The sequence below is a fragment of the Pseudomonas sp. DWP3-1-2 genome, assembly GCF_049896285.1.
GTDB lineage: Bacteria > Pseudomonadota > Gammaproteobacteria > Pseudomonadales > Pseudomonadaceae > Aquipseudomonas.
Genome location: NZ_JAFCTZ010000002.1, coordinates 456342 through 511061 on the forward strand (window position 1 = coordinate 456342; position 54720 = coordinate 511061).

Sequence of the window (54720 nt, forward strand, 5' to 3'; positions counted from 1 at the left end):
CGTTTTGCCGCCCAACAGCAGGTGGACGCGTTCATCACCCATATGAGTGGCGAACCGGGAAACCTGAGCGTGCCTTATATCGGGCCGTTCTTGCAGCTACTGACCTCGATGCCGCATTGGCCGGAGAGGGTTGCTCTGCGTTTGCTGGATGAGCAGGGCGCCGTGTTGCAAACCTGGAATGCCACGCCCGGTATCGATTCGGCCATTCAGGTCGCCTATTCGCCTGGTCGTATGACGCCTGTGCTGGAAAGCATACTGGCGGGGCTTACGCCGGAGGAGATTGAGGGGTTGTTAGGCGAGACCGTCCAGGAGAAGCAGGCCAGGGTTGTGCATCTGGCGCGGATCCTCTCTGAGCAGGCTGAGGCGCATCAAGGGCGACTGCGTGACGAAATTCATGGGCTGCAAAGCGAGTCCAGCGATGCGTTGATCAAGCTGATTCAGCGTGACTATCCGACGCTGCCCGACGTTGTGTGCAAGGAGATCCTGGGCGCGGCGACCCAAGCGCAGGAAACCCGCATGATCTCGGCTCAGCGCATCCCGCTGCCCCTCGCTGAGCAGGCGCGTGAGTATCAGCAGCAGTTACGCCTCAACCGTGCCAATGAAGGGTTCTTCCTCAAGGAAACAGCGAACCCCGATACCCGCAAGGCAGGTTTCAAATGGCTGTCACGTTTGCCCGGTTGGCCGGCACGTATTGCCCTTGAAGTTCGTGATTCGACTTTTTCAGGTGAATTGCTTGAAAACCTGGGCAGTGTCGACAACGCCGAGGTGCACGGCATCATCGTCAAAACCAAGGCCGGGTATCAGGCCACTGACTCGCATGGCAACGCCATGGGGCGGACGGACCAACCGTTTTTCACGGCAGTGCTTGACGCATTACCTGACTGGGTTCTGGGTGATATTGGTCTGCCACGCGCATCAGGTGAACAGGGGCTGCGGACTCGACTGGGCGAGCTGGCGGCAGGGCAGCGCGATGCGGTCGCCAACCTGCTGGGGCTGCAAGCGGTCAAGCCCGGCTTCAAGTGGCCGCAGCGCCTGGCCGACGGTCGCACCGGGTACCCCATGAGCGGGCGTTTGCGCGGTTTTTTCAAACGGTTGAGGCTGGGGTCGTCAGGTTATTCCCCTGAGTTGGCCGTTAAAACGCTGTACCCCGCACTCGACGAAGCCGAGATCAAGGCATTCCTCGACGCGCTGAAGGCACGACACACCGGGCCAGCTCAGCCGCTCAAGGCATTCCTCAAGGAACAGCTCGATGCGTTGGCAAGCGAATACAAGACGCTTGATGCGGCTCTGGACAGCTGGTCAGAGTCGGCGCAGTCGTTCGCCACTCGATTTGCCCGTCGCGAGGCTTCGATGCGTGTGAGGAACGCCTGGAGGCATGACGGCCGACGGCTCCATCGCGGCGCAGGCCGAATGTTTGAATGCGAGTTGGACCTGAGCGATCTGGCCATTGAGACATTGCCGCGTCTCAATGGCAATTGGGAGCACGTTGTCCGTCTGCGCCTCAAACGACTCGATCTGACGAGCACTGATGCCGACGAGTTCTTGAGTCACTTTCGTAACCTGACCTCGCTGAACCTTCGGGACAATTACCTGGCCAGCGTGCCCAGAGCAGTGGTGCAGATGCCCCGGCTTGAGCGGCTGACGCTGGCGGAAAACCCTCTGGTGCTGGATGCGATTAGCGCCGAGCGCTTGAAGCAGTGCACCGAGTTGAGGTTGCTGGACCTGGACCTTTGCCGGGTGGGGCCGGACTTGCACCGACTCAGCCGCTTCCCTCGGTTGTTCAGGCTGAACGTACGAGGCACCCGAATCGTGACCCTGCCCGCGTGGCTCTGGCGATGCACGGCGTTGAGGCATCTTGATTTGCGCCATAACCAGATAGCGGACCTCACGGGCACCGAGCTTCGCCACCTCGGCACGCCCGGCCTGCTTGCCCAGCTGCACGATAACCCCCTCAGCGAGGCAGCCCTGGCCAGGGCGCGTGTCGTGTTGACTTCAGCGGCAAGACGACTGATGGGGCTGGAGCCTGCAAGGGTGCATGTCCCTGAACCTGCCGCGCCGGTATCGTCATGGCTGGAGGGCGCTGCTGCGTCAGCCCTGGAGGCTCGACGTCTGCGGTGGGACGACTTGCGTGCAGAGCCTGGCTCCACGGCGTTTTTCCAGGTGTTTGACGAACTGACGGTTTCGGCTGATTACGTCAGTGATCGACTCGCACTGACGCGGCGCGTGTGGCAAGTGGTTGATGACGCCAGCGAAGATTCCGAGCTGCGTCAGGAGCTGTTTGAGCTGGCGGCGCACCCGCAAACCTGTGGCGATGGAGCCGCCATCGTATTCAGTAATCTGGAAATCCACGTGACGGTGTTCAAGTTGACCAGGAGCACGCCGCTTACCCTCCAGCCTGCCGCCTTGTTCAAATGCGTGAGGGGCCTGGACCGCCTTGATGAACTTGAGAAGATTGCCCAGACACTGATCACCCAACGCGTATCCACAGGGTTGGCAGTTGACGAAGCTGAAGTCAGGCTGGCTTTTCGAGCCGGTCTGGCGAAGCCTCTTGATCTGCCGGCCCAACCCGAAAAAATGCTGTTCAGTCGGCTGGCAGACGTCAGTCAGGCCATGCTCAACGACGCCTATGGCCGGATCATCGGGAGGGAAGGCACGCCGGACTTCCTGGACGCGCTCAACTCACGTGAGTTCTGGATGACGTTTCTGGAGAGTCGCTACGCGGATCGCTTCGAGCCTGTAAAAGCGCAGTTTCAAAACCGTCTGGAGGCGCTGGAGAGCGAGAAGGACGCGGGTATGACCGATGACCAGTATCTGGAACGAATCGGGGTGATTCAGCGTGAGCGTAGCGAGGCTTTGAATACGATGGCATGCAATGTGTCGCGGGAAATTCAGGTGGGGGTAGTGCGCGATGACCTTGCTGTTCTGACCCGTCGAATGATGATGGGGGCGGGTACTTCGCGAACATCACGTACAGACTGAGCGCAGGGCGTGTTGACGGATGATGGGGATCAACCCGCCCTGGTCAGCTAGAAACGAAAGGCTGCGCTGAGTGCACCTCAACGCAGCCTTTTTTACCGCAGTGCCTGTTCTTAGAACTTGGCTTCCACGTCCAGCTGCAGCGTGTTGGCATCTGCGTCGCGCTGGCTGGCCACGGCGTAGTCAGCCTTGGTCAGGAAGTAAGTAGCGCCGACGGAGAAGTTCTTGTCGATTTCGTAACCGACCTTGAACTTGTGACCGCGCGAACCGGTGGTGCCGTTGGCGAAGTCAGAGTCAGTGAACGCGCCGACCACAGCGTTACGCTGAGTGTCGCGGTAGTTGTAGTCCAGACCGAAACCGAACACCTTGGTTTTCACGCCAGCCAGCCAGGCGGTGTCCTGATCATCAGTGCTGTCATTGTTGACGATGTACTGACCGTACAGTGCCAGAGGCACGGCGAGACCGCTGACATCAATCTGGCCGAAACCTTCGTACAGACGGAACTCATTGGTGGTGTTGCCGTTGACGCGCAGGGCAGCACTGTCCTTGTCATTGTCGAAGGCGTAGACGCTACCGCCCAGCGTGACTTTCAGGTTGTCGGTCGGCGAGAAGCGCGCGCCCAACTGGCCAGCGGTCATGCTCAAGTCGTGACGGAATTGCGTACCTTCGCCGTCGATGTTGTCTTTGAGCGTGTAGTAACCGGCGCTGCCGAACAGCTCGGTCTTGCCACCCAGCGGGTAGCTGTAGGTTGCAGCCAGACCTTCAGGGTTGATGTCGCCGTCCCAGATCACGTCACCCATGCTCACCCATGGCTGGTTCATCTTGCCGCCGATCACGTGCAGGTTTTTGACTGCTGTAGGCGCGTAGTCAATGAAGCCCAGGTCCAGCCACAGGTCTTTCTTGACGAAGTAGCCGTCCAGGTCCTGGTTGGTGGAGCGCGCATCGCTGCTGCCGCCGGTGGCGATACGGATGCCGGTGCTGACCTGCGGGTTGATCTCGGTGTAGGCACCCAGACGAGCGCGGATACGCTGGCGGTCTTTGTCCTGGCTGTTGGTCTGGCCATCAATGTTGATGGTTTCCTGACGCACACGCACATCACCTTTGAACTGAGTCTTGGTCGCCCAGGCAACTTTCTGTTCGAACGCGGCCTGCGAGGCTGATTTGGTGTTCTGAACGTCGGCGAGGGCTTGCTTCTGAGCCTGCTGGTCTTTTGCCAGTTCGTCTTGCAATTCGGCGTACTGAGCCTGATTGATCGAGCCGTTGGCCCGGAGCATTTCGAGCAGTTTAGCGTCGACTGCGGCGTTGGCCGGAACACTCAAGGCCAGTGCCAGACCACCACACAGGACCGCTGCAGTTTGTGCAGAAACAAGACGCATATCAATCTCCATAACTTGATAGAGGACGACGGCAGGCCATCCTGGAAAAACCGCTCCACGGTCAGAGCGCGAAAGGGGGTTAGTGCCCCCGGTTCTAAAAACTGGCGCCAGTATCGCTGCGGGTTATTACAGAAAAGTGGCAAAGCAATGGCACGTCGATGACAATGCAACTTTTCACCAAACCCGCGGTCTAGAGCGTTCGCCTGATTAAACTGTGAGCCAGGCGGTAAGCCATGCCGCGAACCAGACCGTGAACAAAGCACGTCGATAAGGGATACTCCCGCCACGTCAGACTCATCGGGGAAGTCCGCATGCCCGTTCACTCCGCCAGCATTGATACCGTCGCCCCCGCCCAGTGGGACGCGTTGGTTCCCAGTGGTCAGCCGTTTTTGCGTCATGCTTTCCTCCGCGCCCTCGAAGACAGCGGCAGCCTCGGCCCGCGCTCAGGTTGGCGAGCCGAACACTTTCTCGGTTATCAGGACGGGCAACTGGTCGCTGCGTTGCCGGCCTATCGCAAATGGCATTCCTACGGCGAGTACGTGTTCGATCACAGTTGGGCCGATGCCTGCCGTCGCGCTGGCATCGCCTATTACCCGAAACTCCTGGTGGCGATCCCGTTCAGTCCGGTCAGCGGGCCGCGGGTGCTCGCGGCGTCCCCTCAAGCCGGCGTTGAGTTGCTCAGCGCCGTGCCGGGTTATTTGCAGGCCGAAGGTCTGTCCAGCGCCCACGTCAATTTCACGGATCCACTGGCGGATGCTTTTTTGTCCGAGCAGCCGGGGTGGCTGCAGCGTTATGGCTGCCAGTTTCACTGGCACAACCGGGGCTATCGGGATTTTCAGGATTTCCTCGATGCCTTGAGTTCGCGCAAGCGCAAGCAGATGCGCAAGGAGCGCGAGCAAGTCGCGGCCCAGGGCATCGAGTTCGAGTGGCTGGAAGGTCATCAACTCAGCGAAGCGTTGTGGGATTTTGTCTACGCCTGCTATGCCAATACCTACGAGATTCGCGGGCAGTCGCCGTACCTGACGCGGACGTTTTTCAGCCTGCTGGCCGAGGGCATGCCTGAGGCGATTCGCGTGGTGCTGGCGCGTCAGGGCTCACGACCGGTCGCCATGGCGTTCAGCCTGACAGGTGGGGACAGTTTTTATGGCCGCTATTGGGGATGCCTGGCGGAGTTTGACCGTCTGCATTTCGAGACCTGTTTCTATCAGGGCATGGACTACGCCATCGCCCACGGCGTGCAGCGCTTCGACGCCGGTGCGCAAGGTGAGCACAAACTGGTGCGAGGCTTTGAACCGGTCATCACCCGTTCATGGCATTACCTGACCCATCCGGGATTGAAAGACGCCGTGACAGGTTTTCTCGAGCAGGAGCGGGTAGGGGTGCTGGCGTATGCCGAAGAGGCGCGGGGGGCTTTGCCGTATCGGCAAACTCTGGAATAAGCCGTTGGAACGAGGCTTGCCCGGGAAGAGGCCGGTACACTCGGCCTCTGCTTCGAACCTGAAACAAACCCTCCAGGGGCAAGCTTCGCTCCAGCGGTTTTTCAGGGGCTGTCAGTCAATCCCCACGAACCCGCCGGTCTGATGCTGCCACAGCCGCGCATACAATCCGCCGTGTGCCAGCAATTGGGCATGAGTGCCGCTTTCGGCAATCTGGCCGCGCTCCATGACCACCAGACGATCCATGCGAGCGATGGTGGACAGGCGGTGGGCGATGGCGATGACGGTCTTGCCCTTCATCAAGGTTTCCAGACTTTCCTGAATGGCCGCCTCGACTTCCGAATCCAGCGCGGAGGTGGCCTCATCCATGATCAGGATCGGCGCATCCTTGAGCAGCACCCGCGCAATAGCGATCCGCTGACGTTGGCCACCCGACAGTTTGACGCCTCGTTCGCCCACCTGGGCGTCGAAGCCGCTACGACCTTCGGCATCCGACAGTAGCGGGATGAACTCATCGGCACGGGCCTTGCGCACGGCTTCCCACAATTGCTCATCCGTGGCGTCAGGTTTGCCGTACAGCAGGTTGTCGCGGATCGAGCGGTGCAACAGCGAAGTGTCCTGAGTGATCATGCCGATTTTTTCCCGCAGGCTTTCCTGAGCGACGTGAGAAATGTCCTGGCCATCAATCAGAATCCGACCGTTCTGCACGTCGTACATGCGCAGCAGCAGATTGACCAGGGTTGATTTTCCTGCACCGGAAGGCCCAATCAAACCGATCTTTTCTCCGGGTTTGATATCCAGGTTCAAGCCATGAATGATCCCGTTGCCATTGCCGTAATGGAAATCAACGCCGTCGAATTTGACGCCGCCCTTGTCCACGTGCAGCGGCTGCGCGGCTTCACGGTCGGTGACGCTTACCGGCTGCGAAATGCTCTGCAGGCCGTCCTGAACCATGCCGATGTTTTCGAAGATGCCGTTGACCACCCACATGATCCAGCCCGACATGTTGACGATACGAATCGCCAGGCCGGTCGCCAGTGCGATGGCGCCCACCGAAATCAGGGACTGAGTCCACAGCCACAGCGCCAGCCCGGTCGTCGTCACGATCAGGATGCCGTTCATGGTGGTGATGACGGTGTCCATGGCCGTCACGACACGGCCAGCCAACTGGCTTTTTTCCGTCTGTTCGCTGATGGCTTCCCGCGCGTATTGCTGCTCGAAATTGGTGTGCGCGAAGAGTTTCAGCGTGGTGATGTTGGTGTAACCGTCGACAATGCGCCCCATCAATTTTGAGCGTGCGTCGGATGACACCACCGAGCGCTCTTTCACCCGGGGCACGAAATAGCACAAAGCCAGAATGTAGGCGACGATCCAGGTCGACAGCGGGATGATCAGGCGCCAGTCGGCCTCGGCAAACAGTACCAGCGCACTGATGGCATAGATCAGAACGTGCCACAGGGCATCCACGGCCTGCACGGCCGAATCGCGCAATGAGTTACCGGTCTGCATGATGCGTTGAGCGATGCGCCCGGCGAAGTCGTTCTGGAAAAACTTGATGCTCTGCTTCAGCACGTAGCTGTGGTTTTGCCAGCGAATCATGCTGGTCATGCCGGGGCTGATGGTCTGATGCACCAACAGGTCATGCAGGCCGACGAAAATCGGGCGCAGCACGAGGGCAACCACCGTCATCCAGATCAGTTCGGTGGCGTGGATGCTGAAAAAGTCTTTGTTGGGTTCGCCTTGAGCCAGGTCGATGATGCGGCTCAAGTAGCTGAACAGCGCCACTTCGATCAGCGCGCCGATCAGGCCCACCACCAACAGCGCCGCAAAGGTGGGCCACACCTGACGCAGGTAATAGATGTAGAAGGCGAGGACTTTATTCGGCGGGGCTTGGGTCGGTGCGTCGCGGAAGATGTCGATCAGTTTTTCGAAACGACGATAGAACATATCTGACGCCCGCTAAACCGCAGGCTCTCCTTACTGGGTAGAAAGCTCCCTGGATCAGACCGCATGATCGGGGGATTGCTCATCTCCCTTGCATGCGGTCCGTCACATCCGGCTCAGTCGACGCGCTTGGCGGACTTGATCAGGATCGGGTCCAACGGCACGTTCTGCATGCCACCTTTGTTGCCGGCCTGAGCGTTGACGATCTGGTCGACCACGTCCATGCCTTTGACGACTTTACCGAACACGGCATACCCGAAATCACGCGCGCCGTGATCGAGCATGGCGTTGTCGTTGGTGTTGATGAAGAACTGGCTGGTGGCTGAGTTCACGTCCGACGTGCGTGCCATGGCAATAGTGCCGCGCACATTGTGCAGGCCATTATCCGCTTCGTTCTTGATGGGAGCCTGCGTTGGTTTTTGCGTCATTTGCGCCGTGAAACCGCCGCCCTGGGCCATGAAACCCGGGATGACACGGTGGAAAATGGTGTTGGTGTAGAAGCCGCTGTCGACGTACTTCAAGAAGTTCTGGGTACTGATCGGCGCCTTGGCGTCAGCCAGTTCGATTTCGATCGCGCCGAAGCTGGTGTCGAGCACGACGTGGGTCGGCTTGGCGGGTGCGGTGGCCGCCATCAGATGGGCGGCAAAAAGCACGGAGCAGGCGGCGATAGCGATTTTTTTCAACATGGGTCAGTTGATCCTGATTGAGGGTTTCGACTGCGATCAGCAATGCGGACATGCTGTGATCCAGCCCGCAAGGTAAGCACGTTTGGCTTTTTTTGCCCAGCATCACGACACGGGGCACCCGGCGCAGTCTGCTTCAGACCGGCACGGTATCGATGAATTCCAGCACCACGCGATTGAATTCATCCGCCTGATCCAGCGGCGTGGCATGGCGCGAGTCCTTGATGACGACCAGCTTTGCATTGGGGATCAGGCCGACGTAGGCCTGTTTCAACGCCACCGGGGTGTAATCGTGGTCGGCGCTGATGATCAGTGTCGGGCAAGTGATGCGCGCCAGTTTTTCCTGCACGCCCCAGCCAATGATCGCATCGAAACTGGCCAGGTAAGCGCGCTTGTCGTTTTCGGCCCAGCGCGTCGCCATTTTGTTGCGCAGGTGCGCCTGTTCGGGCTTGGGAAACAGATTGCGGCCCAGGGCCTTGCCCAGGGTTTCCATGCCCAGCAGTCGTGACAGGCTCCAGCGCTTGGCCCATTGCCAGACGTCATTGGCGCTTCTGACCTTGACCTGCGGTGCGCTGTTGACGATGCACAGGCTTTTGATGAGGTGAGGATGATCCACAGCGAGCTGAAAGCCGATCATGCCCCCCATGGACAACCCCACCAGATGCACCGCAGGCAGGTTCAGATGCTCCATCAGCCCCAGCACATCGCCGCTGAAGCCGCGAATGCTGTAGCGCTCCCGGGGTTTGTCGGAACGGCCATGACCGCGCATGTCCATGGCGATGACGTGATAGTGCGCAGCCAGGGCCGGAATCTGGTATTCCCAGTCCCGGCAACTGGAGCCCAGCCCGTGAAGCAGGAGCAGGGGCGCACCTTGCCCGTATTCCTCGTAGTGCAGCGTGCAACCGTCAGACTCGAACCAGGCCATGGACGTCTCCTTGTCAGGCTTGTGAAGGTACTGCGAAAGGGGTTGTCAGTGGCGCGGTATCGAACATGCGGATCAGCTCGATGAGGATCTGCGTCGCCGGGCCCAGGGGTTTGTCTTTGCTGGAGTAAAGATAGAAGGTCGGGCTGCGACTGCCGCCTTTATCCAGCGGCAACGCCTTGAGCACGCCTTCCTTGAGTTCGCGCTCGATCATGTGCCTCGGCAGCCAGGCAAAGCCCAGGCCGCTGCTGACAAAGGTGGCGGCGGTGGCCAGGCTGCCCACCGTCCAGCGCTGTTCAGCGCCCAGCCAGCCAACGTCCCGTGGCTGTTGTCGGCCCGAATCGCGGATGACCACTTGCAACTGGATTTCCAGATCCTGGAAATTCACCTCCCGCTGCAGCTGATGCAAGGCGTGCTCCGGGTGCGCGACAGCCACGAACTCTACCGTGCTCATTTCCGTGCCCAGATAGCCGGGAATGCTGAACCCGCTGATGGCCAGATCGGCAACGCCTTCGAGCAACACTTCTTCCACACCGGACAGCACTTCCTCGCGCAGACGCACCCGGCAGCCCCGGCTCTGGGGCATGAAGGCGGTCAGGGCGCGAACCAGGCGGGCATTGGGGTAGGCGGCGTCGACCACCAGGCGTACTTCGGCTTCCCAGCCTTGCTCCATGTGATGAGCCAGGTCTTCGAGCTGGCTGGCCTGCTTGACCAATTGCCGGGAGCGCCGCAGCAACACACCGCCCGCTTCGGTGAGCACGGCTTTGCGCCCGTCGATGCGCAGCAGCGGCACACCGAGCTGGTCCTGCATGCGCGCCACGGTGTAACTCACCGACGACTGCGACCGATGCAGGGCTTCGGCTGCCTGGGCGAAACCGCCATGATCGACCACGGCTTGCAAGGTTCGCCATTGATCGAGGGTGACGCGGGGGGCTTTCATCTGTAGCTCCTCTGCTCTTGCTGCTAATCTGCCAGTCCCTCTCTGGAGACCGCCCGATGAATAAGATCTGTTGTGTAGTGCTGGCCATGCTGCCGTTGAGCGCCTGGGCTTACCCCATCGAAGTGGAAAAACACTACGAAGGCGTGCAAATCGATTACACCAGCCATGACACTTTCTATGACACCGGCGCGATCACGGTGAACAACTACGGCGACGTGCCGGCCAAATGCAGCGTCTCGTTCCAGAATGGCCCCGAAGCACCCAAAATACGCCGGATAGCGGTCGCTGCAAAAAACAGCGTGGACGTTTCCGCCAAGTTCAACCGCAGCATCATCAAGTTGCGGATCAAGCTCGACTGCGAGCCGCAATGACCCGTGGCCGGGGTGTCGAACTGTCGTGAAGAGTAGAGCGCCCCTGCGGATAAGACAATTTTTTAGATGTTTAACCGAGGGTTTACAGGCTTTTTAATCGATACGGCTTTCTCCTCTGCAGGTTATCGACGCCGAATGCTTTTTAAGGGAGACGAGCACCCCGCGTACTGTTTGGATCGTCTGGAAGCATTTTGCGCAACGCCCTTGTGGAATTTGGCTAGACTCCGTGCTTAGCTGAATCGTTTAATCCGCTGTGTAAAACCATAATTCCAATAAGGACCGCCCTACATGAACTCCTTTTCTCTGCGTTTCGCACCCCTGCTTCTTGGCCTGAGCGCCATGGCCGCTGCCTCCCATGCGTTTGCCTGGGATTACGTCCTGCTCGATGCCGACAAGGCCGCGCAGAATCAGCAAATCACCAGTGAGCAGTTGGGCATCAAGACCGGCAAGCCTTTTTCCGTGACCCTGCGCACGCTGCACGGCGGCCGCCAGGAAGGTGTGAGCATCATTGATATCGACAATGGCACGATGAAGCTCTCGGTGGTGCCGACGCGCGGCATGAACGTGCTGCATGCTTCGGTGGGCGATGTGCGCATGGGCTGGGATTCGCCGGTCAAGGATGTCGTCAACCCTGCGTTCATCGAGCTGAACGGCCGTGGAGGCCTGGGCTGGCTGGAAGGCTTCAATGAACTGGTGACGCGGTGCGGCTACGAGTGGGTCGGGCATCCGGGCATGGATAACGGCGAGCTGCTGACCCTGCACGGTCGTGCGGCGAACATTCCCGCCAGCAAGGTCACCTTGCACATTGACGAGAAACCGCCTTACGCCATCAGCCTCAAGGGCGATCTCAAAGAGCAGGCGTTCAAGAAAGTCGACTTCACGGTGCAGACCGAACTGGTTACCGAACCGGGCAGCGCACGCTTCACCCTCAATGACACGCTGACCAACAACGGCGACTATCCGAAGGAATATCAGGCGCTGTACCACAGTAATTTCAGCACGCCATTTCTTGAGCAGGGCGCACGTTTCGAGGTACCGGTGAAGCAGGTCTCGCCGTTCAACGAAAAAGCCAAAGGCGATCTCGCCGACTGGCAAACCTACCGCGGGCCGACACCGGACTACGACGAAACGGTCTACAACGTGGTGCCGTACGGTGATGACAAGGGCGATACCCTGACGGTCCTGCACAACAAGGCCGGTAGCCTCGGCGTTGCGGTCGGCTTCAACACCCGGCAATTGCCAGTGTTTTCACTGTGGAAAAACACCGACACCCAAGGGCAGGGTTATGTGACCGGGCTGGAGCCAGGCACCAGCTTCTCGTACAACCGCCGCTATCAGCGTCCGTTGAATCTGGTACCCACCATCGAACCGAAACAACAGCGTCAGTTCCAGATCAGCTACAGCTTGTTGGCCGATAAAGGCGCGGTCGATCAGGCGCTGGGACAGATCAAGACCATTCAGGCGGGGCGCAGCACTGAAGTGCGTCAAGAACCGTTGGTGGATCTGACCAAGGAATAAGACGCCGGTCCCACGGTTATGAGCTGACCCCCAAAGTCTGGTAGGTGTCCAACTTTTGGGGTGCAGTTCAGATTTCAGGCAGGTCCCTGACGATCTGGATTAGACACTCAAACCCCAAAACCGCTAAGGTCCGCGCCTTCATTTGGAGGCGCACATGGGCTATCTACTTTTTGTGACGCTGATTCAGGCGTTTTCCTTCAGCCTGATCGGCGTTTATCTGGCCGGGCATGTCGACAGTTATTTTGCGGTGCTGATTCGCGTAGTGCTCGCCGGGCTGGTGTTCATCCCGCTGACCCGCTGGCGTCAGGTCGAGCCGCGTTTCATGCGCGGCATGTTGTTGATAGGGGCCCTGCAATTTGGCATCACCTATGTGTGCCTGTACCTGAGCTTCCGGGTGCTGACCGTGCCGGAAGTCCTGCTGTTCACGATTCTCACGCCGCTGCACGTCACGCTGATCGAAGATGCCCTCAATCGGCGTTTCAACCTGTGGGCGTTGCTGGCTGCGCTGGTCGCCGTGCTGGGGGCCGGGGTGATCCGCTACGACGGCATTGACGGGAACTTTCTCGGCGGTTTTCTGCTGCTGCAGGTGGCGAATTTCACTTACGCCGCCGGACAAGTCCTCTACAAGCATCTGGTCGCCCGCTACCCCAGCGACCTCCCGCACTACCGGCGCTTCGGCTATTTCTACCTCGGCGCGCTGATCATCGCCTTGCCGGCCTTCCTGATGTTCGGCAACGCCCAGCACCTGCCCGATGCGCCGCAGCAATGGCTGGTGTTGCTGTTTCTCGGCCTGTGCTCGACCGCGCTGGGCATGTATTGGTGGAACAAAGGGGCGTGCCTGGTCAACGGCGGCACTCTGGCGGTGATGAACAACCTTCACGTGCCGGTGGGGTTGCTCGTCAACTTGCTGATCTGGAACCGCCATGAGGACCTGGGCCGTTTGTTCATTGGCGGCGCGGTGATCGTGGCCTCGGTGTGGATCAGTCGATTGGGCATCAGAAAGCCTCGATTGGCGTGAGTGTGTAGAGGCGCTGTTGTCGAGCCTGTGGGGGCGGCCGGGGTGACGATCCATGTGGGTGGCGCCTGTTGAATCGGGTAGCGCTCACACCATTTTCAGCGTTGCGGACTGAGGTTCCGTCCTGACGGCCGGGTCCATTTTGTCGTGGCAAAATAGACGAAAACCGTTTGCGCTGACGTCCGGCCCCTGCTTCGCTCCAGTGTCGTGGTGGGGCGACGCGCCGACGGGCCATCGTCAGGGCTCGATACGACGCTCGCCCGCCAACCCCGCGCGCATGTCCATGCCGCTGGGCTGTTGATACAAACTCAAGCCAAACTCAGGCAGCACCGCCAACAGGTAATCGAAAATATCGCCCTGAATGCGCTCGTAATCGGCCCAGACGGTGGTGCGGGTAAAACAGTAGATTTCCAGCGGCACACCCAGCGCCGAGGCTTCCTGTTGGCGAACCATGCAGGTCATGTCCGGATGAATGTCGGGATGGCTTTTCAGGTACGCCAGCGCATAAGCGCGGAAGGTGCCGATGTTGGTCATGCGTCGGCGGTTGGCCGACAGTTGCGCCACGTTGCCCTGCGCCTGGTTCCAGGCCAGCAACTCGGCCTGCTTGCGAGCGATGTAGTCGGTCAACAGATGAACCTGACTCAATTTGTGCTCCTCGTCGTCTCTCACGAAGCGCACGCCGCTGGCATCAATGAACAGGCTGCGCTTGATGCGTCTGCCGCCTGATTGCTGCATGCCACGCCAGTTCTTGAACGACTCGGACATGAGGCGCCACGTGGGAATGGAGACGATGGTCTTGTCGAAATTCTGCACTTTGACCGTATGCAACGTGATGTCCACCACATCGCCGTCAGCTCCCACCTGGGGCATCTCGATCCAGTCGCCCACGCGCAGCATGTCGTTGCTGGTCAGTTGCACGCTGGCGACGAAGGACAGCAGCGTGTCCTTGTAGACCAGCAGAATGACTGCCGACATGGCACCCAGCCCGGAAAGCAGCAGCAGTGGCGAACGGTCGATGAGGGTGGCGACGATAATGATCGCGGCGAAGATATACAGAATCATTTTCGCCAGTTGCACATAGCCCTTGATCGAGCGTGTGCGGGCGTGGGTGGTGCGCGCGTAGATATCCAGCAGCGCATTGAGCAGCGCGCCCATGGCCAGGGTCATGAACAGGATAGTGAAGGCCAGCGCGAGGTTGCCGATCACGTTCTTGCCGGTGGCGCTGAGATTGGGCACCAGATTCAGGCCGAACTGGATCACCAGTGACGGCGTCATCTGCGCCAGACGATGGAACACCTTGTTGTGCAAAAAATCATGGAGCCAATGCAAGGCCGGTTGCCGGCTGAGCATCTTCATTGCGTAAAGAATGACAAAACGCGCGAGCCGGCCGAGCACCAACGCCGCCACCAGCAAGACGAGCAGCCCCAGGCTGGTGTGCAACAGCGGGTGCTTATCCAGTACGCCCCAGGTTTCCTGCAGGCGAAGCCATAACGATTGAATATCCATGTGACTCTTCAGGACTCCGGAAGGATTTGGGCCGCCGATTAGAGCATTCATGACGGTGTCTTGGGCAGCGGATGCCAATTCGAGTAACAAAATAGGCAGTTAGTCGTAAAGAAACTCGGTTCCGGCGCTCGAAACCGTTAGGCTATGCGCCTGTATTTTTGTATTTCGTCGAGGTAGCACCCGTGTTTTCCCAATTCGCCCTGCATGAACGCCTGCTGAAAGCCGTGGCCGAGCTTAATTTTGTCGAGCCTACGCCTGTGCAAGCAGCGGCTATCCCGCTGGCGCTGGAAGGGCGTGACCTGCGGGTGACTGCGCAAACCGGCAGCGGCAAGACTGCAGCTTTTGTATTACCGATTCTCAATCGCCTGATGGGCCCGGCCAAGGTTCGCGTCGATATTCGCGCCGTAATCCTGCTGCCGACCCGTGAGCTGGCGCAGCAGACGCTCAAGGAAGTCGAGCGCTTCTCCCAGTTCACGTTCATCAAGGCCGGGTTGATTACCGGCGGTGAAGATTTCAAGGTCCAGGCGGCCATGCTGCGCAAGGTGCCGGACATTCTGATCGGTACGCCAGGGCGTTTGCTGGAGCAACTCAATGCCGGCAACCTGGACCTCAAGCAGGTTGAAGTGCTGGTGCTGGACGAAGCCGATCGCATGCTGGACATGGGGTTTGCCGAAGACGTCGAGCGCCTGGCGGGCGAATGCCCGAATCGCCAGCAAACCCTGCTGTTCTCGGCCACCACGGGCGGCGCGGGCCTGCGCGAGATGATCGGCAAGGTGCTGACAGATCCTCAGCACTTGCAGGTCAACAGCGTCAGCGAACTGGCTTCCGGCACACGCCAACAGATCATCACCGCGGACCACAACAGCCACAAAGAGCAGATCGTGCACTGGCTGCTGGCCAACGAGACGTATCAGAAGGCGATTATCTTCACCAACACCAAAGCCATGGCCGACCGTCTGTATGGCCGTCTGGTGGCGCTGGACTACAAAGCCTTCGTGCTGCACGGCGACAAGGATCAGAAGGACCGCAAGGCGGCCATTGACCGTCTGAAGCAGGGCGGCACCAAGATCCTCGTGGCGACGGACGTGGCAGCCCGTGGTCTGGACGTTGAAGGTCTGGACATGGTCATCAACTTCGACATGCCGCGCAGCGGCGATGACTACGTGCACCGTATTGGCCGTACCGGTCGTGCAGGCGGTGAAGGTCTGGCGATTTCGTTGATCTGCCACGGCGACTGGAACCTGATGTCGAGCATCGAGCGCTACCTGAAGCAAAGCTTCGAGCGCCGCACGATCAAGGAAGTCAAAGGTGCCTACGGCGGACCGAAGAAGGTCAAAGCCTCCGGTAAGGCAGTCGGCGTGAAGAAGAAAAAAACCGATGCCAAAGGCGACAAGAAGAAAACCGGTGCCAAGGCCCCGACAAAACGCAAAATTGCCAACCGCCCAAAAACCGATGCCTTGTCATTGGTGAGCAAGGACGGCATGGCTCCGTTGAAAAAGCGCAAGACTGAAACGCCTGCGGCTGAGTAAGTCGCCACAGATCCCGTTAGAGCGAGGCTTGCCCGCGAATCGCACCTGCAGTCGACCTATGAGCTGACTGACCTGAGGCGTTCGCGGGCAAGCCTCGCTCCAACGGAGCGTTGATCCCGTAGCTATTCGGCTTTCTTCTCTGCGGTATTCAATTCCTTGAGCCGCTGATCAATCAGCTGGCACTTGTCCGGCACGTCCCGGGACTCTGTTTCCAGGTCCATCTTCTGCAACTCTTCGTTGATTTCCTTGGCTTTGGCGGGATTCTGTTCGGTGAGCCTCTGCACTTCCTTGGCCAATTGCTCACGCTTGAGGATGGCCTCTTCGGGCGTACACGCCGCCCATGACGGCACGGCGGTCAACAGCGTCAATGCGGCGGTAAGGCTTAACAGGATTTTCATGGTGGCCTCTATTTCCTTTGGGGGCGTCATCGGTTGATAGCTTCCCTCCGGAAAAAGTTCAGCAGTACCGCCCGGCTGTTTGGCTGAACGGCCAGAACCGTCGCCTGTCACAACCAGTAGCAAGCCTGATGGCGGGACGTCACGGGCCACCTAATCACACTGGCTGGAGGGAAAAACAATGGAAATGCCTTATGACTGGGATCTGATCGAGCGCCTGCTGCACGAAGTGCAGAACGGTGCCGACGATTCATTCAAACCGCGCCAGTACGCTGAAGAGCACGCTGCGGCAATGGCTGCCGATGGCGAAGCGATCGGTAATCTGGATCATCTGAAGGCGATTGCAGGGGAATACGAGGCGCTGCTGCTCAGTCGCGGCTTCATTCAGCCGCGTCCGGAAGAAGAGGGCGGCAATGGTGAGAACTTCATTCTCAGCCCGCGTGGTGCGAGCTTGTTGGCGCTGATCGACAGCAGTATTCCCGGCGAAAATCATCCTCGTCAGGTGCTGGATGATCAGGCTGACCCTCTGGATCCGGTGACCTTCGAAGAAGTGGCAAAAAAGGCGCAGATTGCCTGATTTGCCTTATAACGCGCAGCGCTGGCTTTAGCCGGGAGTAGCACTCCCGGCACTTGCGTCTTTCGTGGTTTTCGCGGCTTCGCGGCTTAAGCCGCTCCCACAAAGGTAAAACAAAGCCGGGTTACGCAGCCTTGGCGACCTTCAGGCAACTCAGGTCAGTGAAGTCCTTGCGTGTATCGGCCACTTTCGCCAGCAGGCGCTGACGCTGGGCGGGGGTGCTTTCGGTCATCAAGTCCACCAGAAGCGAAATAGCGGCATTTTCGGTCCGGCCATAGGCCACGCGGTACTCCGGCGTCCAGAACGTATCCCGGTCTTGCAGCAGTTTGGCGATTCTTTCAGGAAAGTCGCTGGCTTGTCGGTTCTTGACTGCCTCAATGAACAAGCCTTGCCAGTGTGTTCTGTTCTCCAGCCAGGCGCGGTTCTGTTCGCCCAGTGACGCCGACCAGGCTTGCACACGTTGTTCCTGAGCGGCATTGAGCGAGCCCAGCCAAGGCTTCAAGCGTTTTTCCATGCGTTCGGCGCGTTCACTGATCTGTGTGTCCAGCGGCTGCCTGAGGTATTCCGCTTCTCGTTCGCGGCGATCCTTGGCGAAAGCGTCCTGCATTTGCGCCACTTGTTGGTCATCCAGCTGCCCCAGCAACTCCACGGCTGAAGGGGTTATCTTGCGGGATATCTGCGCAATGGCTTGCTTGGCTTCCTCGGTTCGGGCCCGTAGTTGCGGCTCAGTGACCTGATTGGCCTCGACCATTGCCTGCAACCGATCCAGCCAGGTCAGATACCCCGGCAGTTGGGTGCTGCAATGCCAGGTCAGGTGTTCGCTGAGGCGATCGTCCAGCCAGTCCTTTTGCGTGGAATTCATGGTCAGGTAGTCATTGAGCGACCAGGGAATAATGACATCCAGATTGCGATAAGCGAGCCCGATGCGGCTGCATCCGCTCAACACCAACAGCGCCATCAACATCGTAATGAAGGCTTTGAAAGGGACGCGCATGAAGACTCCTCGATAGACCGGCTTAACCTGTAGAGCGGGCCTGAAGGCAGCAGTTCAGTTGATCAGAAGAACGAACGCACAGCCTTGACCGTAAAGGAACCTTCGCACTGCGGATTGTGACCGCTGTACACGCTGCAATCGCCGCCAGTCAGGCTCGATCCGCTGTAAATCAGGTTCATGTCCATGCCCATCCACGGGCGTGTGATGTTCAGTGACCAGTCATTGAACACGCTGACCAGACCACCATCCGCGATTTGTTGGGGCGTATCGAATTGATGATTGGCGTACTGCACACGGACCCCGATGCCCAGCTTTTCGATCCCGCCCAGGTCGACAAACAGGGTGCTGTCGCGCCGACCGACGTCATTGCTGAACGCGGCACCGACACGGCTGTTGAGGATGCGCAGCCCTGCGTAGAATTCATGGCTGTCCAGTTGGCTGGTGTCGGGGTAGCTGTAGCGAATGATCCCCATTTCATAGCCGAGGGTTTTGTCGAAGGGTTTCTTGAAGCCCATGTACGAGTCGACTTCCAGCGTCGTGCCATCCGTGATGCCGACACTTGGGGTCCACTGACCGACGTAAAAACCGCTTTCGTGGGTCAGGTCCAGGCCACCGTGGAACGAGCCGGTGCCATTGGGCGTGACCAGGCCCTGGGCCATGCTGCGAGCGGGTGATGTGCCCAGTTTAAGGTCGAATGTGCCCAGTTCCCGCTCCAGAACCTGGGCGCTGGCAGCCTGACAAATAAACAGAGCACTCAGCGAGAGCGCGCATTGACGAATATTGAGCATGGTGCTCACTCCTGGGGTTGAGGAGTGGGATTGGAGCAGTCGTATCGAAAACGGCGCTTGGGCTTACAGCCAGCGACCCGACGGAAACCGCGAGCTAGAGCCCTGCAAGGATACCGGCGAATGACCGTCGAGTCAGACCGTTCGTCGGTGCGCGTCGTATCAGTTGGAGGCGGTCCTCTGCGGTGCGGGGATCACCAGGCCGCGAATCACCACCAAAGCCTGCTCGAAAGACGGATAACCGCTTTTAGCGACATCCAGTTCGGCGTAGTCGGCGCGGTAGCGTTCGGACTGTTTCTGATCGGTCATGCTCAACTGTTGCGAAAGCAGCGCGATGGCCAGGGGATGCTTGCGTTGCGCGGCATCCTCCAACAGTTCAATGACCCGTGACTGGTCCCGTTGCTCACGAATCAACAACACGGCCTGATAGAACTCGGCTTCACCGGAGACGTCGTCAATGCCTGCGCGACGCAGCATGGCTTCGGCCAGTTCATAATTTTCCCGATTGGCTTCACTGATCAACAGCTTGGCCTGCAACATGTCGTTCTGATACAGCAAATGCTGCTCACGACAGGCGCTGCCCGCAGGGTAACTGTCATCCAGAACATTGTCGCAGCCGTGCGATGCACAACCACCCAGACATATCAGTGCGCCGAAAAGCATCCAATTCTTCATTCGTGCATTCCGCAAAGGGGCTGGCTCCAAGGGGCTTCATCCTGCCCGTCGTCGCGCTACTGTGCAACGCACCTGAGCATCAGGCTGCGTGCCATCATGTAAAACGTGGAGTCTAGCTGATACAGCGAGGGATCAATCCACTAGCGCTCTGGAAATCAAAGCGCATGGAGATCGACAATTGAAGCGGGGGAAAATTTACTTTTTGCCGAGGGTGATTTGCTTGGATGGGCCGAACGTCTGGCCGCTGACGCCTTTGGCGATTTCCTGGATTTCACCACCGGACTTCAGGAAAGCAGCAATCTGGGCGTTGATCGAATCGCTCGTTTCAACGGCTGGAGCTGGCTTTGCTTTGGAATTGGATGCTTTTACGCGCATGGCTGCCATTAACCTATATAAACTTGATACGGCCAGCAATTGTATATGAATGGCTTGACAATTGCTTTAAAAATATAGCCCTAAAACCCATTGTCATGAGCGAGCCCATTATTCATTCCTGCATTTATCGGGTTCGCTAACGTGCTGTTTTTAAGCCGTAAATCCAAGTTTCGGGTCATTTCAAGGTTGAACTTTCGGAGTGATTAACCCTCGCCGTCTGACGAGTGGCCGGTAGTGGCCCATGGCAATTTTCAAGCGCCCGTTTTTTCCGGGCGGCGTGGACGCTCGGGCAACGCCGTTCCCGTCGCGACCGAAAGCAGCAAACTCGGGTAGAATGCCGCCCACGTAATGAGGGTATTTGGAAATGGCGTTAATCGGGCGTTACAACAGCTTGCAAGTGGTCAAACACACTAACTTTGGTCTGTATCTGGATGGCGGGGCGGACGGCGAAATCTTGCTGCCCAACCGGTATATCCCCAAGGATATTCCCAGCGAAGACGAAGACTGGCTGAACGTTTTTGTTTATCTGGACAGCGAAGACAAGCTGTTGGCGACCACGGAGACACCCAAGGTCCAGGTGGGAGAGTTTGCCAGCCTGAAAGTTGTTGAAGTCAACAGCATTGGCGTTTTCCTCGACTGGGGCCTGCCCAAGGATCTGCTGCTGCCGTACTCCGAAGAGAAGCGCACGCTGCAGGCCGGTGACTATTGCGTGGTGCATGTCTATCTGGATAAACACACCCGTCGCATCACCGCGACGGCGCGTCTTGACCGCTATCTGGACAAGACACCGGCCAGCTACAGCCCCGGTCAGGAAGTCGATTTGCTGGTGGCGGAAGCCACTGACATGGGCTTCAAAGCGATCATCAACAACAAGCACTGGGGCCTGATTCACAAGAACGAAGTGTTCAAGTTCATGCGCGCCGGCAAGCAGGAAAAGGGTTTCATCAAGGAAATCCGTGCTGACGGCAACATCAGCCTGAGCCTGCAACCCGTCGGCGCGGAAGCGGCCAGCAGCCTCAACTCGAAGATCCTCAGCAAACTGCGGGAAAACAACGGCGTGCTGCCGGTCAGCGACAAGAGCGATCCACAGGTCATCAGCGGCCTGTTCGGCGTCAGCAAAGGCAATTTCAAGAAAGCCATTGGTGCGCTCTACAAACAGGGCCAGATTGTGATCCACGCGGATCGTATCGAGCTGGTTTGATTGCGCTGATGTGATTGCGGATAAACAGGTGTCGGGAGGGGAGGGTTCCCTCCCACGGGTTTATCACGTGAGTTCCCGTAAGTTCGGATCGGCCTGTTTGCCGGGCTGCGATCATAAAACTTCGTTGTGCCGAGACATTGTGGCTCAGGCAGGGTCAGACCTGTTTATCAGGCCCTGCGCACAGCCGCGCCTTTCCCACTCGGATGACTCATGAAAAAAAATCTGACGGCTTACCTGAGCACGCTGGTGGCGTTTCTGGTTCTTGACGGTATTTGGCTGGGTGTCTTGATGGGCCCTGTCTATCGGGAGTGGCTTGGCCCGATGATGCTCGACAAGCCGGTGCCAGGCCCGGCGGTCGTGTTCTATCTACTGTACGCCGCAGGGCTTGTGTATTTCGCGGTCCTGCCGGCGCTAAGGCGCAACAGCCTTGGTCAGGCTATCCAGCGCGGCGCCCTGCTGGGGCTGGTGGCTTATGGCACTTACGACTTGAGCAACTGGGCCACGTTGCAGGGCTGGCCGGCGCAGATGGCTCTGGTGGACATGGTGTGGGGGACCGTGGCGTCGGCTGCGGCGGCCACTGTGGGTTACCTTGTGGCCAGACGGTTGACGTAACGCCGGACGTTGGACCGCTCGTTGCCGCCACTGGCAACGAGCACAGCCCATCCGCTCAGGACTGCAGAAAGCCTGCAAAGCTGAGGTTGGCGCCGTTGGGTCGCACATCCTTGAGGAATGAGTCCTTGTCAGCGCTCAGTTCCAGGCTCACCGTCGATTTGCGCTGGCCTTTGTTGCGTATCACCAGCCCTTCCATGTGATCGCGCAAGAATACCGTCGTGACCTTCAGGTGCAGCAGTTGATCGGTGCTGGGCGTGTGCAGGAGCAGGTGAACCCACTCGTACTGGCCGACCGCAAGGCGGCTGACCGGCAGATCGAACCACCAGATGTTCTTGTTGGTGTTCAAGGCCGTGAAATGCGTGTTGTTGACGCCGAGCACGGCACCGCCCAGTTCCTGGTTCCGGCGTGCGATGGCCTGCTTTTTATCGAGTTTCATAACGTTCCTGTGGATCTGAATAGTCGGCGCGTTGACGCGGGTCAGCGCTGCCTGATTGCGTGCCGCATTCTCGGGGGTTGCCGGGCAAACTTAAAGCCAAAGTTACGGCATTGGGTGAAATTGGGCCGTGTTTTCCGGCCCGGGCCCGCAGACGAGCGGCCGGACAACCGGCAAAAATAATTGAAACTCTGCTCAAAGCGGACAGGTCCATCCTTATGTCGAGGTTATGACACCCGAATTTTTTCTGGAGAATACCTATGAGCAGCACTGGCGATAAAGTGAAAGGCATGGCTAACGAAGCCATGGGTAACGTCAAGCAGGGCGTTGGTAAAGCGACCGACAACCCTAAATTGCGTACAGAAGGCAAGGCTCAGGAAATCAAAGGCGAAACCCAGCAAGCGGTGGGCAAAGCCAAAGACGCTGTGAAAAAGGGCGTCGACAAGGTGTGAAGCCAATCAGTCCCGAATATGTTTCGGGGTTGATACTTAAATAACGGTCATCCTCGGATGGCCGTTATCATGTGTGGCTATTGTGATTTGAAACTATTTCGACAGGCAGCCGGTCCATTAGGCTCTGAAAAAGCCTGCCAGAGCGGTATGGCGTAGGTTTAAACGCGGAATCTGCCGAGTCTGAAGGTGGTCGTTTCGGCAATGTCAGGTTAAAGCGCAGGAGACGCCATGATTTTCTCGGTAATGCGAAAACTTCCGTTACACAAGGTGCTGGTGAGAACGGTCAGCGAATTCCTTAATGACGAAATGTCTACCTACGCCTCAGCGTTGGCTTACCAGATGCTGTTCTCGTTATTCCCGTTTTTGTTGTTCCTGATTGCCCTGATCGGGTTCTTGCATCTCCCTGACTTTTTCTCCTGGCTGCGCCTGCAATCGGAACTGGTCTTGCCGCCCCAGGCGCTGGAACAGGTCAACCCTGTCATTGACCAATTGCAACAATCCAAGGGCGGTCTGCTGTCCATTGGTATCGTCATCGCGTTGTGGACGGCCTCAGCGGGCGTGCGCCTGATGATGAGTGCGATGAACGCCGCGTATGACGTGGTCGAAGGGCGTCCGGTCTGGAAACGTATTCCCTTGTCGGTGCTCTACACCGTCGGCATCGCCATGATGTTGCTGGCAGCGGCGGCCTTTATGGTGACCGGGCCGCAGGTCATGAACTGGCTGGCGTCGCAGATCGGCATGGAAGATTTCATCGTCACCCTGTGGACGATCCTGCGCTGGCCGTTGGTGGTGCTGCTGCTGATGGTGGCGGTGGCGCTGATTTACTACGTCATGCCGGACGTGAAACAGGAGTTTCGCTTTATCACGCCCGGCTCCGTGCTGGCCGTGGTGGTCTGGATCATCGCCTCCCTGGGCTTTGGCTACTACGTGAAGACGTTTGCCGATTACAACGCCATGTACGGCAGCATCGGGGCGATCATCGTCCTGTTGCTGTATTTCTATATCTCGGCAGCGGTGTTGCTGCTGGGCGCGGAGATGAATGCGGTGGTCGAGCACATGTCCAACGAAGGCAAGGATGTCGGTGAAAAAGAGGTCGGTGATGGCGGGGTAGATTCGACCGCCCAGAATCCCGTATCGGGACTGGGACGTGATCATTCCGTTCCCGAACCGATGAAGGCTGACAAATCCTGAGCATGAGTGTGGCAGGATGATGCTTTTCCAGCCGGGAACACTCTCGCCATGATTCGCGACATTCTCAAAATGGGTGATGAGCGCTTGCTGCGCATTGCCCCTGCTGTTCCAGAAGCGATGTTCGGCACTTCTGAACTCAAGACGCTGATCGCCGATATGTTCGAAACCATGCACAGCGTCGGTGGCGTTGGGCTGGCGGCACCGCAGATTGGTGTTGATCTGCAACTGGTGATTTTCGGTTTTGAAAGCAGCGAGCGCTACCCCGACGCAGAAGCCGTGCCGCAAACCATTTTGCTCAACCCGCTGATCACACCGCTGAGCCCAGTACTTGAAGAAGGGTGGGAAGGCTGCCTGTCGGTGCCAGGCCTGCGTGGCGCGGTCGAGCGTTATCAGAGCATCCGCTACGAAGGCTTTGATCCCGATGGCAAGCCGATTCAGCGCATCGCCCACGGCTTCCATGCCCGCGTGGTGCAGCACGAGTGCGATCACCTGATCGGGCGTTTGTACCCGTCGCGGATCACTGACTTCAGCAAGTTCGGTTTCATGGACGTGATGTTTCCCGACATGGACCCGAACGCCGACGAATAACTCAGACACCGCCGTTGGAGAATCGTGGGACCGGCTTTAGCCGGGAAGGCTGCCTGTCTGACCTGGCTTGAGCATGGAACTTACCGGACTCTTCCCGGCTGAAGCCGGTCCCACGGTTATGAACGGACCCGGGATGCCATTCAATTCTTATCATTCGGGTGCTACAAAATCGGTTGGCACCTCAATCCCCAGCCCGCACCAGCGCAATCAGGGTCTTGTTTCGACCATAACGCATCAGTTTCTCCCCCAGCGATTGAGGCAGCGCGCCCGCCGGGACGAATCCCGATGCCTCATAGAACCCCTGTAGATCCGGATGGCAAAACAGCCAGACCGGCTCGGAGATCGAGCGCATGGCGTGGTCCATCAGTCGCCGGGCTATCCCCTGACTGCGCCATTGGGGGGCCACGAACAGACCGGTCAGCCAGTGCCCGCCCGCGACAGGCGTCAGGGACAGCGCACCCTGGATTTCGTGTTGTCGAGCAACCCACGACTGCGCCGTGCTGGCCGAGCGCATTGTCGAGCGGTGGGCGCGATAGAACTTGTCCAGCAGAGGCCGGCACTCGGGCGACAGTATCGAAAACTCAATGTCGGACATGGTGATGCGTGCGCTCCACAGGTCATCGCAAGATTAGCTTGGCGGCGCATGATACAGCGGCTTAAACGACACGGCGCGCTCGGCATGGGTGTATAACTGAAGTCAGAACCTTCCCCCTGGAGCACCCGTCATGAGCAAAGGCATGGATTCAAAGAAAGCCGCCAAGAAAAAACCGGCGAAGACCCTTGATGAAAAACGCGCTGACAAGAAAGCCAAGAAATCCGATACCGGGCTTTTTGGTCACTGACACAGGCGGGTTACACACGATGGAGCCTGAACAGGCTCCATTTTTTTGGTCTACTGTTGGCCGTTAACGCAGCCGCGAGTGCGCCGATGATCCAGGGTTTCGCCCAGTTACCGATGTATACCGCCCCCGCGAGGGTGCAACAGGCCAGTGAGTCCTGGCTCAGGCACATTGTTCAGTTATTGGGTGCCGAGCGCCTGCCAGGGGAAGGGCTTGAACTGGCCCGGCTTTGGCTGTCGCCTCAACTGCTGCTGGCGCAGACCTGCGGTTATCCCTTGATGACCCGCCTGCAGGACAAGGTCCAGGTGGCGGGCCGACCGGTTTATGAACTGCCCCACAGTAGCGAAGGCAACCACTGCAGCCTGCTGATGGTGCGGGCCGATGATCCGCGTACCCGGCTGGTGGAGTTTCGCGGCAGCCATGGCCTGATCAACAGTGACGACTCCAACTCCGGCATGAACCTGCTGCGCCATCAGCTCGCGCCTTTGCAGCAAGATGGACGGTTTTTCGCGCGCGTTTGTGCAACAGGCGGCCATCGCGCCAGTTTGCTCCGGCTCAAAGAGGGGCGTGGCGATCTCGCCGCCGTCGACAGCGTGACCTACGACTATCTGGCTCGAGACGCCAGCGAAGAAGTGGCCGGCCTGCGGATTCTGACGCACAGTGCCGTCAGCCCGTGCCTGCCCTACATCACGGCCCTTGAGGGCGATGCGGCCTACGCCGAACGCCTGCGTGAGGCGATGAACCAGGCGCTGGCGGATTTGCCGGAGGTTGCCCAGGTGCTGGCGATTCGTGAGGTGCTGCCGGCCAGCCCGGCGGATTACCAAGTGTTGCTCGATTACGAGCGTCAGGCGCGCACGTGGGGTTTGCCACTGTTGCTGCCATGACCGGTAGCAAACAAGCATTCCCTTTTGCGCACAACTAATCTGCAGTCAGTGCTGTCGATAAGGTTGAAGGCACAATCGGTCTGGACGCGGGGGTGAGCTGATCACGGCATCCCATCACTCGACACTTGGAGGTGATCATGACATCCATAAGAAATCTACTGGGCTGCTCGCTACTGGCGCTGGGCCTGCTCGGGCAACCTGCGGGGGCCGCGGAGAAAACCGCCCCGATCCATTTTGGCGACATCACCTGGGAAAGCGGCAGTCTGATCACCGAAGTGCTGCGTACCCTCGTCGAAAAAGGTTACGGCTACCCCACCGATACGCTGCCGGGCAGCACCGTGAGCCTGGAGGCGGCATTGGCCAAAAATGACATCCAGGTCATTGGCGAAGAATGGGCCGGGCGCAGTCCCGCGTGGGTCAAGGCTGAAGCCGAGGGGAAAGTATTCGGCCTGGGCAACATCGTCAAAGGTGCGACGGAAGGCTGGTGGGTACCGGAATTCGTGATCAAGGGGGACCCGGCCAAAGGCATCAAGCCGCTGGCGCCGGATCTCAAATCGGTGGCCGACCTGCCGCGCTACAAAGACGTGTTCAAGGACCCGGAGCAACCTGAAAAAGGGCGCTTTCTCAACAGCCCCACCGGTTGGACTTCCGAGATCGTCAACACGCAAAAGCTCAAGGCTTACGGTCTGAATGACAGCTACGTCAACTTCCGCACGGGCTCCGGCGCGGCACTGGACGCCGAAATCAGCTCCTCGATCCAGCGTGGCAAACCGGTGCTGTTCTACTACTGGTCACCCACCCCGTTGCTGGGTCGCTTCAAACTGATCAAGCTTGATGAGCCGCCGTTTGACGCCGAAGCCTGGAAAACCCTGGCCGACGCCAACAACCCGAATCCCAGGGGCACCCGTTCGCTGGAGCCGCACCTGAGTATTGGCGTGTCGGCAGCCTTCCATCAGCAGTACCCGGATCTGGTCGCGTTCTTCGAGAAAGTCGACCTGCCCATCGACCTGCTCAACCGGACGCTGGGACAGATGAGCGAAAAACGTCTTGAGCCCAAAGCGGTGGCCCATGCATTCCTCAGGGATCACCTCGAAGTCTGGAAAGCCTGGGTGCCGGCCGATGTGGCCGCCAAGGTCAGTAGCAGCCTGTGACGGTGAGGATCAATGACTCTGATGAGTGAGCCGGGTGTCATCCTGCACACGGAGCGTTTGACGCTGCGCGAGCTGACCATCGCGGATGTTCCCGCGTTGGCGCCGATCCTGGGCGATGCTGAAGTCATGCGCTATTCAGTGCGCGGCCCCCTGAACGACTCGGCCGTTGCCGAGTTCGTGCAGTGGGCCATTCGCTGCTACGCGGTAGACGGCTTCGGGCCCTGGGCTGTCATCGAGCGATCAACCGGAGCCTTGGCGGGTTTTTGCGCCCTGAACCGGGAAGAGGTAGATCGCGTCGAAGAAGTGGAAATCGGCTACCGCCTCGGGACGGCATTCTGGGGGCGCGGGCTGGCCACCGAAATTGCCATGGCGACGCTGGTTCATGGGTTTGAAACCCTGGGCCTGAGTTCAATCATTGCCATTGTCCAGCCCGCTAATGTCGCGTCGGTGCGAGTGATCCGCAAAACCGGCTTCAATGATTTTGTGTACAGCCAGTACCACCGCTTGGGCGTCAGAATCTACCGTTTGACCCGTGAGCAATTTCTGGCCGAGCGTTCTCGTTAACGTCATTAAACGGTGCGGTTGCGACCGTCTGGCTGTGAAAGGTCGCTTCGGCTGCTAAGTTCACAGGCTGAGAAGATTGATTACAGGGGAAGCGTCATGAGGTTTCGCAGCCCAATCGCTGCCTTGAGCCTGTTCTTCGCGCTCTTGGTGCTCACGTTTGCGGATGCCAAACGCGGGGCCTATGGGGCAGAGGTGGACGACAGCGCCCACGCCTTCGTCCAGGATCGCCATCTGGGCGAGAGCCTTGGGTGGCTGGGTTATCAAGTGGCATCGCGCACGGCGACGTTCGCCAGTATCGTCGAGGCAATCGGCAAAACCCAGGCCCAGGCGCTGGTCAAGGACGAACTGGAACGTTTGCAGCCCGAGTATCAAGAACAATGGGATCGCAATCTTGCGGCCGCCTATGCGCAGTTTTTCAGTGCAGAGGAACTGCGCAATATGAACTCCGACAACGGCGCACAAATGCTGGCCAACAAGCTCAGGGCGAAACAGAACGATGTGGGCATGGACATGAAGGCGCGCTCGGCCGAATTGCTCAAGACGTACGTATCACGCGCGCTGAACAATGCACAGCGGACCCTGGAACACTGATTTTTCACACATTGCGGTGAGGTAAACAATGGACCCATTCATGCAAGCAGCCATCGACGAAGCTCAACTGGGGCTAAAAGAAGGCGGCATTCCTATCGGCTCGGTGATTGTCCATGACGGCAAAATCATCGGCCGCGGCCACAACCGCCGGGTACAGGAGGGCAGTGCGATCAAACACGGTGAAATGGACGCTCTGGAGAACGCCGGTCGCCTGCCTGCGCGCACTTACCGGGAGTCGACCCTCTACACCACATTGTCGCCCTGTGCGATGTGCAGCGGGGCGATTCTTCTGTATGGCATCCGCAAGGTGATCGTGGGAGAAAACGAGACCTTCATGGGCGAAGAAGAACTGCTGCGTTCACGGGGCGTGGATGTGGAAGTGATCCACAATTCGGCCTGCGTGGACATGATGAAAGGCTTCATCGCCAGCAAGCCCGAGCTGTGGAACGAGGACATCGGGGAGTAAGCGCTTTTTGCAGGCTTGCTGGCTGTAGTTCAGTCCGGGTGGGCAGCGCCATCAGCCTTGGCGCTGCCCTGACCGACCCTGCGTCAGTCGATGAGATCAAAAAAGGTCCTGGCCAGACACTCGCCGTTGATCAGGATATCCAGCTCATGCTTGCCCGCGTAGTGCACTCGGGTGGTGAAGTTGCGGATCTGCTGCTCGCGGCTGACCACCACCGACTCGCCCGCCGCCAGATCCAGCGTCTTGAGTTTGAACACCTTGGCCGAGGTGCCACCGGATTTCTTCACGTAATGAAGGGCGTAATCGATGATCAGGCGCTGACTTTGTTCGGCCGTGGACGTCAGCCGCACTGAGAGGTTGATCCTGTCGCCCAGGCGAACGTGTTCGGGGCTTACGCTCACCTGTTCGACACGCACCTGTGCGGCATGACCGGCCCCCATGATCGTCAGGGCACGCCGGTCACCTTTCTTGATCAGCGAACGCAGCGCATGACGGGCGATCCAGGCTGTATGGGGGTTGTCCAGAGACCAGCCCTCGATCTGATCAAGCACCCAGCCGGGGTTGTCCTTGGTGATGTCATTGAAGTGATTGGCCACCGATTTGCGCACGTAAAGGCTGTTGTCAGCCTTGAGGCTGTCGAGGATCGGTAATACCGGGGACGGGTCGAGCATCAGCGTTTCGAGGCGAAACGACCAGGGCAGCCTCGGTCGGCTGCCTTCGCTGGCCAGACGTCGGACATGCTCGTTGTCATCCTTCGCCCAGTGGCGCATCAGCTCCAACGCCCGCGGGAAATCCAGACGCAGAAAATGCCGCACGGCAAACTCCGAAGAGCCGAACGGGGTGAAGTATTTCAACGCCTGCATGGAGCGCTCGAAGTCGTGCTGACCGTAAAGCGCTACGTATTCAGGCAGCACCAAGGTGACGAAACCGCTGTTCAGGCGCGGTGCCAGTTTGTACAGGATGTCCAGCGCGGTGGCGTAATCCTGCGGCAGGCAAGCGTGCAGGCCGCGGCTGACGCGGGTCAGGCGCTGCATGAGCGACAGGTTGTCCAGATCCTCACTGACGTGGGCCAGAAACACCGGTACATCAAACGCGGGGTAAACCGCAGCCGTCTGCTCGGCAATGTGCTGGAGGCGCGCCCGGTTGAAGATTTCCTTCAAGGCGGGTGCCGCCTGGGTAGCGTCGGTCATTGCGCGTTGCTCTCTGAAGTAGGGATGCAGAACATCTTTGTTACAAACCTGATGCCACATCGGTTGATCAATAGTGGCCAAGGGACGAACCTAGCCCGGTAATCGCCCTCAAACGCCAGAGTTCTTACCGTTCTTCAACAGAAGGTAACTGATGAACATTTTTGTGCGAAACGTTGTGGCTTCCTTACTGGGTGCGCTGATGATGGCAGGCGGTGCCAGTGTTTCCCATGCTCAGACCCTGCCCAACAGCACGCTGAACAACAGCAACCCTACCAACAGCCCCATTCACCGGGCAAATCCGAACAGCCGTCAGGGTACAAAGTCGAGCGTGCCGCCGGTGCGGGGGCCGAGTACCGCCCCCAACCTGCGTGCGCCGACCCTCGAAAACGGCGGTATCGGCAATGGTTATCCGACCCGGCAACAGCCTGCCCGACCCTCGTCCTCTGACACGATTCGCGACCGAAAAACCACCGACTGATCCCTTGCCACCCCAAAACGGGGCCTTCACTTCTGCATAAGGAATTGTCCATGTTTCGCAAAACCTTGATTGCAACGCTGTGTGCCACCGCGTTCCTGAGCCTCCCTGTGTCGGCTTACGCTGCGCAGGTCCAGGAATTCAAAAGCGAGCAGGGCAGCGTTACGGTCGAACAAGTGGCCAGTGGCCTGGAACACCCTTGGGCGCTGGCGTTTCTGCCGGACAAGCAAGGCATGCTGGTGACCGAGCAGCCTGGCAATCTGAGGGTGGTTTCCCCCGACGGCACGCTGTCGAAGCCTATTTCCGGTGTGCCCCAGGTTTGGGCCAAGGGGCAGGGCGGCCTGCTTGATGTGGTGCTGTCTCCTGACTTCGCCAATGACCGGCTGGTCTACCTGACGTACTCGGAAGTGGGCGAGGACGGTAAAGCCGGGACGGCGGCTGGCCGGGGTCGGTTGTCCACGGACATGAGCACACTGGAAAACTTCACGGTGATTTTCCGTCAGCAACCGAAACTGTCCGTGGGCAATCACTTCGGGTCGCGAATGGTGTTCGACCGGGATGGGTACCTGTTCATTGCGCTGGGGGAGAACAACAACCGACCCACTTCCCAGGACCTCGACAAGCTGCAAGGTAAAATCGTGCGATTGTTTCCAGACGGCAAAGTACCGCCGGACAACCCTTTTGTCGGTCAGAAAGGTGTGCGTCCAGAGATTTGGTCCTTCGGCCATCGCAACCAACAAGGCGCAACGCTCAACCCGTGGACCGGCACCCTGTGGACCAACGAACACGGTCCGCGCGGCGGGGACGAGGTCAACATTGTCGAGCGCGGCGCGAATTACGGCTGGCCATTGGCAACCCACGGCATGGATTACTCAGGCAAGCCTATTCCTGAGGCCAAGGGCGAATTTGTCGAGGGCACGATCCGACCGTTTCACGTTTGGGAAAAATCGCCAGCGGTCAGTGGCATGACCTTTTATGACGGATCGCGTTTCAAGGCATGGGATCACAACTTGTTTATCGGCGCGTTGGGGTCGCAGGAACTGATTCGATTGCAATTCGACGGTGACAGGATCGTTCATGAAGAACGACTGTTGGGTGATTTGAAGAAGCGCATTAGAGATGTGCGCCAAGGGCCGGACGGCTATCTTTATATTTTGACTGATGACGGTAAAGGACAACTGCTGCGGGTCGGACTGAAGTAACCCGCTTGAGACGTAAACAGAAAAAAGAACCGTGGGAGTGGATGTGTTCGCCAGGTCAATCTTTCAGGCGATGCAATCCACTCCCACCGTTCGTGGGTTACAACGGGCGAGCCAAGACTATTATTGGTCTTGCTTGTCTTTCAGGATTTCACCGGTCTTGGCGTCCAGATCCACATCCCATTCAACGCCTTTGCCATCGTGTAATTCAACCTGGTAAACATAACGACCGGCATGGTTTTCCAGCTCGGTGTCTTTAATGGTGAAGCCCGGGTGTTTGTCCACTGCCATTTTATTGAGCTTTTCGAAGTCCATGACAGTGCCGGCCTTGTGCAGACGTACCACTTCATCAGGGCCAATGTCTGCCTGGGCAGCGCCTGCGGCGGCAGTCAGGGCAAGGGCAGCGAAAATAGCATTTAAAGTTTTCATCGGGTCTTCCTTCTGGTTTTATCTGATGCAATAGATTCATCAGCAGCTGGATCGTTCAGCTGTCTGGTTGATGCCAGATTAACCCCCCTGACTTAATTCATCCTTAATTCCGGGTCTATACAGAACATTCGGATGACATCGGCTGTTTAGCCGAATCAGGCACATCGAACACTCGATCAAACGCCCACTGGAACACCAGCGCGTAAAAGAAGAAAAAAACAAACAACCCGAGATTGGTTGCCAGCGCTTGCCACCATGAAATCGCCAGCCACCAGGCAATCAGCGGTAGCAGCATCAGCGTCAGGCCGCCTTCGAATCCCAGCGAATGAAGTAACCGACGTTGCCAGGTTCTGCTGCGCTGACGCTGCCGCGCTTCCCAGTATTCAAAGCCATAGTTGAAGAGCATGTTCCACAGCAAAGCCGAGGCCGACAGCATGACCGACAGCGCGCCGGAATAGGCCAGACTCTCGCCGTACAGCCATGCCAGTGCGGGGGAAAGCACACTGATGGCGATGAGTTCATAAAGCGTTGCCTGAACGATTTTACGTGTCGGGCCTTGCATGGCAGTCTCCGGGTCATATCGATGCATCAATACTGATGGCGGAGGGCATTGGGGAAAAATGAGATAAATTAACGTCCGATCAATTCATTTGATGTCCACGACGGAGCCGACCTTGTTTTCGAAACTACCGCTAACCGCGCTGCGCACCTTTGAAGCGGCTGCCCGTTCAGAAAGTTTCAAGGCGGCGGCCGATGAGCTTTTTGTCACGCCAGCGGCGGTCTCCTATCAGGTCAAGGCGCTGGAAGCCTGGGTCGGCACCCTGTTGTTCGAACGCACCGGCAAAGGCGTGCGCCTCACGCCGGAAGGCGAGCGTCTGTACCGTGACGCCCATCGCACGCTGCTGGAGATCAGCAACAGCCTGGCCGGGTTTCGTCCGCAACCGGATCTGCGTACGCTGGTGTTGTCCACGACACCCGCACTGGCGTCGGCCTGGTTGATCCCTCGGCTCGGCGATTTCTATCGCGCCTGGCCGCACATCAATGTGCGGGTCGAAACCAGCAACGATCTGGTGGATTTGCTGCGCGATTCCAGCATTGATCTGGCGATTCGCACCTCATCACGGGACGACCCGGCCCTGGTCAGTCAGCATTTGATGGATGAGCGTTTCGGCGCCTATATCGCCCCAGGCGCTGCTGACCCCGCCCGGCAGCCCCGGGTTGAACTGATCGACCTGCGCTGGCAGATTCCCGGCGGTTTCAGGGTTGACTGGCCCACCTGGTGCTCGGCCGCGGGCCATGCTCAATGGCTGACTCAAGCCGTTTTTCGCGAATTCGACGACGAGCATTTCGCCTTGAATGCCGCCATTGCCGGTCATGGCCTGGTATTGGCCAGCAATGTATTGGTCATGGATAGCCTGGCCAAAGGGTTGCTGGTGCCGTATCGCCCGGAAATCAATTTGCCGGGGCCCCGTTACGTGACGGTCTGCGTACCCGGTCGCGAGCGTCAGGCGCCGGTCAGTGAGTTTCTTGCGTGGGTCCAGCAGCAGATCGCGGGCTTGTAGGCGTTGACGCCGCCCATCGGCCCCCGGCCTCAGTTGGCCCTGTTACCACCCGTTGCGCTTGAGTTTGCTATTCTTCGCGCCCTGCGACCTGATGTCGCCCCCTGATTCTTCCACCGTTTCGGATCTTTTATGACGGCCATCGTCCCACCGCGTCCCCAGCCGCTGTCGCGCGCTGACTACAAAACCCTGGGCCTGGCGGCGTTGGGCGGGGCGCTGGAAATCTATGACTTCATTATTTTCGTTTTCTTTGCGCTGACCCTCAGCCAGTTGTTCTTTCCGCCGGAAATGCCCGAGTGGCTGCGGTTGCTGCAAAGCTTTGGCATTTTTGTGACCGGTTATCTGGCGCGGCCCTTGGGCGGCATTCTGATGGCGCATTTTGCGGATCGACTCGGGCGCAAGCGGGTGTTCAGCCTGAGCATCCTGATGATGGCGCTGCCCTGTCTGTTGATCGGCGTGATGCCCACCTACGCGCAGATCGGCTATTGGGCGCCGCTGATTCTGCTCGGTCTGCGTATCCTGCAAGGCGCAGCCGTGGGCGGCGAAGTGCCCAGCGCCTGGGTATTCGTCGCCGAGCATGCGCCGCCGGGCCATCGGGGTTATGCCTTGGGCGTGCTGCAGGCGGGGCTGACGTTCGGCTATCTGTTGGGGGCGTTGGTTGCCACCTGGCTGGCGCAGGTGTTCACGCCGGCGCAAATCCTCGATGACGCCTGGCGCATTCCATTCCTGTTGGGCGGTGTGTTCGGCGTGGTGGGCGTGTGGCTGCGTCGCTGGTTGAGTGAAACGCCGGTGTTCATGGCCATGCACGCTCAGCGCGACGAGATGGCGGAGTTTCCCCTCAAGGCGGTATTGCGCGAGCATCGCCAGTCGCTGCTTCCCGCCGTCTTGCTGACCTGCGTCCTGACCAGCGCCGTGGTGGTGCTGGTGGTGATTACGCCCACCGTCATGCAGCAGCGTTTTGGCATGAGCGCCAGTCATACCTTCGCCCTGAGCAGTCTGGGTATCGTGTTTCTCAACATCGGATGCGTGTTGGCGGGTCTGCTGGTGGACCGCATCGGTGCCTGGCGCGGCGTGATGTTCTACAGCCTGTTGCTGCCCCTGGGCATCGGCGCGTTGTACGCCAGCCTCATCGGGCAGTGGCTCACGCCGGGCGTCGCCTACGCCATTGCCGGTCTGGCGTGCGGCATCGTCGGCGTGGTGCCCTCGGTGATGGTCGGGTTGTTCCCGGCGAAGATTCGCGTTTCCGGCATCTCGTTCACCTACAACATCGCGTACGCACTGTGGGCGAGCACCACGCCTTTGATGCTCATCGCCCTGATGCCCTGGAGCCCTTGGGTGTGCGTCGTTTACGCGGCGGTCATGGGCACCGTTGGCGTATTGACCGCCGCGGTGTACGGGCTGCGCCGAGGCGTGCAGGTGGACGCGGTGCTGGCGGGGCGTTGAACATGCGGTGTGCATTTGGTCTGGAGCGGCAGTCACGCTGATGCCGCGCAGGCTACGCTCTCTCGTACGCCAAGCGAGAGTCGGCCATGAAGCACGATCGCGAGCAGGGCCCTGAAACGACGCGATCCATCAACGCCGAGGTCGAGGGCCTCTATCGTCAAGAGTCCCGTCGGGTTCTGGCGACATTGATTCGCCTGCTGGGCAGTTTCGAACTGGCCGAGGAAGCCTTGCAGGACGCGTTTATCGCGGCGGTCGATCAGTGGCCGCAAACCGGCGTGCCGCAAAACCCACGGGCGTGGCTGATCTCGACGGGACGTTTCAAGGCCATCGACAGCCTGCGTCGGCGCTCGCGTTTCAATACGTCGCTGATCCACATGGCCCGCGAGCTTGAGGATCACGTCCAGACACCTGATCCGGACAGCGTTGAGGACGATCGGCTGCGCCTGATGTTCATCTGCTGTCATCCGGCACTGACCGACGATGCCCAGGTTGCGCTGACCTTGCGTGAGATCTGCGACCTGACCACTGAACAAATCGCCCGTGCCTTCCTGACCCGGCCCTCTACCATTGCGCAGCGCATCGTGCGGGCGAAAAACAAGATTCTTGACGCCCGTATCCCTTATGAAGTGCCTGCTTTCGCGGAGCTGCCCGAGCGGCTGGACGCAGTATTGCGCGTGATTTATCTGGTGTTCAACGAAGGCTATTTCGCGTCGTCCGGGGACCAGTTGACTCGCAACGACCTGTCCAGCGAAGCCATCCGCCTGGGTCGATTGCTGCTGGAGTTGCTGCCGGAGCCAGAGGTCGCGGGGCTGCTGGCGTTGATGCTGCTTCACCAGTCCCGGCGTCTGGCGCGGATGACCGCCAGCGGCGAACCGGTGTTGCTGGACCAACAGGACCGTCGCCTGTGGGATCGGGCAATGATCCAGGAGGGCGAAGCGCTGGTGGAACAGGCCCTGCGCTCCGGACGGCACGGGGCCTACAGCGTGCAAGCGGCCATCGCGGCCCTGCATGCACAGGCACCCAGCGCCGAAGCCACCGATTGGGCGCAAATCGTCGGGCTTTACGACGTATTGCTGCGCCTGACCGACTCGGCGGTGGTTGAGCTTAATCGAGCGGTTGCCATCGCCATGCTACGGGGTCCGCAGGCTGGCCTGGCGTTGCTCGGCGCGCTGTTGACCCGTGAGGAATTGCGCGATTACCACTTGGCCTGGTCGGCGAAGGCTGACTTGTGTCGGCGCGCTGGCCTCCTCGATGAGGCACGACGGGCGTATCGCATGGCCATCGAAAAAGCCCGGCAAAGCGTTGACCGGCGTTTTCTCAAGCGTTGTCTGCACGAACTGGAATCCCGAGCCTGAGTGGCCGGTAACCGCTTGTCGGCGACGAAAAATCAGCTGACCGACCTGTCGATTTCCATTCGCGCTGTACGACTAATCCTGTGCATGGGGCAGAAAGCCCGTAACGGAGGACGTCATGAAATACCTTTGCCTGATCTACAGCAACGAACAGATCCTGCATACACACCCGGACAGCCCCCGCGATGACGAGTGTTTCGCCTATGCCGAGTCCGTCCAGGCCAGTGGCCACATGCTGGCAGCGGAGCCCTTGGAGTCAGTACAGACCGCCACCACCGTTCGCATGCGCAATGGCAAAGTCCGGATTACGGACGGACCCTTTGCCGAAACCAAGGAACAGCTGGCCGGTTTCTACCTGATCGACGCCAAGGACCTCAATGATGCCTTACACATCGCCGCGCACATTCCGGCGGCGCGTGTGGGCAGTGTCGAGGTGCGCCCGGTTCGGACCCTGAATCTGCAGCCGTCTGCACAGGGCAGCGACGGCACGAAACGACCACAGGAGAACCTTTATGAAAACCGCTACGAAACTTGATCGCCCAGACGCCAGCCAGGAAATCCAGGCGGTGATCCAACAATGGACCACCGCTGTGCGGGACAAGAATCTGGACGCAATCATGGCCTACTACGCGCCGGACATCGTCGCCTATGACGCGATCGTTGCGCTGCAATTCAAAGGCGCCGAAGCCTACCGTAAACATTGGGCATTTTGCCTGGGCCTGTGTGAAGGGGCGATGCTGTTCGAGCTGCGGGACCTGGTCATTCACGCCGACGACGAGGTGGCTTTTGCCCACTGGCTGTGCAGTTGCGGCGCCACCGATGACAAGGGCGAACAGAAATCCTCATGGATGCGGGCGAGCGCAGGTTATCGCCGCATGAACGGTCAATGGAAAGCGATGCATGAGCATTTTTCCGCCCCCTTTGACATGGAAAGTGGCAAGGCGCTGTTCGACCTCAAACCCTGACTGGCGGCTTGGCCTGCCGCAAAGGAGCATAAACATGAGCGTACAAGCCATCCCCGAGGGTTTTCACAGCCTGACGGCATTTCTGAGCATCCAGCAAGCCGCCGACGCGATCGAGTTTTATAAAAAAGCGTTCGGCGCCACCGAAGACTTTCGCCTCGATACACCTGACGGGCGTGTCGGCTATGCGGCCCTGCGCATCGGCAATTCCATGCTGATGATGTCCGAGCCCTGTGAGCAGGGGGCGCTGGGCAGTCCGGACCCGTCCGGCAAATCGCCCGTGGGGTTGCATCTGTATGTTGAGGACGTCGACGGCACCTGCCAGCGGGCCATTGAAGCCGGAGCCGAACAGCTGATGCCCGTGACGGACATGTTTTACGGTGATCGCACGGGCACGCTGAAAGACCCTTACGGGCACTGCTGGTTAATAGCAACCCACAAGCAGGACTTGTCTGTGGACGAGATTCGCAAGCGCGCCGCCGAAATGTTCAATCAAAGTTAACGTTATATATCTGTCAGCCCGCTTCTATTGAAGATGCGGGCTGTTTCCTATTTCCTACATATAAATGTCGATCACTCTTGTAAGAAAGTTTATTACGAGGTTTTTTTGCGTCGGATGATTGTAATTATCATTTGGCGCGTTTAGTCTCCTGTCTATACAAATGGTGGCCATTTGTTCATTGATTGAATTTCAACTGTTCATTTAATGTGGGTCCGATCTGTTCTCGCCGCATGACTGTTGGCGGAGACTTGAATTTTTCCGGAATGGATAAGTATGTAGGAGTCATCCTACCTATAGGCCCCGAATAGACATGAGTCGGGAAAGACGTGTCATGGGGATGACACGTCGGGTGTCTTGAACCGCTCATGCTGACATCAATCCGGGTATGCAGCCGACACTTGTTGTTTGCATGCCGTGTATGAAGTTCCAATAAAAGAGCCCGCTTCAGGGGCCATTAACTCTGCGCAACGCAATAACAAAAGTATTGATTTACATAAGGGAGCAAGTCATGAGCGTATCGTTTATCAAGGACGACGGTCCACCACGTTGCCTGTCCGGAAATGTTCTGCATGGAGGCCAAGGGGATGCCCTTCGTGCATTTCAGAAACTGGCAGCCAGGCAGGCGACGATGTCAAAGGCAGAACTGAGCGACCGGCAGGCGCATCTGCTCGGGCCGCGAGGGCTGCTGATGAACGTCAGTCGGCAGGTGGCGCGCCTGGGCAGGCAGGCCCCGGTTCTGGAAGAGATCCTGGAGCTGGAAGATCGCCAACGCATGGCATTGGCCGAGGACTCGGCGCGTTTCGTGCTCGGCCAGCATGATCGGTGCGCCGCATGCGAAAACCCGTTCAGCGGCAAAACCCGTGAGTTTCTCTGTTGTGTCGTTTTCGACGACGACGCCCCCTACGCTCTGGTCGAACGTTACGCCGCATCCGAAGCCCTTCGTCAGCAGGACGGCCAGTTCTTCTTCAAACTTATCGCGACAACGCGCCATACGGTGGAACGTCGTTTGGTATTTCAGGGGCTGCTCGAACATTTCGACGGGTTGCTCCCCATTGAACAGAGCATTTATCCACACAATTACCGCCGCGCTCAGCAAAGCCATCTGGACCGCGAAGAAGAACTCTACGGAAAACTTGCATTGGATAAGCCCATCCGCGTGCTTTTGGAAGAGCACTCGCCAGAATGGCTGCTGGAAAACCTGTGCGAGATCAAAACCCCGGCGGAGTAATGCGCCGACGCGCATTTAAATAACAACCGGAAAAAGGCGCCCTTTGATCGTTGAATCAGGGCGCCGCTATTTAAAGGTGAGGCATGCGCTCACCCGTTTATTGATCAAGATGCCGACACTTCCATATCCAGCGGCCCATCATTGGCTGCCGGGGTGGGTTGTGCGGCGCAGATTCGGTTACGGCCTGTACTTTTCGCCATATACAGGGCCTTGTCGGCTTCGTTGAGCCACGCGGCGGCATCCGACAGGCAGGGATGATAAGTCGCCACGCCAATGCTCAGGCTGATTTTCAGGTCGGGCAGGGTGGCGTCGTGGTAATTGGACACTTCGTGGTTCAGGCGCTCCAGAATTTCCAGGGCCAGATCCAGGCTGGTGTTGGGCAGGATCACACAGAACTCATCGCCCCCGTAGCGACCCGCCAGGTCAGCCTCGCGCAGGTTGGCCACCAGAGCGGCGCTCATTTGCTTGAGCACGGCATCACCGGCGATATGCCCATGAGTGTCGTTGATGGACTTGAAGTGGTCGATATCAATCAGCGCGACCGTGGTTTGCCGGGACAGCGTCTGGCAATTGCCAAACTCCAATTGCAGCAGATCCTTCCACGAACCATGGTTGATCAGTCCGGTCAGGCTGTCGGTGCGGCTCAGTTTGCTCAGAATATGTTTGTGTTCGCTCAGCTTCACGGCGAGTTGGTAACTGGCGTGGCCCACCACCAGCGGGTAAATCACCAGTACGGGCAGACAGGCATAGAGTTGCAACGTGGTGCTTTCAGGTACGAACGACGGTGAAAACAGCAGCGTGGCGATCAGAGCGCCGACCGCCTGGGCGATGCAGCCCAGCAAAAACAACCTTTGACCGCCTGCCGCAATGTTATGCATCCCCATCATCGCCAGAACGGTAACCGTAGGCAGCGGGCTGAAGCCCATCGACGCCGCCCAGAACCCGCCAGCGACGGAATCACAAAGGATATTGCGTCGCTCCGCCTGATAGGGCTGCGTGGAGCGCTGGGCCAGACGCAGTGCCACCTGAGGCCAGATCAGCACATTGCAGACCATCAGTGCCCAGATCCATGCTGGAGGATTCAGCGGATAAAGCGAGGCCGCGACGCTGATGCAACCTATGCTCACCCCGGCACTTCGGGACCAATAGATCCGCTTGGCAAACGACAATCCCTTGCCTTCGTAGTTTTTCATTGCTTCACCGGCGTAGCGTTGACCGGCCTGAATCCTTCGTACTAGACCGAAAGGCGGGAGTTTGAGCCTCTGTGGCCGGTTATGGGAAGGGCCTTTAGCCATTATTAATAAACCATCACAAACCATAGGCTCTGTACGAAGAGTCGGCGAGCGAAGGTCAGGCAAGGCAAAAACAGGCGAGGACGCGGAGTCTACTGCTGTAAATGAGCATCCCGTGCCTGTTTTTAACGCAGCATCACCGAGCGCAGCCACTTGTCGTACAGAGCCTAGGCCGCTCGTGGCGGCCTGGGCGGATGGCGCGGTGCTTAGTTGGCCTTCATGCGCTTTGTGAGGACAGCGGTGATGACGGCAAGCACCGCAATGGCAGCAGCCACATAACCCACGTCATGCAAACCCAGGTGTTCGATGGTCATGCCGCCAATGACTGAGCCCAGGCCGATACCGGCATTGGCCGCCGATACATTGAGTGTGCCGGCGAGGGCCTGAGCGTGAGGCGCGGCTTTCATGACCCTGATCTGGCAGATGGGAAACAGCGCGGTATGAGCAACGCCCCAGACAAATAACACCGCGCACAGCAACGGCAACGAACCTGCCGCCGGGACGCTTGCGGTCATCCCCAGGGCCAGCAACAGCGCAAAAACAATGGTCGAGCCCAGCGGGCTGCGGTCAACGTAGCGTCCGCCCAGGCCATTACCGATCAAACCGACCGCGCCAAAGCCCATCAACCACCAGCCCACATGAGCGGAAGGCACCAGCGCAATGCGTTCCAGCGTGTCGGCCAGGTAGGTATAAGCCGCGAACATCGCCGTGAACAACAGGATCGACAACAACAGGTTCGCGATAAAGCGCGGATCGCTGAGTATCTTCGCCTGTTTTGCCAGGCTGACTTTAGCGGTGGGCGCCAGCGAGGGCATGCAGATCCACAACAGCAACGCCATCAACATCGACAGCACGGTCAGCGCCCAGAAAGCCCCTCGCCAGCCCACGGCGTCGGCGAACAGGGTGCCCAAGGGAATGCCGAACAGCATGGCGGCGGAAATACCCAGATAAACCTGAGCTACCGCTTTGCCCGAACGCTCCGGCCCGGCCAGCAAACTGGCCGTTTCGCTGGCCGTACCCCAGAACACCGGCAGCGCCAGCGCGGGAATGAACCGGGCGAACGCCAGCACCCAAATGTTGCCGGAAACCGCCGCCAGGGCGTTGGCCGCCGCGAAGATCAGCAAGATGGTGACAAAAGTGCGCTTGCGGTCCAGATGCGACAACATGGCAGTCAGCGGCGGGCCAAACAGCATCACCGTAAAGGCAAACAGCGTGACCAGCAGCCCGGCTTCGGAAATGGAAATACCCAGATCCCGCGCCATGGAAGGCAGCAAACCGATGATCAGGAACTCAGTGGTGACGATCACGAAACCCGCCAACGCCAGAATGGCGATGGACAACCCGGAACTCGTGGATTTTTCGCCGCTGGTCGCGCCAGTGGCCGTGGTGTCTAAGGAAGGCATACAAAAAACCCGAAATTAAGAATGCCGCTAGCCTATTAGAGAAACGACTTCTTATCTTGGGTGGTTTTTCCGGGCACTATGGAATTTATTTCATTAATCAAGGCGCCGACATGCTCTCCACCGACCGTCTCAAAGGCATCGCCACCTTTGTCGCCGTGGCCAATGCCGGCAGCTTCACCAGTGCCGCCGAGCGCCTGAATCTGACCAACTCAGCCGTCAGCAAAAGCGTTGCACGGCTTGAAGCGCGTCTGGGCATGCGGCTGTTCGAACGCACCACCCGCAGCCTTTCCCTGACCGAGGAAGGTACAGCGTACTACGCCGTTTGCAGACGCATCCTCGACGAGCTGGAGGACGCCGAAACTGCGCTGGCCGCCCAGCGCTCGGAACCCGCCGGGCATTTGCGGGTGGACTTGCCCGCGTCGTTTGGACGGCTGCAAGCCTTGCCGCTGATCCTGCAGTTTGCTGAACAGCACCCGAAGCTGCGCCCCCATGTGTCTTTCACTGACCGTTTTGTGGATTTGCTGGAAGAGGGCGTCGATCTGGCTGTCAGGATCGGCGGCTCGGCGGCCTGGCCCTCGACGCTGGGCCATCGGTATCTGGGGACCGAACGGGTGATTTTCTGCGCGGCACCCGCTTATCTCCAGCGCCATGGCACGCCCCAGACAGTCGAAGAGCTGGCCGATCATGCGTGCGTTCTGTACGGCAAGACGTATGGCAGCACCAGCCCGTGGCTGATTCTCGATGCCACCGGGCAGACGCAGATGCGCATGATGGAAGGGCGCATCATCGTTGGCGACGCCGAAGCCCAGGTCGCCGCTGTCGTGGCCGGAAGTGGCGTTGCGCAACTGGCGACCTGGCTGATCAAGGCGCAACTTCAGCGCGGCGAACTGGTGGAAATCCTCCCGCACCTGGCCACCGAAGGCTTGGACCTGCACCTGGCGTGGCCGCGTAATCGCGAGTCCCTGCCCAAGGTGCACAAGCTGGTTGACTGGCTTTCGGCGGCGTTGCGGGTGGATTAAGCCTCGCTCGCTGTCAGCGTGTTTCCAAGCTGCTCAAGCAGGCGCTTCGCGGCCCGACGCTGCACCGCCGCCTTGACGAGGGCCAGGAAAAATATGAACAACATCGTGCCCAGCGCCACCAGCATGAACCGTTGTGTGTTCAGCTCGGTCTTGATGTGCGCGACACTGGCCGGGCTGCCGAAGTCTTCGCAGATGGAACTGAAGCGCTGGGGCGGGAAATCGGTTTCATCGTCCAGCACCTGCAACGCTTGAGGCGACGCGCAGGTTTGCGCCGAAAGCAGGGGTTGGCCGAACGGCGAGAATTTCACGTCTTGCTCCGACACATAGAAGAAAGGCGTGTCTTTGAAACTCACCAGCACATAGTTCGACGTCGCCAGCGAAAACGACAGTGCCACGGCCAGATAAATCAGCATCGCAGCGATCATCGCCCCGATATTCCGGCGCTTGAGCTGTTGCAGGGTGAATTTCATCTTCAGATCATTGAAGTCTCTCCAGTCGATGTAATCCCTGGCCAACGACACATCGCCCAGTTGCAAGCGATGGCGCGATTGCCAGCCATGGAACGCCTCGGCCTGTTCGAGCGAGTGCGCGGGGATATTGAACTCGAAACGGAAATGTTCCAGTTCCCGCGCTTCGCGTTTCATCTGTTCGAACTTCGCATTGGCAAACTCCGCCTTGCCCCCCAGCAAACGCCACAGACGGTCACGCAGAAACAACAGGGATCGGGCGCGCCGGTAGATATAGACAAAGCCTGCGGCCAGCACGATCAGGTTCAGAAAAACGATGATGGACGTGGGGTTGGTGATGAGTCCGTCCAAAGGGGTATCAGCTGCGAGCGGGGTAGACATGAACACCGTGCCTTGTGTGGTTAAAGCACCAAGGCTCAACGACTTTGCCTCGAAGCGATAACAGATATTTGCTCAAATGCCGTAAGAAGAGTCTTTAGTGTGTGTAGGGTATGACTGACCGACGCTGATTAATGCATCAAACCAAGTATTGACCGGCTATCGGCCATGCGCTGCAATACAGCCTGTTTCGCCCCACACCTGATGGATCCAGCCCAACCTTTCAGCTTTCGGCAACAGGAAGTCGCCATGCCAGAACTCTCAAGCCTTATCGCGTTTTCCCTCATTTGCCTGGGCATGGTTCTGACCCCCGGGCCGAACATGATTTACCTGGTTTCGCGCTCCATCTCTCAAGGGCCCAAGGCCGGGCTGATTTCCCTGAGTGGGGTGGGTGTCGGATTTCTGTTCTACATGCTCTGCGCGGCGTTCGGTATCACCGGGCTGATCATGGCGGTGCCTTACGCTTACGACACCCTGCGTTACGCCGGTGCGCTGTACTTGCTGTATCTGGCGTGGCAAGCCGTCAAGCCCGGCGGCCGCTCACCCTTTCAGGTCAAAGACCTGCCCAGGGACAGCAATCGCCAGTTGTTCCTCATGGGCCTGATGACCAACCTGCTCAACCCCAAAGTGGCCGTGCTGTACCTCTCCCTGCTACCGCAGTTCATTACCTTGGGCACCGGTGCCAGCGTGCTGAGCCAGTCGTTGATTCTGGGCAGTTGCCAGATCGTCGTCAGCCTCAGCGTCAACGCCTTGATTGCTTTGGGGGCCGGTTCCATCGCCGTCTTCCTCACCCGTCGCCCCACCTGGGCCGTGGTGCAGAAATGGCTGATGGGCACCGTAATGTTCGGGCTGGCGGTGCGGATGCTGGCGGAAGGGCGAAAGACGTAATAACTGGCTCTTGTAGGAGCGAGGCTTGCCCGCGAAGAACGATAACTCGGTAAATCGGGGCCACCGTGGTGCATGATTCGCGGGCAAGCCTCGCTCCAACGAGGGCTGCCGCCTCATTTCTTGTTATCAGTAATCGCCTTCAACAATTCCCCGTGGGCCTTGGCATCTTTTTGCAGGGAGATCACATTGACCATCGCCATGCGTTTGCCCGAGGCAGCCGTCACCGTCGTGCTCAAAACCTTGCCCCCATCGACGCTGCCGGAGATATCCAGTTGGCGCACGCCTAAACCACGGCGCACCATTTTCTTCACGCCCAGCTCTTTGAAGTCCTTGTAACTGGCCTTCTGCTGTTCACGGGTGGCAGCGATGACGCCATCCAGCGTCGGGCCATCATTGCTCGACACTTTTTCGCCGGACTCCAAGGGCGCCTCGGTCACGATCACGACGCGCTTGGCTGCCTTGTTCATGTACAGCGAACCCGTCACCCCGGCTGCCTTGGCCTTGGCGTCGATCTCCGGCATCGGGCTTTTCACGTACTCCTTGGGCAGGCGAAACACAAACTTCCCGCCCAGCATCGACACCTTCTGCATGGTCGGCGCTTTCTGTTTGGCCTGTTGCTTAGTGGCTGCATAAAGGCTCGCGCTGCTCATCCCGAGGGTAATGGCGGCAATGAACAGAACGGTTTTACAGCTGAAAAACCGCATGGGGTTTCCTCATTTGAGGCGCGGATAAGGCGCGGCGAATGTCTGATTGTGGGGTTAGTGGCGCTGAAGGCATCAAACCGCAATTGTCGCACCAGTGGTGAGACCATTGCCTGGAATAAAATGACACGGCTCCAGGAAGCTTGGTTCTGCTGAACGTATTTGTGTCAGCAATCGCCAGTGGCCATGCTACTTGACCGCTATAGGTGCAAAGATCGGCCGAATTCCCCGACACTTCGGATACGCCGAACACCCCCAAAAATTACCCCCCGCATTTGCCCCGGTCCGGGCGACCCTTATGACCATTTCCTTCCTGCAGTGCGGGCAGGCTGGCGCTTTGGGTTCTACGGGCGGCTCCGGTAAGGGCAGAGGCGCTTCGACGGTGGCTTCAGGCTCGACAACCGGTTCGATCCGGGCGTCAGGTGCCACCCGCTCCTGAGTGGGCGCGGGAGTTGAACGCTTGGCATCGGCAATCCAACGATCCAACAGGTCGCCGTCCACCAGCTTCAGATTGCGCCCCGAGGCGAACTCCTTCGCCGCTTTGGTAAACCGCCCACTGCTGATCACGAAACCACCGACAGCCCCTTCGGCCGCCATCGCGCCATACAGCTCACGAACCACCGGCACACCGACTTGCACCGAGCGCCACTGCTTGCACTGCACCAGGTAGGTTTCGCCATCCTTGCGCGCCACCAGATCAACCCCGCCATCCGGTCCGGCGCCGCCCGCTTCCTCCACACTGAAACCCTGCCGACGCAGCGCTTCACCCACCAACTGCTCGAATTCAAGCCAGCTGATGCTCAGCAACGTATTGCCACCCGGCGTCGCCACCGAGTCCAGCAGCTTGCGACGTTTACGGCGGCCCAACACCGAAATCAACGCGCCGCCGAGGAAGATCATCGGGAGCAGAAACTGCCCAACCATTGCCATGTTTTTAAAGGCTGAATTGATCAGCATCGGACTCAACTGGCGCGTACCGGCATACGTCGGCAGCGGCTCAATGGCGACTGAATGCAAATACAAGCCCGATGCAACGGCCAGAAGGATGCCGAGCCACCAGGGCAATTTGCTGGCGACAAAGAGCAGGGCGGGGAGGTTTGACGCGTTTTTGCGGGACATGTCCGTTGCCTTTACGAAGTGATCAAGCGCTTCCGTTGCCGGGCCGTAATGGTGCGCAATACCCATGCGGGAAGTAAAGGTTCTTAACCGCACAGCGCTGTCAGGCAGTTGGGCATACGAGCGGCGCGCCTGGAGGAGGGAATATAGGGAAGGTTGGCATTGGGTGTTCCCTGCCGTCCCACCGCCAACATCATTCAGTTCGTGATCGGGTCTGCTCGACAATCTCGAGAAAGGCCTTAACCAGCGGGCTGCGCTCGCGTTTACGCGTTAATACCAGCAAGGGGGCAGTGGCCCCGGGTTCGGCCAAGGGCCGATAGGTCACGCCACGTTTCACCAGTGTTTGGGCGCACTGGGGCACTACGGCGACGCCCCTGCCTGCGGCGACCAGCGCGATGATCGAGGTGATTTGCTTGCCCTTTGGCGCGGGCAGGGGTGTCAGCGCTTGGCGCCTGAAGAGCGCCTCGATGATCTCGTTCAACCCGGAGCCGTAGTCGGTCGGGAAGGCGATCAACGGGTGGGCGCTCAGTTCGGCAAGCGTGACCTGTTCTTGCCGGGCAAGCGGGCTGTCACTGGCAATGGCCGCGACCAGCGGCTCGTTGTCGAGGCTGATGGCCTGGATCCCGGCATCTTCGGGGGGCGGCGGCATACGACTCATGCCGATATCCAGACGTCCTTCGATCAGTTGCGACCATTGGGCGCTGGACGCGCCTTCTTCCACTGTCAATTGCACATCCGGATACGCCGAGCAGAACGCCTGAATGGTCTGGCTGAAAATGTCCGACAGCGCAATCGAACTGGCGTAGCCCACCGCCAGATGACCCGCGGAACCCGCCGCCAGCTTGCTGGTAATGCTCGCGGTCAGATCGACTTGTTCCAGCAACGCCCGGGCGTAGGGCAGCAAGTGTCCACCTTCGGAGGTCAGCGTGACGTTACGAGTGCTGCGATCGAACAGGCGAAATCCCAGCTCCACCTCCAGTGCCGAAATCTGCCGAGTCAGTGGCGGCTGGGAAATGTGCAGGCGTGCCGCGGCACGGCCAAAGTGCAACTCGTCGCTGACGATCAAGAAGTAGCGCAGGCGGCGTAGGTCAATCATCGTCATCCTTGAGGTATCAATCGGTCAGAAATGGGTATTGGATCCTTTTGGCAACCTATCTTATAAAGTTGTTTAAAAATATTACAAATAATCTTGGGAATGATCGTGTGAGCTGTCCTCGAGTTGCCTTGTTTTTGGCTGGGTGCGCCGCGTTTATCAACCTTTATTCCACTCAAGGACTGATGAACGAGCTGGCTGCTGCGTTTCAACTATCGGCTAAACAAGCGAGTTGGAGCATCACCGTCACTACCCTTGCCGTGGCACTCACTGCCCCCTTTGTTGGTCGGTTGACTGCGCGAGGCAAGCAGCATCGGGTCATCGCCGTGGCCGCGATATCGATGGCACTGCCTGCGGTGATGGCATCCTGCTCGGACAGCTTCAGCGAGCTGCTGCTCTGGCGAGCGGTTCAGGGCGTGCTGATTCCTGTGGTGTTTGCCACGAGTGTTGCTTATATCGGCGTTCGCTGGAGCGGCGGTGCCGTGACAGAAATGACCAGCCTGTATATCGCCGGCACGGTTATGGGAGGCTTTAGCGGACGCTTTTTGACCGGCTTGCTGACCGAGTTCGAGGATTGGCGTCTAGCGCTGGCAGTGCTGGCCGGTTTGAACCTGATCCTCGGTCTGGGAATTTTGCTGCTGTTGCCCCGCAACCCTCGGTCAACCCTACCACCGCCTGCCGATCACCCGACAATGCGCAGCGAATTGCTAAGCAGGCCGTTGCTGACCACCTACGCCGTGGGTTTCTGCGTGCTGTTCGCCCAAGTCGCGACGTTTACTTATGTCGGCATACACCTGGACCGGGCGCCGTTTGGGCTGGGTACCGCTGCGCTCGGTTCGATTTATACGGTGTTCCTGCTTGCCCTGGTGGTGGTGCCGATCGCCGGGCGCATGAGCAAGAACCGGCCTCGTAGCGAATTGATCAAGGTGGCGGCATGGCTGGGCGTCAGCGGTTCCGTGCTGACCCTGGGGCCATCGTTGTGGCTGATCGTTGTCGGTCTGGCACTCAGTTGCACCGGCGTGTTCCTCGCCCAGTCCGCCGCCAATTCCTTTATTACCGTCCATGCCCGGCAAAACAAGGCCGGCGCCGTGGGCCTGTATCTGACTTGCTATTACCTGGGCGGCAGTTTCGGCGCCTTTGTGCCGGGTGTCCTGTGGGAGCCATGGGGCTGGCCTGGCTGTATCGCGTTGATCGCGGTTTTCCAGTTGCTGCCGCTGCTGATTGTGCGTGGTGGCTGGAAGTCTTCCCCATTGCCGTCATCGCCGCTCCCGCGCCCGTGAACGTACCTGAAATCATCATCCGACAAGGAAAAACCGAGATGACTGCGAGTAACGACCTCAACAGTGCTTGGGAAAGTATCAATAACGACTGAATCGGTATTGGCCTGTACTTCGGGTTTTTATCAAGCTACTGAAACTCCCGATCTGGCGTGGATTTGATGCCCTGGGTTGGAAATTTACAGATTCTGGAAGATTGCAAGGAAAGCCGTATGCAGCTCATTGCCTTTTGCCCGCCAAAAGTTCATCCCCAACACTCTGCCGTGAGTGGGAATGCCGCGCTTGACCAGAGAGGCGTCCCGCAAACCTGCCCGCTCGACGGCGTTCTGGAGTGCCGAATTTCCGCCAGCAAGATGACATCGTATGGCGGCATGGAATACACCCACTCGGAAATCCTCAACGCCTTCGTCGCAGGACAGGATGAGGCCGAGTTGCGCGACAGGCTGCATCAGGTCGACGTCTGGTTCCACGAAAGTTGCGAAGGGTCGGGCAGAGAAATTGCCTCCGCGGTGTAGACCTTACCGCACCTCCTTTCGACATTAATTGAGCTGACCTTCCTGAGCTGGACGGAATCGTCACGCCTGCAGAAAAGTGGATATCCAATGAAGACTGTGTTCGAAAGCCTTATTCCGATTCCCGTGGCGGCCTTGGGTGCATGGTTCGGTTACATGACCGGACTGCCGCTGGGTGATCTGATCGGCGCGATCTGCCTCGTCACGGCGCTCAGCAAAATGGGCGTACGCATGCGTATGCCGTATCCGTTCGTAGCTACCGTGCAGTTGCTGCTGGGGGTCAGCGTCGGCTCGATCGTCACCGCCTCAATGATGCGTGAGCTGACGGATTTCAGCATTCTGGTCGGCTTGCTCATCTGCATGACTACGCAGATTTTCGTCGGCTACAACTGGCTGCGACGGATGGAACGCTGGGGGCATTTAGAGAGCCTGCTCGGATCCATTCCCGGCGCAATGGCGGCGGTGATGACGGTCTCGGGAGAGGAGGGCCCGGCCTCCGGGCGCATCGCGTTCGTGCACATTGTCCGTTTGCTCGCGCTGCTGCTGGCGGTGACGATCATTGCCGGTGGGCACGCTGAAAGCCCGGCCCCGATACTGGGTTCGTTCAATGATTACCTGGGCGTGATCCCTCCAGCGATCGCGGCAGTGGTCGCCGGTTATTTGCTGGAGCGCTTTGATGTTCCTGCCCCCTACATGTTGACCGGACTGATTTGCACCGCCGCGGTCAACGTCGGTTTTCCGCAAGCCCATCTGCATGTTCCCGATCCGCTGGCGATCATTGCGCTGATCCTGCTTGGCGGCCTGATCGGCATTCGCCTCAAGGACATCACGCTCAAGGATTTCGTGCGCTACATCCGCGCCGGTCTGGTGGTCACTGCCCTGACGTTCTGCACGACATTGCTGGTCGCCTTCGCGTTCAGCAAGCTGACCGGCAAGCCGTTCCTGTCGCTATTCATGTCGTGGGTTCCTGGCGGTGTTGAGGTCATGACCGCAGCGGCTTTGCTGCTCAAGCTTGATCCTGCCTTCGTGATGCTCAATCACGTGGTGCGGATGTCGATTATCCATATCTCACCGGTATTTCTGCCTAAACGGCTGCTGCAGGAACCGCAGCCTGACCACTGATTGCTGCAAAAACTTCGAATGATAAGGATGTGATCTCGATGAGTATTGCTATCACGACCCAACGCTGCGCGACGGTCATCATGCTGTTTCCCACGCCTGGAGGATATTGCCTCCTACGGGCACGCGTTTGCCCGCGAGGCGGCAGGCCACTCGCCACAGGATGGTTTGATCCGGCGCTACCGCGGGCAAGTCCCGAAACCAACGCCCTGCCAAATCGCCCGCCACCAAGGCCGAGCCAGCCGACGCGACACCGACTCAGCCTGTATCTGCGGATGCGGCAACATCTTGGGCATATCCCGCAACCGAATCCACGGCTCGCTCTGCCAATGCAGCAAACTCACCGACAACCCCGGCCATTGCAGCAGGCTCAGGTTTGGCGCGCGGTCGTCCGTCGGCACCTGATCGCCCCGCAGCGAAGGCACCACGTCATTGGTAATCCACTGCCGCAGCCCACGATTTTCCGCGTGATAGTGATGAACCAGCATTGCGTACGCCCCCGACTCATTGAGCATCAGCTCATCCTCATCCCCGTAATGATGACTCAGCGTCATCACTCGATACTGATCCGCATCCAGCTTGCGCATCGTCCGCTCATTCAACGGCCAGCCCATCAAACGTCCCAAATCCCGAGCGCTGAACCAGGCTTGGGTTTCCAGCAGCAGGGCATGGAGCGGGCGGTTGTGGCGGTGGAAGGTGGTGGGTTTGAGGGCTTCTGTTGTGGAGGGCCAGCGAGGGCTTGGTGAGTCGAGGTTAGGCATTATGTGATCTCTGCTGTTCGCTTCTTTAAAAGGCGTCGGGAGTTAAGAAACCTCACAGCAGAAAAGGCCGGACGTATTTCCCTTGCGGGTCTTGTATTAGTCCACTCCCGACATAGCAGAAATTTTAGGACGCGCAGCCGGGGGCCGCAGGTACAAAAAAGCCGCATTTTATCGGGGGCGGTCTGGCCGCTGCTGTTAAGTCTCTTTGTGCGTTTCTTAGGCGCGGTGCAAGGGTAGGGCGGGTTGATGGGGTGGGCAAGGGGGAAGGTTGTAGGGCATTTCTGAAAATTTTGGCGAGCAGGTTAGCGGTCAGTTTGGGTATTTGTCTGACCGGGTTTGAAAAAATAATCGGTTGGGGGGATGTAAGGCTTACACCGGATTGACTCCTGCATAATCCGATCAGTAGAGCAACGGGTATGAAGCCGCTACTGCTCGACAATTCCATGCCGTATGAATAACCCTACACCACGATGGGAAGCTGCCCGCTTGGGCGCTGGTGTGCATGAGCTAATTCCGGAGGCGGCATTCAATTTCAATGACCGGACCCTCCGCTCTGGAGGGCATGAAGCGATCATTAAAAGGAATTGCAATGTCATTCGATGCCTATCTACACATCGAAGGTGTGCCTGGCGAAACCCTATCTGCGGGCTACGAAAACTGGATCGAACTGGAGGATTTTGAGCTTTCAGCAAATCAGACCGCTTCTGCGACCGCCACTTCATCAGGTGGCGCTACCTCCGGCCGCGCTTACATGAGAGACATGCTTGTCCGTAAGTTAGTGGACAACGCCACTCCAAAACTTCACGAAGCCTGCTGCAGCGGAAAGCACTTCAATAAAGTCAGCCTTCACGTTTTTAGAGCGGGTGATTCCAAAGTCAAATATTTGGAAATCCAACTGGAGGAAGTCATTATCAGCTCATTTTCGTTACTGGGTAATGGCGGTACGGCCAACGCCTTTCCAAGTGAGTTGCTGACCTTGAACTACGGACGCATCAAAATGGTTTATTCAAAACAAATCCGCAGCACAGGACAAATGTCAGGGCAAATTACCGGTGGCTGGGATGCAATCAGCAACAAGGTTCATGCCTGACACCTGTTCAAGCGTTTTGAGAATAGGCTCATGAGTTTGCTTACCCACAAACACACTGCCAATTCCGGTAATTGCATCAGTCTCAAACTCGGGGTGTCGTCATGGAACGGCACGTCTTTGCGCAAGCAAAGTATGACCAGCGCCGCAATTCACGGTTCTCCCCATGGAAGTGATGCACCAGTATCGTGTAACCCACCCCGATTCGCCCGCCATTAATTGTTCTTCAGGTTTGTGACGAGTGCTGAGTAACACCACGTGGCGCTCATTTCTTACGCGCGGTTTGGCGGGCGGGCAAGGTTGTAGGGGGATTCTGAAAGGAGCTTAGGCCGGCGCTGTGCTCGGACAGTCACCGAGCACTCGAAACGTGTTCAGATGGGACTGCAACGCCTCCCGGCTCGGCCTGTCAGACGGCGTCTCAGGAAGAAAAATAGGTTTGTTTGCTAGCGCTCCGTATTCACTGCTCTTCAGCGGTTCAACCATATTCACCCGTAACGTATCGGGATCAATCCACAAAAGGCCCAGGTCATACAGCGTATGAATGTCTGCGCGAAGCAGTAAACCGTTGCTGACCACATTCGTCTTTGTGCCCTGATACGGGACGACGTGTGCCGCTTCAAGTAGAGCCGTGATAAGGCAACCGGTCACCGCGCACTGCCCTGAATAGGCCGTGAGTAATTTTTTACGAAATTCCGCTTGGCCTTGGCGCCGGACAATACTGGACAAAACGCGCTTACGGGCATCGACGATGCCATCAGGATCGAACGCTCTTTGTGTATCCAGCTCGGCTTCTATAACGGTTATTTCCCGACTCGGACTGCTCGCTCTTTGCAGTTTGAATTGAGTCGGTGCTGAACCTTCATAGCCTTTGCAGGTAAAACGGCCTTCGAACGTAAAACCTGCGCCTGGGTGCTCGTATTTCTTTTTCCGGTAGAACACCAACAATTCTAAGCCAAGCGCAATGTGCTCTTTGATGAGAGGGTCGGTGCCACCTTTGAGCTGGCCTTCCATCCAGAGCAAGTCGCCGGTGAGCCTATCGTTGTACTGGGTTCGGTCAGCCGTTTTATGCTCAGTGACGAAGATCCATACAGAATCCAAGCCGGTTGGCTTGAAAATCCCATTATTGATACTCGAAGCGGTGATCTGGAAAAGTCCCTTCAGGTCATCACGGGTGTAGACCTTACCTGCCTCCAACCGCTGTGATGCGAACACTCCAGAGAGTGAAGGCTGTAAGATATTTTTTGACAACGTGTAGTCCTTTTCCGAAAAGCTGTAGGAAAAGGATGGTGCATTAGTAGGGTGGTTCGTTACAAGTTCGATTTATGTGGGGCGGTCACGATTTTGTCGCGGCGCAATGCTCAGTGCCCGCAAGTAGGAAACATCCGAAAACCTTATCAGCGGTCTCCAAATCGTCCATTCCCCGCTCCATAACGGGCTCAATCAGCGGAAAATCTTGCGTCATTCCCTCAATGGACCTAATGAATGAAGCAAGAACGGACGCAATACATCGGGCACTTCGGTGTGGTTTTTATGCTGCACCGGTTTACCGTAACCCCCTCTGATCGCCCTGGTCTCCAACACTTACGATTGTCCGAGAGTGTCGCCACAGACTATGAAATCAACACGTTGGTGATCGACCTTTATGAGCGCATGCAGGCCAAGGGTTTGCCTTGTGAAATGTTGGTGGCGATATCCAAACCCTTGCTTCGTGAGCAAGCTGATAGGTTCAACGAGCAACGGATTAATATTGTGCGTATAGCAAGCGGTTCAGCAGCTATGTTGTTTAAGCCGGCCGGGGCCTTGGCGAGTTTTCTGGCCGGGTCGGGGGCCGGGGCTTTTGTCGACGACCGACTGCGCACCTATCATCAAGGTGACGTTGTGATTGATGCCCATGCTTCAGTCAGTGGCGGCATTGGTCCGCAGCACTCGTCAATGTCTTTGTTGATTGCGGCCAGGATCAATCCGTCATGATGGATAACATACTCTTCGGATTGAGCTTTAGCGTTGCTTGCCTCCTGATGTACAAGGTGAAGTCCCGCAGGTATCGCAAGTGGCTGGGGATTTTACTGGGCACTGTTGGGGTCGTTCTAACCTTCACGGTCAGACCGGAGCCGGATAGATTTTCTCCGTTTACGCTTTCCCTCATGATGTGGATCGTCGGCTTGACGTTGTTCTGTGAGAGGGGGAAGTACGAAGATGATGATTAAGCGTGTTTACGACTAAGCTGTATTTCTATGTTTATCAGTGCCCAATAAAAAAGCCAGAAGCATTACGCTTCTGGCTTT

At 58.4% G+C, this 54720-nt stretch carries 57 protein-coding genes (1 of these 57 cut by a window edge); 33 read left to right on the forward strand and 24 right to left on the reverse strand.

Going from position 1 to position 54720, the window contains the following annotated elements:
* Positions 1-2979 carry the 3' portion of an NEL-type E3 ubiquitin ligase domain-containing protein gene (locus ACP7B0_RS07910; protein WP_426140609.1) on the forward strand. The gene continues 2055 nt to the left of window position 1, outside the view, so only the last 2979 of its 5034 coding nucleotides appear in the window; the start codon falls outside the window, past its left edge; its stop codon occupies positions 2977-2979.
* Between the two features lie 110 nt (positions 2980-3089).
* Here the strand turns inward: ACP7B0_RS07910 and ACP7B0_RS07915 are convergent, their stop codons facing one another.
* Positions 3090-4352: a putative porin gene (locus ACP7B0_RS07915; protein WP_426140610.1), complete on the reverse strand. Its 1263-nt coding sequence runs from the start codon at positions 4350-4352 to the stop codon at positions 3090-3092.
* Between the two features lie 311 nt (positions 4353-4663).
* Between ACP7B0_RS07915 and ACP7B0_RS07920 the strand changes: the two genes are divergently transcribed.
* Complete coding sequence (locus tag ACP7B0_RS07920; RefSeq protein WP_426140612.1) at positions 4664-5791, forward strand: GNAT family N-acetyltransferase; 1128 nt, start codon at positions 4664-4666, stop codon at positions 5789-5791.
* 111 nt (positions 5792-5902) lie between these two features.
* On the opposite strand, the gene ACP7B0_RS07925 is transcribed toward ACP7B0_RS07920, so the two are convergent.
* From ACP7B0_RS07925 to ACP7B0_RS07940, 4 genes are all read right to left on the reverse strand, one after another.
* Positions 5903-7735, reverse strand: coding sequence for an ABC transporter ATP-binding protein (locus ACP7B0_RS07925; protein WP_426140613.1), 1833 nt, complete (start codon positions 7733-7735; stop codon positions 5903-5905).
* 113 nt (positions 7736-7848) lie between these two features.
* Positions 7849-8418, reverse strand: a complete 570-nt coding sequence (locus ACP7B0_RS07930) for a peptidylprolyl isomerase (protein WP_426140614.1) — start codon at positions 8416-8418, stop codon at positions 7849-7851.
* 133 nt (positions 8419-8551) lie between these two features.
* Positions 8552-9340, reverse strand: a complete 789-nt coding sequence (locus ACP7B0_RS07935; protein WP_426140615.1) for an alpha/beta fold hydrolase — start codon at positions 9338-9340, stop codon at positions 8552-8554.
* 13 nt (positions 9341-9353) lie between these two features.
* Entirely contained in the window at positions 9354-10277 is a 924-nt protein-coding gene (locus tag ACP7B0_RS07940; protein WP_426140617.1) for a LysR family transcriptional regulator, read from the reverse strand.
* Between the two features lie 56 nt (positions 10278-10333).
* Here ACP7B0_RS07940 and ACP7B0_RS07945 point away from each other — a divergent pair, with 56 nt between their 5' ends.
* The 3 genes from ACP7B0_RS07945 (at position 10334) to ACP7B0_RS07955 (ending at position 13184) form a co-directional block, all read left to right on the forward strand.
* Positions 10334-10648 (forward strand): 3-phosphoglycerate kinase, encoded by a 315-nt coding sequence (locus ACP7B0_RS07945; protein ID WP_426140618.1) that lies wholly within the window; start codon positions 10334-10336, stop codon positions 10646-10648.
* 303 nt (positions 10649-10951) lie between these two features.
* Positions 10952-12166 (forward strand): aldose 1-epimerase family protein, encoded by a 1215-nt coding sequence (locus ACP7B0_RS07950; protein ID WP_426140861.1) that lies wholly within the window; start codon positions 10952-10954, stop codon positions 12164-12166.
* A gap of 154 nt (positions 12167-12320) precedes the next feature.
* Positions 12321-13184 (forward strand): carboxylate/amino acid/amine transporter, encoded by an 864-nt coding sequence (locus tag ACP7B0_RS07955; protein ID WP_426140620.1) that lies wholly within the window; start codon positions 12321-12323, stop codon positions 13182-13184.
* Positions 13185-13418: 234 nt separating this feature from the next.
* On the opposite strand, the gene ACP7B0_RS07960 is transcribed toward ACP7B0_RS07955, so the two are convergent.
* Entirely contained in the window at positions 13419-14687 is a 1269-nt protein-coding gene (locus tag ACP7B0_RS07960) for a mechanosensitive ion channel family protein (RefSeq protein ID WP_426140621.1), read from the reverse strand.
* A 182-nt stretch (positions 14688-14869) separates the two neighbouring features.
* Here ACP7B0_RS07960 and ACP7B0_RS07965 point away from each other — a divergent pair, with 182 nt between their 5' ends.
* Positions 14870-16216 carry a DEAD/DEAH box helicase gene (locus ACP7B0_RS07965; protein WP_426140623.1) on the forward strand — a complete coding sequence of 449 codons (1347 nt, stop codon included), beginning with the start codon at positions 14870-14872 and terminating at the stop codon, positions 16214-16216.
* A 122-nt stretch (positions 16217-16338) separates the two neighbouring features.
* Here ACP7B0_RS07965 and ACP7B0_RS07970 read toward each other — a convergent pair whose 3' ends face one another.
* Positions 16339-16614 (reverse strand): hypothetical protein, encoded by a 276-nt coding sequence (locus ACP7B0_RS07970; RefSeq protein WP_426140625.1) that lies wholly within the window; start codon positions 16612-16614, stop codon positions 16339-16341.
* Positions 16615-16792: 178 nt separating this feature from the next.
* Here ACP7B0_RS07970 and ACP7B0_RS07975 point away from each other — a divergent pair, with 178 nt between their 5' ends.
* On the forward strand, positions 16793-17188 hold the full coding sequence (locus ACP7B0_RS07975; RefSeq protein WP_426140627.1) for a transcriptional regulator: 396 nt from the start codon (positions 16793-16795) through the stop codon (positions 17186-17188).
* Between the two features lie 121 nt (positions 17189-17309).
* On the opposite strand, the gene ACP7B0_RS07980 is transcribed toward ACP7B0_RS07975, so the two are convergent.
* The 4 genes from ACP7B0_RS07980 to ACP7B0_RS07995 all read right to left on the reverse strand — a co-directional run bounded on the left by ACP7B0_RS07980 (position 17310) and on the right by ACP7B0_RS07995 (position 20023).
* Positions 17310-18179, reverse strand: coding sequence for a DUF6279 family lipoprotein (locus ACP7B0_RS07980; RefSeq protein ID WP_426140628.1), 870 nt, complete (start codon positions 18177-18179; stop codon positions 17310-17312).
* 62 nt (positions 18180-18241) lie between these two features.
* On the reverse strand, positions 18242-18967 hold the full coding sequence (locus ACP7B0_RS07985) for a TorF family putative porin (protein WP_426140629.1): 726 nt from the start codon (positions 18965-18967) through the stop codon (positions 18242-18244).
* A 159-nt stretch (positions 18968-19126) separates the two neighbouring features.
* The gene (locus tag ACP7B0_RS07990) at positions 19127-19639 is read right to left on the reverse strand and encodes a hypothetical protein (protein ID WP_426140631.1); all 513 of its coding nucleotides are present in this window, start codon (positions 19637-19639) and stop codon (positions 19127-19129) included.
* A 195-nt stretch (positions 19640-19834) separates the two neighbouring features.
* The gene (locus tag ACP7B0_RS07995; protein WP_020289033.1) at positions 19835-20023 is read right to left on the reverse strand and encodes a hypothetical protein; all 189 of its coding nucleotides are present in this window, start codon (positions 20021-20023) and stop codon (positions 19835-19837) included.
* Positions 20024-20378: 355 nt separating this feature from the next.
* Here ACP7B0_RS07995 and ACP7B0_RS08000 point away from each other — a divergent pair, with 355 nt between their 5' ends.
* Positions 20379-21215: a CvfB family protein gene (locus ACP7B0_RS08000; RefSeq protein ID WP_426140863.1), complete on the forward strand. Its 837-nt coding sequence runs from the start codon at positions 20379-20381 to the stop codon at positions 21213-21215.
* A gap of 210 nt (positions 21216-21425) precedes the next feature.
* Positions 21426-21827 (forward strand): DUF2177 family protein, encoded by a 402-nt coding sequence (locus ACP7B0_RS08005; protein WP_426140632.1) that lies wholly within the window; start codon positions 21426-21428, stop codon positions 21825-21827.
* A gap of 55 nt (positions 21828-21882) precedes the next feature.
* Here the strand turns inward: ACP7B0_RS08005 and ACP7B0_RS08010 are convergent, their stop codons facing one another.
* Positions 21883-22263 (reverse strand): hypothetical protein, encoded by a 381-nt coding sequence (locus tag ACP7B0_RS08010; RefSeq protein WP_426140633.1) that lies wholly within the window; start codon positions 22261-22263, stop codon positions 21883-21885.
* Positions 22264-22520: 257 nt separating this feature from the next.
* On the opposite strand from ACP7B0_RS08010, the gene ACP7B0_RS08015 reads away from it, so the two are divergent.
* The 3 genes from ACP7B0_RS08015 to def all read left to right on the forward strand — a co-directional run bounded on the left by ACP7B0_RS08015 (position 22521) and on the right by def (position 24491).
* Complete coding sequence (locus ACP7B0_RS08015; protein ID WP_426140634.1) at positions 22521-22712, forward strand: CsbD family protein; 192 nt, start codon at positions 22521-22523, stop codon at positions 22710-22712.
* A 228-nt stretch (positions 22713-22940) separates the two neighbouring features.
* Entirely contained in the window at positions 22941-23903 is a 963-nt protein-coding gene (locus tag ACP7B0_RS08020) for a YihY/virulence factor BrkB family protein (protein WP_426140635.1), read from the forward strand.
* Between the two features lie 48 nt (positions 23904-23951).
* Positions 23952-24491 carry a peptide deformylase gene (gene def / locus ACP7B0_RS08025; protein WP_426140636.1) on the forward strand — a complete coding sequence of 180 codons (540 nt, stop codon included), beginning with the start codon at positions 23952-23954 and terminating at the stop codon, positions 24489-24491.
* A gap of 181 nt (positions 24492-24672) precedes the next feature.
* Here def and ACP7B0_RS08030 read toward each other — a convergent pair whose 3' ends face one another.
* On the reverse strand, positions 24673-25086 hold the full coding sequence (locus tag ACP7B0_RS08030) for a GNAT family N-acetyltransferase (protein ID WP_426140638.1): 414 nt from the start codon (positions 25084-25086) through the stop codon (positions 24673-24675).
* Between the two features lie 333 nt (positions 25087-25419).
* Between ACP7B0_RS08030 and ACP7B0_RS08035 the strand changes: the two genes are divergently transcribed.
* From ACP7B0_RS08035 to ACP7B0_RS08055, 5 genes are all read left to right on the forward strand, one after another.
* Complete coding sequence (locus ACP7B0_RS08035; protein WP_426140865.1) at positions 25420-26214, forward strand: phosphate/phosphite/phosphonate ABC transporter substrate-binding protein; 795 nt, start codon at positions 25420-25422, stop codon at positions 26212-26214.
* A 137-nt stretch (positions 26215-26351) separates the two neighbouring features.
* Entirely contained in the window at positions 26352-27365 is a 1014-nt protein-coding gene (locus tag ACP7B0_RS08040; protein ID WP_426140639.1) for an ABC transporter substrate-binding protein, read from the forward strand.
* A 12-nt stretch (positions 27366-27377) separates the two neighbouring features.
* The gene (locus ACP7B0_RS08045) at positions 27378-27929 is read left to right on the forward strand and encodes a GNAT family N-acetyltransferase (protein ID WP_426140640.1); all 552 of its coding nucleotides are present in this window, start codon (positions 27378-27380) and stop codon (positions 27927-27929) included.
* A gap of 96 nt (positions 27930-28025) precedes the next feature.
* Positions 28026-28520, forward strand: coding sequence for a hypothetical protein (locus ACP7B0_RS08050; RefSeq protein WP_426140642.1), 495 nt, complete (start codon positions 28026-28028; stop codon positions 28518-28520).
* A gap of 28 nt (positions 28521-28548) precedes the next feature.
* The gene (locus ACP7B0_RS08055; RefSeq protein ID WP_426140643.1) at positions 28549-28986 is read left to right on the forward strand and encodes a nucleoside deaminase; all 438 of its coding nucleotides are present in this window, start codon (positions 28549-28551) and stop codon (positions 28984-28986) included.
* An 83-nt stretch (positions 28987-29069) separates the two neighbouring features.
* Here ACP7B0_RS08055 and ACP7B0_RS08060 read toward each other — a convergent pair whose 3' ends face one another.
* Positions 29070-30173 (reverse strand): DNA alkylation repair protein, encoded by a 1104-nt coding sequence (locus ACP7B0_RS08060; protein WP_426140644.1) that lies wholly within the window; start codon positions 30171-30173, stop codon positions 29070-29072.
* 151 nt (positions 30174-30324) lie between these two features.
* Between ACP7B0_RS08060 and ACP7B0_RS08065 the strand changes: the two genes are divergently transcribed.
* Positions 30325-30651, forward strand: coding sequence for a hypothetical protein (locus ACP7B0_RS08065; protein WP_426140645.1), 327 nt, complete (start codon positions 30325-30327; stop codon positions 30649-30651).
* A 50-nt stretch (positions 30652-30701) separates the two neighbouring features.
* Positions 30702-31850 carry a PQQ-dependent sugar dehydrogenase gene (locus ACP7B0_RS08070; RefSeq protein WP_426140647.1) on the forward strand — a complete coding sequence of 383 codons (1149 nt, stop codon included), beginning with the start codon at positions 30702-30704 and terminating at the stop codon, positions 31848-31850.
* A 120-nt stretch (positions 31851-31970) separates the two neighbouring features.
* Here the strand turns inward: ACP7B0_RS08070 and ACP7B0_RS08075 are convergent, their stop codons facing one another.
* Together ACP7B0_RS08075 and ACP7B0_RS08080 are read right to left on the reverse strand one after the other, a co-directional pair.
* Positions 31971-32276, reverse strand: coding sequence for a PepSY domain-containing protein (locus tag ACP7B0_RS08075; protein ID WP_426140649.1), 306 nt, complete (start codon positions 32274-32276; stop codon positions 31971-31973).
* 115 nt (positions 32277-32391) lie between these two features.
* Positions 32392-32838 (reverse strand): PACE efflux transporter, encoded by a 447-nt coding sequence (locus ACP7B0_RS08080; protein WP_426140651.1) that lies wholly within the window; start codon positions 32836-32838, stop codon positions 32392-32394.
* 112 nt (positions 32839-32950) lie between these two features.
* Between ACP7B0_RS08080 and ACP7B0_RS08085 the strand changes: the two genes are divergently transcribed.
* The 7 genes from ACP7B0_RS08085 to ACP7B0_RS08115 all read left to right on the forward strand — a co-directional run bounded on the left by ACP7B0_RS08085 (position 32951) and on the right by ACP7B0_RS08115 (position 39322).
* A complete protein-coding gene (locus ACP7B0_RS08085) occupies positions 32951-33838 on the forward strand; it encodes a LysR substrate-binding domain-containing protein (RefSeq protein WP_426140653.1) in 888 nt (295 codons plus the stop codon).
* A 129-nt stretch (positions 33839-33967) separates the two neighbouring features.
* Positions 33968-35278, forward strand: coding sequence for an MFS transporter (locus tag ACP7B0_RS08090; protein WP_426140655.1), 1311 nt, complete (start codon positions 33968-33970; stop codon positions 35276-35278).
* Between the two features lie 128 nt (positions 35279-35406).
* Entirely contained in the window at positions 35407-36633 is a 1227-nt protein-coding gene (locus ACP7B0_RS08095) for an RNA polymerase sigma factor (protein WP_426140866.1), read from the forward strand.
* A 115-nt stretch (positions 36634-36748) separates the two neighbouring features.
* Positions 36749-37165 (forward strand): YciI family protein, encoded by a 417-nt coding sequence (locus tag ACP7B0_RS08100; protein ID WP_426140657.1) that lies wholly within the window; start codon positions 36749-36751, stop codon positions 37163-37165.
* The gene (locus ACP7B0_RS08105) at positions 37143-37595 is read left to right on the forward strand and encodes a YybH family protein (protein WP_426140658.1); all 453 of its coding nucleotides are present in this window, start codon (positions 37143-37145) and stop codon (positions 37593-37595) included. Before ACP7B0_RS08100 ends, ACP7B0_RS08105 begins: the two co-directional genes overlap by 23 nt.
* Positions 37596-37629: 34 nt before the next feature.
* Complete coding sequence (locus ACP7B0_RS08110) at positions 37630-38094, forward strand: VOC family protein (RefSeq protein ID WP_426140659.1); 465 nt, start codon at positions 37630-37632, stop codon at positions 38092-38094.
* Between the two features lie 508 nt (positions 38095-38602).
* Positions 38603-39322, forward strand: coding sequence for a hypothetical protein (locus ACP7B0_RS08115; protein ID WP_426140661.1), 720 nt, complete (start codon positions 38603-38605; stop codon positions 39320-39322).
* 104 nt (positions 39323-39426) lie between these two features.
* Here the strand turns inward: ACP7B0_RS08115 and ACP7B0_RS08120 are convergent, their stop codons facing one another.
* Positions 39427-40515: a diguanylate cyclase gene (locus ACP7B0_RS08120; RefSeq protein WP_426140662.1), complete on the reverse strand. Its 1089-nt coding sequence runs from the start codon at positions 40513-40515 to the stop codon at positions 39427-39429.
* Between the two features lie 305 nt (positions 40516-40820).
* Positions 40821-42017: an MFS transporter gene (locus ACP7B0_RS08125; protein WP_426140663.1), complete on the reverse strand. Its 1197-nt coding sequence runs from the start codon at positions 42015-42017 to the stop codon at positions 40821-40823.
* A 110-nt stretch (positions 42018-42127) separates the two neighbouring features.
* Here ACP7B0_RS08125 and ACP7B0_RS08130 point away from each other — a divergent pair, with 110 nt between their 5' ends.
* Positions 42128-43036 (forward strand): LysR substrate-binding domain-containing protein, encoded by a 909-nt coding sequence (locus tag ACP7B0_RS08130; RefSeq protein ID WP_426140664.1) that lies wholly within the window; start codon positions 42128-42130, stop codon positions 43034-43036.
* On the opposite strand, the gene ACP7B0_RS08135 is transcribed toward ACP7B0_RS08130, so the two are convergent.
* Positions 43033-43884 (reverse strand): DUF6216 family protein, encoded by an 852-nt coding sequence (locus tag ACP7B0_RS08135; protein ID WP_426140665.1) that lies wholly within the window; start codon positions 43882-43884, stop codon positions 43033-43035. The genes ACP7B0_RS08130 and ACP7B0_RS08135 overlap by 4 nt on opposite strands.
* Positions 43885-44130: 246 nt before the next feature.
* Between ACP7B0_RS08135 and ACP7B0_RS08140 the strand changes: the two genes are divergently transcribed.
* Entirely contained in the window at positions 44131-44769 is a 639-nt protein-coding gene (locus ACP7B0_RS08140; protein WP_426140667.1) for a LysE family translocator, read from the forward strand.
* A gap of 113 nt (positions 44770-44882) precedes the next feature.
* On the opposite strand, the gene ACP7B0_RS08145 is transcribed toward ACP7B0_RS08140, so the two are convergent.
* The 3 genes from ACP7B0_RS08145 to ACP7B0_RS08155 all read right to left on the reverse strand — a co-directional run bounded on the left by ACP7B0_RS08145 (position 44883) and on the right by ACP7B0_RS08155 (position 47682).
* On the reverse strand, positions 44883-45473 hold the full coding sequence (locus tag ACP7B0_RS08145; protein WP_426140668.1) for a polyribonucleotide nucleotidyltransferase: 591 nt from the start codon (positions 45471-45473) through the stop codon (positions 44883-44885).
* Between the two features lie 186 nt (positions 45474-45659).
* Positions 45660-46589 (reverse strand): restriction endonuclease, encoded by a 930-nt coding sequence (locus ACP7B0_RS08150; protein WP_426140669.1) that lies wholly within the window; start codon positions 46587-46589, stop codon positions 45660-45662.
* A gap of 190 nt (positions 46590-46779) precedes the next feature.
* Entirely contained in the window at positions 46780-47682 is a 903-nt protein-coding gene (locus ACP7B0_RS08155) for a LysR family transcriptional regulator (RefSeq protein WP_426140670.1), read from the reverse strand.
* A gap of 80 nt (positions 47683-47762) precedes the next feature.
* On the opposite strand from ACP7B0_RS08155, the gene ACP7B0_RS08160 reads away from it, so the two are divergent.
* The 3 genes from ACP7B0_RS08160 to ACP7B0_RS08170 all read left to right on the forward strand — a co-directional run bounded on the left by ACP7B0_RS08160 (position 47763) and on the right by ACP7B0_RS08170 (position 50590).
* Complete coding sequence (locus tag ACP7B0_RS08160) at positions 47763-48959, forward strand: MFS transporter (RefSeq protein WP_426140867.1); 1197 nt, start codon at positions 47763-47765, stop codon at positions 48957-48959.
* A 209-nt stretch (positions 48960-49168) separates the two neighbouring features.
* Entirely contained in the window at positions 49169-49471 is a 303-nt protein-coding gene (locus tag ACP7B0_RS08165) for a hypothetical protein (RefSeq protein ID WP_426140671.1), read from the forward strand.
* A gap of 87 nt (positions 49472-49558) precedes the next feature.
* Positions 49559-50590: an AbrB family transcriptional regulator gene (locus tag ACP7B0_RS08170; protein ID WP_426140672.1), complete on the forward strand. Its 1032-nt coding sequence runs from the start codon at positions 49559-49561 to the stop codon at positions 50588-50590.
* Between the two features lie 176 nt (positions 50591-50766).
* Here ACP7B0_RS08170 and ACP7B0_RS08175 read toward each other — a convergent pair whose 3' ends face one another.
* A complete protein-coding gene (locus ACP7B0_RS08175; RefSeq protein ID WP_426140674.1) occupies positions 50767-51348 on the reverse strand; it encodes a BRO-N domain-containing protein in 582 nt (193 codons plus the stop codon).
* A gap of 589 nt (positions 51349-51937) precedes the next feature.
* On the opposite strand from ACP7B0_RS08175, the gene ACP7B0_RS08180 reads away from it, so the two are divergent.
* Positions 51938-52438 (forward strand): Hcp family type VI secretion system effector, encoded by a 501-nt coding sequence (locus tag ACP7B0_RS08180; protein WP_426140675.1) that lies wholly within the window; start codon positions 51938-51940, stop codon positions 52436-52438.
* 321 nt (positions 52439-52759) lie between these two features.
* Here the strand turns inward: ACP7B0_RS08180 and ACP7B0_RS08185 are convergent, their stop codons facing one another.
* Complete coding sequence (locus tag ACP7B0_RS08185) at positions 52760-53683, reverse strand: HNH endonuclease (protein WP_426140676.1); 924 nt, start codon at positions 53681-53683, stop codon at positions 52760-52762.
* A 234-nt stretch (positions 53684-53917) separates the two neighbouring features.
* On the opposite strand from ACP7B0_RS08185, the gene ACP7B0_RS08190 reads away from it, so the two are divergent.
* The gene (locus tag ACP7B0_RS08190; protein WP_426140678.1) at positions 53918-54406 is read left to right on the forward strand and encodes a hypothetical protein; all 489 of its coding nucleotides are present in this window, start codon (positions 53918-53920) and stop codon (positions 54404-54406) included.
* Positions 54407-54720: the final 314 nt, after the last annotated feature.

Bases quoted from the DNA above. Each gene is read 5' to 3' on its own strand.
- ACP7B0_RS07915 (WP_426140610.1), bottom strand. From the start codon at position 4,352: ATGCGTCTTGTTTCTGCACAAACTGCAGCGGTCCTGTGTGGTGGTCTG.
- ACP7B0_RS07920 (WP_426140612.1), top strand. From the start codon at position 4,664: ATGCCCGTTCACTCCGCCAGCATTGATACCGTCGCCCCCGCCCAGTGG.
- ACP7B0_RS07925 (WP_426140613.1), bottom strand. From the start codon at position 7,735: ATGTTCTATCGTCGTTTCGAAAAACTGATCGACATCTTCCGCGACGCA.
- ACP7B0_RS07930 (WP_426140614.1), bottom strand. From the start codon at position 8,418: ATGTTGAAAAAAATCGCTATCGCCGCCTGCTCCGTGCTTTTTGCCGCC.
- ACP7B0_RS07935 (WP_426140615.1), bottom strand. From the start codon at position 9,340: ATGGCCTGGTTCGAGTCTGACGGTTGCACGCTGCACTACGAGGAATAC.
- ACP7B0_RS07940 (WP_426140617.1), bottom strand. From the start codon at position 10,277: ATGAAAGCCCCCCGCGTCACCCTCGATCAATGGCGAACCTTGCAAGCC.
- ACP7B0_RS07945 (WP_426140618.1), top strand. From the start codon at position 10,334: ATGAATAAGATCTGTTGTGTAGTGCTGGCCATGCTGCCGTTGAGCGCC.
- ACP7B0_RS07955 (WP_426140620.1), top strand. From the start codon at position 12,321: ATGGGCTATCTACTTTTTGTGACGCTGATTCAGGCGTTTTCCTTCAGC.
- ACP7B0_RS07960 (WP_426140621.1), bottom strand. From the start codon at position 14,687: ATGGATATTCAATCGTTATGGCTTCGCCTGCAGGAAACCTGGGGCGTA.
- ACP7B0_RS07970 (WP_426140625.1), bottom strand. From the start codon at position 16,614: ATGAAAATCCTGTTAAGCCTTACCGCCGCATTGACGCTGTTGACCGCC.
- ACP7B0_RS07975 (WP_426140627.1), top strand. From the start codon at position 16,793: ATGGAAATGCCTTATGACTGGGATCTGATCGAGCGCCTGCTGCACGAA.
- ACP7B0_RS07980 (WP_426140628.1), bottom strand. From the start codon at position 18,179: ATGCGCGTCCCTTTCAAAGCCTTCATTACGATGTTGATGGCGCTGTTG.
- ACP7B0_RS07985 (WP_426140629.1), bottom strand. From the start codon at position 18,967: ATGCTCAATATTCGTCAATGCGCGCTCTCGCTGAGTGCTCTGTTTATT.
- ACP7B0_RS07990 (WP_426140631.1), bottom strand. From the start codon at position 19,639: ATGAAGAATTGGATGCTTTTCGGCGCACTGATATGTCTGGGTGGTTGT.
- ACP7B0_RS07995 (WP_020289033.1), bottom strand. From the start codon at position 20,023: ATGGCAGCCATGCGCGTAAAAGCATCCAATTCCAAAGCAAAGCCAGCT.
- ACP7B0_RS08000 (WP_426140863.1), top strand. From the start codon at position 20,379: ATGGCGTTAATCGGGCGTTACAACAGCTTGCAAGTGGTCAAACACACT.
- ACP7B0_RS08005 (WP_426140632.1), top strand. From the start codon at position 21,426: ATGAAAAAAAATCTGACGGCTTACCTGAGCACGCTGGTGGCGTTTCTG.
- ACP7B0_RS08010 (WP_426140633.1), bottom strand. From the start codon at position 22,263: ATGAAACTCGATAAAAAGCAGGCCATCGCACGCCGGAACCAGGAACTG.
- ACP7B0_RS08015 (WP_426140634.1), top strand. From the start codon at position 22,521: ATGAGCAGCACTGGCGATAAAGTGAAAGGCATGGCTAACGAAGCCATG.
- ACP7B0_RS08020 (WP_426140635.1), top strand. From the start codon at position 22,941: ATGATTTTCTCGGTAATGCGAAAACTTCCGTTACACAAGGTGCTGGTG.
- def (WP_426140636.1), top strand. From the start codon at position 23,952: ATGATTCGCGACATTCTCAAAATGGGTGATGAGCGCTTGCTGCGCATT.
- ACP7B0_RS08030 (WP_426140638.1), bottom strand. From the start codon at position 25,086: ATGTCCGACATTGAGTTTTCGATACTGTCGCCCGAGTGCCGGCCTCTG.
- ACP7B0_RS08035 (WP_426140865.1), top strand. From the start codon at position 25,420: ATGATCCAGGGTTTCGCCCAGTTACCGATGTATACCGCCCCCGCGAGG.
- ACP7B0_RS08040 (WP_426140639.1), top strand. From the start codon at position 26,352: ATGACATCCATAAGAAATCTACTGGGCTGCTCGCTACTGGCGCTGGGC.
- ACP7B0_RS08045 (WP_426140640.1), top strand. From the start codon at position 27,378: ATGACTCTGATGAGTGAGCCGGGTGTCATCCTGCACACGGAGCGTTTG.
- ACP7B0_RS08050 (WP_426140642.1), top strand. From the start codon at position 28,026: ATGAGGTTTCGCAGCCCAATCGCTGCCTTGAGCCTGTTCTTCGCGCTC.
- ACP7B0_RS08055 (WP_426140643.1), top strand. From the start codon at position 28,549: ATGGACCCATTCATGCAAGCAGCCATCGACGAAGCTCAACTGGGGCTA.
- ACP7B0_RS08060 (WP_426140644.1), bottom strand. From the start codon at position 30,173: ATGACCGACGCTACCCAGGCGGCACCCGCCTTGAAGGAAATCTTCAAC.
- ACP7B0_RS08065 (WP_426140645.1), top strand. From the start codon at position 30,325: ATGAACATTTTTGTGCGAAACGTTGTGGCTTCCTTACTGGGTGCGCTG.
- ACP7B0_RS08070 (WP_426140647.1), top strand. From the start codon at position 30,702: ATGTTTCGCAAAACCTTGATTGCAACGCTGTGTGCCACCGCGTTCCTG.
- ACP7B0_RS08075 (WP_426140649.1), bottom strand. From the start codon at position 32,276: ATGAAAACTTTAAATGCTATTTTCGCTGCCCTTGCCCTGACTGCCGCC.
- ACP7B0_RS08080 (WP_426140651.1), bottom strand. From the start codon at position 32,838: ATGCAAGGCCCGACACGTAAAATCGTTCAGGCAACGCTTTATGAACTC.
- ACP7B0_RS08090 (WP_426140655.1), top strand. From the start codon at position 33,968: ATGACGGCCATCGTCCCACCGCGTCCCCAGCCGCTGTCGCGCGCTGAC.
- ACP7B0_RS08100 (WP_426140657.1), top strand. From the start codon at position 36,749: ATGAAATACCTTTGCCTGATCTACAGCAACGAACAGATCCTGCATACA.
- ACP7B0_RS08105 (WP_426140658.1), top strand. From the start codon at position 37,143: ATGAAAACCGCTACGAAACTTGATCGCCCAGACGCCAGCCAGGAAATC.
- ACP7B0_RS08110 (WP_426140659.1), top strand. From the start codon at position 37,630: ATGAGCGTACAAGCCATCCCCGAGGGTTTTCACAGCCTGACGGCATTT.
- ACP7B0_RS08115 (WP_426140661.1), top strand. From the start codon at position 38,603: ATGAGCGTATCGTTTATCAAGGACGACGGTCCACCACGTTGCCTGTCC.
- ACP7B0_RS08120 (WP_426140662.1), bottom strand. From the start codon at position 40,515: ATGAAAAACTACGAAGGCAAGGGATTGTCGTTTGCCAAGCGGATCTAT.
- ACP7B0_RS08125 (WP_426140663.1), bottom strand. From the start codon at position 42,017: ATGCCTTCCTTAGACACCACGGCCACTGGCGCGACCAGCGGCGAAAAA.
- ACP7B0_RS08130 (WP_426140664.1), top strand. From the start codon at position 42,128: ATGCTCTCCACCGACCGTCTCAAAGGCATCGCCACCTTTGTCGCCGTG.
- ACP7B0_RS08135 (WP_426140665.1), bottom strand. From the start codon at position 43,884: ATGTCTACCCCGCTCGCAGCTGATACCCCTTTGGACGGACTCATCACC.
- ACP7B0_RS08140 (WP_426140667.1), top strand. From the start codon at position 44,131: ATGCCAGAACTCTCAAGCCTTATCGCGTTTTCCCTCATTTGCCTGGGC.
- ACP7B0_RS08145 (WP_426140668.1), bottom strand. From the start codon at position 45,473: ATGCGGTTTTTCAGCTGTAAAACCGTTCTGTTCATTGCCGCCATTACC.
- ACP7B0_RS08150 (WP_426140669.1), bottom strand. From the start codon at position 46,589: ATGTCCCGCAAAAACGCGTCAAACCTCCCCGCCCTGCTCTTTGTCGCC.
- ACP7B0_RS08155 (WP_426140670.1), bottom strand. From the start codon at position 47,682: ATGATTGACCTACGCCGCCTGCGCTACTTCTTGATCGTCAGCGACGAG.
- ACP7B0_RS08165 (WP_426140671.1), top strand. From the start codon at position 49,169: ATGCAGCTCATTGCCTTTTGCCCGCCAAAAGTTCATCCCCAACACTCT.
- ACP7B0_RS08170 (WP_426140672.1), top strand. From the start codon at position 49,559: ATGAAGACTGTGTTCGAAAGCCTTATTCCGATTCCCGTGGCGGCCTTG.
- ACP7B0_RS08175 (WP_426140674.1), bottom strand. From the start codon at position 51,348: ATGCCTAACCTCGACTCACCAAGCCCTCGCTGGCCCTCCACAACAGAA.
- ACP7B0_RS08180 (WP_426140675.1), top strand. From the start codon at position 51,938: ATGTCATTCGATGCCTATCTACACATCGAAGGTGTGCCTGGCGAAACC.
- ACP7B0_RS08190 (WP_426140678.1), top strand. From the start codon at position 53,918: ATGAAGCAAGAACGGACGCAATACATCGGGCACTTCGGTGTGGTTTTT.